Source organism: Streptomyces sp. NPDC002566 (assembly GCF_042889585.1).
GTDB lineage: Bacteria > Actinomycetota > Actinomycetes > Streptomycetales > Streptomycetaceae > Streptomyces.
In genome coordinates this window covers 165,494-219,515 of the sequence record NZ_JBIARD010000007.1, presented here as the reverse complement: position 1 = coordinate 219,515, position 54,022 = coordinate 165,494, and the positions used below count along the sequence as shown (strand labels likewise).

Here is a 54,022-nt window from a genome sequence, read left to right as displayed (position 1 = left end):
CGACCGCGGCGACGTCGCTGAGCCCTTCGAGCAGCACGACCGTCCGGACGGGCAGGCGAGCGGCCAGTTCTTCCGCGGGACCGCCGGGGCCGCCCGCCGCCCACGCCGTGACCGCGTCCCGGAACGCCCCCATGTCATCCATGGGGCGAGTCTCGGACAGCCACGGCCGGAGCGCGAGGCATTTTCGCCCGGTGCTGGACTCCCCAGGGCCCTCAGGCGTGCCGGGCGTGCCTGGCGTGGCGGGCCGGGGAGCCCGCGCCGGCGTCGTTGTGCAGCCGCCAGGCCGCTGCCAGCACCAGCGCGCCGGAGATCAGCGCGCAGACGCCGGTGACCTGCGCGATGGCGACGGCTCCCGCGTCGGGCCGGGCCCAGACGAGGATCCCGGCGATCACCGAGGCGGCGCCGGCCAGGAACAGGACGCCCTCATGGTGCAGTTCACGGCGGAAGCGCACCGCCGCCCAGATCTCCGCGACGCCGGTGACGACGGCCCACGCGCCGACCAGGCCGGCCAGTGCGAGTGCGGTCACCCCCGGCCAGGCCAGGCTGATCAGACCGGCCGTGACGCCCAGGACCCCTCCGACGGCGTGTACCAGGCGGTGCCTCCTGTCGCCGTCCCTGCGGAAGGCGCTGGCCAGCCACGTCACGCCGTCGACCAGCGCGTAGGCGCCGAACAGCAGGGCGAGCGCCAGCGCCGTCACCTCCGGCCACACCAGAGCCATCACCGCGAACGACAGGGCCGCCGCCCCTCGCAGGGCCAGCATCCACGTCAGCTGACGTCGCACTCCTTCATCCCTTCTCCGGTCGGACAGGTTCCTCTCGCGCCCTGCGAGTGCACTCCCGTGACCGGCCGAAACACGATGCAGTGTCGTACGGGAAAGGACGGGAGGGGCGCCGGCATCCGTGTGCCGGCACCCCTCCGCCGTCGTGTCGGCCGATCCGGGCCAGGGTCTTCGAGTCCTGCGTCGGCTCACCCCTGGCGGCGGCGCCGGACGATCCACGTCACGACGGCGACCCCGGCGCCGGTCAGCAGCAGGCCCCGCTTGTCCCGGGCCACTCGCGCCCCCTGAGCCGTGCGGTCCCGCAGCGGCTCGGGCGCCTTGTCCTCCCACAGCCGGCCGGCCCGGGCGGCCGCGACCCGGGCCTGCCCGGCGGCCCCGACGGCCTTGTCCCGCACCGGGTCGGGCAGCTTCCCCTCGATCCGTCCGGCGGCCTCAGCCGCCCTGACCTTCAACTCGCCGGCCTTGAGGACAGTCTGCTCCTTCAGTTCCCAGGCCTTGAGGACGGTCTGCTCCTTCAGCTCCCCGGCCTTGAGCACGGTCTGCTCCTTCAGCTCCCCGGCCTTGGCCGCGGTCTCCTCCATCAGAACGCCTGCCCGGACGGCGACCTCGTCCTTCTTCTCGACCGCGCTCTCCTTCGCGCGGGCCTTCACGTCGGTCTCGGCCGCGAGCGCCTCGACCGTCCGGCCGAGCTCCTCGCGGGTGTGCTCGGCCTGCTCGCGCAGCTCCTCGGGGCCGGCGGCGGTGGGCTCGTCGTGGGGCGGCTGGGTCATCGCTGTGTGCTCTCCTCGATCTCGGCCACATCGGCCTTCCCGTTTCTCGACCCGGGCCGCTCCGACGTGCGCGGTGCGGCCCGGGTCGACCTGCTCTCCCGCTCATAGCCGTCACCGCGCCGATCACATCAGGACCGTTGTGAAGATCCGGTGACCGCCGGGTCGTGTGCGGACACCAGGCATGGATCGCGGAGACGGAAGCATCCGAGAAGGCATGGAGTGTGCGATCTACCGAGAGCAGACGGGCGAGCGCGAGAACGTCGCCGCCCGGCAGGAGGACGGGGGATGCGAAAGCGTCCTGGACCGCTTGGCGGAGCTGAAACCTGACGAGTTCGCCTGGATCAGGCTGGACGACCCCCGCGAGGACGAGTTGCAGCGGCTGGGGAAGCACCTGAAGCTGCATCCTCTGGCGATCGAGGACGCCGTCCAGGCGCACCAGCGACCCAAGCAGGAACGCTACGGCGACGTCCTGGCCGTCGCGGTGAAGACGCTGTGGTTCGTCGAGCGGACCGCCGAGGTGGAGACCGGCGAGGTGATGATCTTCCTGGGCCGGTCCTTCGCGCTGACCGTGCGGCACGGCGCGCTCGACCCGACGGTGGAGGCGGCACGCCGGCTGGAAGAAGCCCCGCAGATGGCGGGGCTCGGACCCGTGAGCGTCCTGCACGCGGTCACCGACGTGATCGTCGACGCCTACGCGGAGGCCGCGGCGCAGGTCCGCACCGATCTCACCGAGCTGGAACGGTGCGTGTTCTCACCCGCCCGCGACGACCTCACGGAGCAGATCTACTCGCTCAAGCGGGAGGTGGTCGAGTTCCGCGACGCCGTTCAGCCCCTCGTGCCCGTCGTCCAGCACCTCACCGCGCCCTCCGACGACTGGCCGCGGCAGATGGCGCCGTACTTCCGCGACGTCCTCGACCACCTCACCCGCACCGACACCGAGGTCCGCGCCCTGGACGACCTGCTCGGCTCCGTCCTCGACGCCCACCTGGCGAAGGTCGGCACCTGGCAGAACGACGACATGCGCCGCATCAGCGCCTGGGCCGCCATCCTGGCCGTACCCACCCTCGTCGCCGGCGTCTACGGCATGAACTTCGCCCACATGCCCGAACTGGACTGGCGCTACGGCTACCCGTGCGCGCTGGCCGTGATGGCCCTCGGCGCGGGACTGCTCTACCGGGCCTTCCGCCGCAACGGCTGGCTGTGACCACGGCTGCTCGCCGGACCGGTGACGGTCTCCCCGTCGCCCGCGCTGACCAGCCCCGTCCCGTAGGCGACGACGACCGCCCGGACACGGTCACGCAGACCGGGCTCGGCGAGGATCCGCTGCCGCATGGACCTCGAGTTCCAGGGCACGGGAACTGCGACGTCCGGAACGGGGAGGCTGTGTGTTCGAGGGCTTCGAGCTGACGCGATGCGAAGGGGACGGGGCCCGGTTACGGGTCCGCCACGGCGGCAGCGGTCCCGCGGTGTTGCTGCTGCACGGCCACCCGCGTACGCACGTGACCTGGCACCGGGTCGCCCCGCTGCTGGCCTCGGCCGGCCACACGGTGGTCTGCCCGGACCTGCGGGGCTACGGCGAGTCCGACAAGCCCGCGTCCGACCCTGAGCACCGTCCGTACTCCAAGCGCGCCATGGCCGGCGACTGTCTCGCGGTCATGCGCCGCCTCGGGCACGAACGGTTCGCCGTCGTCGGACACGACCGGGGCGCGTACGTGGCCACTCGCCTCGCCCTGGACCACCCGCAGGCCGTGTCCGCCGTCAGCGTGCTGGACGCCGTGCCCATCGGTGAGGCGCTCAGGCGATGCGATGCGACGTTCGCCGCGAGCTGGTGGCACTGGTTCTTCCTCGGACAGACCGACAAGCCCGCCGAACGCGTGATCAACGCCGACCCCGACGCCTGGTACAAGGCCACTCCCGAGCAGATGGGCGCCGAGGCGTACGAGGACTACCGGCGGGCGATCCACGACCCGGCCACCGTGCACGCCATGTGCGAGGACTACCGTGCCGGCCTCGGCGTCGACCGGGAGCACGACGACGCCGACCAGCGTGCCGGCCGGCGCATCGGCTGCCCGTTGCAGGTGCTGTGGGCCACCCGTGACGACATGGCCGACCTCTACGGCGATGTGCTGAGCGTCTGGCGCGCATGGGCGGGCGGCTCGCTCGACGGGCGCCCGATCGTCTCCGGACACCACATGGCCGAAGAGGCGCCCGAGGCACTCGCCACCGCTCTGCTCGGCTTCTGGCGTCGGTGATCGCCGAGTGCCGCTACGGGGCGACCGGCGTCCCGACGCGCTCGGTCTCGGCCCGCGCGAGGAGGGAGAGAAGGGAGGCCACCGACAGCCCGGCCTCGGCCGGGTGGCGCAGCACCTTGTCCGGCTCTATGCGGTAGCTGTTCGTGCGCCCGTCCCGGGTGCGCGAGAGGTAACCGCCCTGTTCGAGGTCGGAGATGATCCGCGCGACGGCGCGCTCGGTGAGCCGGCAGCGCGCGGCGATGTCACGGATACGGACGTTCGGGTTGTCGGCGATGACCGCCAGTACGCGCGCGTGGTTGGTGATGAACGTCCATCCGGCATGGGATTCGGGCACGGCAACCATGCCCGGCATTTTAGGGGGCGCCGTTGCGGAACTCCGATACATGACATACTTTTCATGCAACAGACGACATGATCCCGCGAGGGAGAGCCACCGAAGGAGTGCGAAGGTGCCCTGCGACGAGGCCGTCACGCCGACGCTCATGAGCCGCACCGGCGGGAAGCCGTCGCCCGACCAGGACACCGTGGACGCCGCGCGGGCCCCTTCGGTGGTTCAGCACGCGACGAGCGGGGCCTGGGTCGTCTCCGCGCGGGGCGCCTACGACATGGACTCGATCACGCCGCTGGCGGACGCCCTGGAAACCGCGGCCGGGAAGCACCCCAAGGTGGTCCTGGACGCCTCCGGCGTCACCTTCGCGGACTCGGCCTTCCTCAACATGCTGATCCGCGCCCACCAGGCGGGCCCCCTGCGCGTGGTCGCGCCGTCACGACAGCTTCAGCGGCTCTTCGAGGTCACCGGAGTCGACACCGTCCTCGAGGTCCGCGGCACGGTCGCCGACGCCGCCCTCTCCTGACCGGCCCTCGCTCACGTCGAACGCCCGGGCCACGGCGAGACTGTCCTCGTAGACGTGGTGCCGCGTCACCAGGCCCTCCCGGAACGTGAGGTGCAGGGCGAACCGGGCACGGTAGGCGCGCCCGGTGGACCGCGCCGTCTGCCGGATCTCGCCGAACACGACCGCGTCGTCGCCGTCGACGAGGACGCGCTCGATCTCGGTGGCGGCCTGCCCGGGCAGGTGGTGCTCGGCGAGCTCGCGGAAGTGGTCGGCCGCGTCCGCGCGGGTCGCCCGGTGCCGGATCCACGGCGTGGCGGCCCGGCCGTGTTCGGCCTCCGGCCAGTCCAGCCTCCAGTCGACCTTCTCGGCGTACAACGCCGCGATGCTCGCGGGATCCCCCTCGCCGATGCGGCGCAGCAGTTCTCCGACGGCAGCCCGGGTGGCTGCGGATGTAGCTGTGGACACGACTCACTCCGATCCGGCATCAGGTGTGCTCGGCGCGGCGTACGCCTCGGCGAGCGGGCAAGGGCGTGCGGGGCGTCAGCAGTCCGGGTTCGACGAGATGCGGACGCCGTCCACGAGGCGCTGCGGCTCGTCGTTGATGAAGGACTTGTGGCCGCCGTTCTCGACGCAGTACACCTTGCCGTCGGTCATGTGCAGGTAGACCACGTCGTCACGGCGCGTGTTGCGGACGAAGTCGCTCCCTCTGGACCCGGTCAGCCACTGCCAGCCGCTCGTGACGTCCCGGAAGCGGCCGCTGATGGTGGCGGCCGGATAGTCGGCGGGGTCCCTCTGGTAGAAGCACACGTACGGGTAGGGGCACGTCTCCTCGGCTGAGGCCGGCGGCGCCAGCGCGACCGTGCCCGCCGCCATGAGAAGTGCTCCACCCAGCGCCGCAGTGACCCTGCTGCGAAGTCCCATCGCCCACTCCTTCGTATGCGTGTCCGAGAACGACAAGCGACGATGACACCACATGATCGCGTTCACGGCCAGCCCGCCCGGTTCAGGCAACTTCACTGCATCGTAGGCGACTTGATGGACCATCATGACAACGGGCGGTGAACTGTGCAAAGGCGGGGCTGCGCACCGGACCGCCGTACGATGATCGCTCCATGACAACCGGGCCCGGAGGTCGACCCATGGGGGAGCTGTCCCGACGTACGGTGCTGAGCGCCGCCGGAGCGGGAGCCGTCGCCGTCGGAGGAAGCCGCCCGGCGGCGGCCGCCGAGCGGGCCCGTCCGCCCGCCGTCCCGCGGACCGGCGACAACCCCGTCGTGCGGGAGAACCGGGCCCCCGGCTCCCACGCCTGGACCCCCGGCCACGGTGAGACCTGCGGCGTCGACCCGGGACGCCCCGAGATCCAGGGGCAGGCGACGACGGTCTCCGTCGCCCCCGGCGAGACCCTGGGCCTGCGCCTGGCCACCCGCACGGCCCGCGCCTGCACGGTGGAGGTCTACCGGCTCGGCCACTACGGCGGCGTGCGCGCCCGCCACCTCCTCACCGCCGACGGCGTCCCCGTCGACCGGCCCTGGAGGGCGACGGTCCCCGGGGCCTGGGTGTCCGGCGTCTTCCTCACCGTCCTCACCACCGCCGAAGGCCGCCGCGCCTACGCCCCCTTCGTCGTGCGGGAGCCCGCCCGCCCGTCCGACGTCCTGCTGGTCGTGCCGCTGAACGCGGCCCACCGCCCGTACGCCGGGCTCGGCCTGCCCGAGGACTTCGGCACGGACACGAGCGCGTCGAGGTGGCTGGAGGAAGCGGGCTACGACGTCACGTACGCGACCGAGGGGGACCTGCGCGAAGGCCGCGTCGACCCCGCCCGGTACCGGGCCGTCGTCCTTCCCGGCGGCGCCGGCGACGTCCGCTGGTCCCGGCAGGCGCGTGCCGTGCTGGACCGCACGCCCCGACGCCTGTTCCTGCCCAGGACGTCGACGCTGAGCGAGCCCGGCCATGCCGACGAGGAGGCTCGGCGGACGGCGGCCGAGCGGCTCGACCGCCTCCTGACGGCCCCGGTCAGCACACCCACAGGCTGACGTCCCCGCCGATCCACCCCTTCAGGCTGCGCTCGTCCCACACGCTCACCTTGCCGTCGGCCGCGACCTCCAGCCGCACCGCCATCGTGTCCGTCGTGACGGCCTGCCCGCTCACCACGCCGAGCAGCCGCTGCGTCCGGTCGGGCCGGGCCCGCAGCGGCAGCTGGAACAGCGTCTCGCCCTGCGCCCAGGCCGTGCCGTCCACCTTGGCCAGCGAGAAGTGCACGAAGACCTGGTCGCCGGCGAGCCGGTACTGGGGGACGTAGTTGTCGCTGTTCGGCTTGTACAGCGCGGTGTTGTAGGGGATCGGCACCCACGGGTCGGTGCCCGGGTGCGGGAACCGCGCGAGGTTGAGGTTGCGCACCCCGGCGTCGGTCCGCGCGCCGATGCCGAAGGCCACGGTCGCGGCCGGGTCGCCGGGGCTGTTGCCGAAGACGCACATGCCCTCGGGCTCCCGGAAGGGCAGGCCGGGGAAGGCGGTGACGTGCTGCGACTGGAGCACCGTCCCGGAGGCCCAGTCCGTGCACGTCACCGTCACGTTGTCCTGCGCCTGGTCGCCGTACAGGTGGTACACGTGGTCGCCCAGACTCGTGTACCCCTGGAGCGTCTTGCCCGACGCGCCGTAGGACAGCTTCTGCAGCGGAGTGAACGTTCCGGCAGCGGCGGCGGCCAGATCGTAGCGGTCGATGCCGCCGGTCGCCTGAGGGGAGGCGACGTTGTTCGACTGCCAGCGGTAGACCAGCTGCCGCCGGGTCGGGTCGATCGTCGCCGACACCCTGTACACGCCCGTGCGCGGGGTGCGCACCACGGACGGGTCGGAGGCGTCGGCGGTCCCGTTCGGCACGTACGGGATCCGGGCGACGGCCGTCGCCCAGCCGCCGCTGGGCACGGCGTCGGTCCACAGACGGATCCCGGCCGCGTCGCGTTCGACGCCCAGGTTCGCCCCGTGCCCCGCCCGGCTGATGGACATCCTGTCCAGCAGCGTCCCGTCGGCGGTGAGCCGCGAGACGGTGACCCGGTCCAGGTCACCCGGCGTGCCGTCGGGCTGGCACACGTACCAGAGCTGGTCCGAGGACTCCCAGTACACCGACTGCGCGAGGCTGGCGGCGGAGGCGAGGGTGGCGCCCGCGAGGAGCGGGGGAGTGACGGCGGCGAGCTTGATCAAAGGACGGCCTTCTGTGTGGGACGGCGACGGCGCCGGCTGCCGCAGCCGGTGCGACCGCCGCCGACGAGGTCGCCGAGGAGGAGAGGAACGCCGGTCCGGCGCACCCGACTCCACCCCCCGACAGCCGAGTTGATCTCACATCATAGGCTCGGGCGGAACAGCGCGCGGCTCCAGACGGACCACGATCGCCTTGTACGCCGGCTGGTTGCTCTTCTCGGCCACGCTGTCCAGGGGCGCCAGCACATTGGTCTCCGGGTAGTACGCGGCGGCGCAACCGCGAGCCGTCGGGTACGGGACCACCCGGAAGTCCTCGGCCCGGCGCTCCACCTCGTCGTCCCAGACGCCGACCAGGTCGACGTTCTGGCCCGCCGCCAGGCCGAGTGCGGCCACGTCGTCGGGGTGGACGAGCACCACCCGGCGGCTTCCGCTGATACCCCGGTAGCGGTCCTCCGACGTGTACGGGACGGTGTTCCACTGGTCGTGGGAGCGCAGGGTCTGCAGCAGCAGATGCCCCTCGGGCGCTTGCAGCACCTCGCACACGTTGCGGGTGAACAGCGCCCGGCCGACCGCGTTGGAGTACACGCCCTCGTTGACCGGGTTGGTCAGCTGGATGCCACCGGGACGGATCACCCGCCGGTTGTAGTCGTGCAGCCCCGGGACGATGCGCGCGATGCGGTCGCGGATCGCGCCGTAGTCGGCCTCGAACTCCTCCCAGGGGATGCCGGATTCGCCGCCGAGGGTGCGGCGGGCCAGCCGGCTGAGGATCGCGACCTCGCTGAGCAGCAGAGGAGAGGCCGGCCGCAGCCGCCCGCGGGAGGTGTGCACCTCGCTCATCGAGTTCTCCACGGTGACGAACTGCTCCCCGCTGGCCTGCACGTCCCGCTCGGTGCGGCCCAGCGTGGGCAGGATCAGCGCGCTCTCGCCGCACACCGTGTGGGACCGGTTGAGCTTGGTGGAGATGTGGGCGGTCAGCCGGCACCTGCGCACCGCCTGTTCGGTGACCGCGCTGTCCGGGGCGGCGCGGACGAAATTGCCGGCCAGGCCGAGGAAGAACCTGACGCGTCCCTTGCGCATCGCCCTGATCGCGTTCACCGAGTCCAGTCCGTGAGCGCGCGGGGGGTCGAAGCCGAACTCCCGCTGCAGCGCGTCGAGGAACGAGTCCGGCATCTGTTCCCAGATGCCCATCGTGCGGTCGCCCTGCACATTGCTGTGCCCGCGAACCGGACAGGGGCCGGTGCCGGCCCTGCCGACGTTCCCGCGCAGCAGCAGGAAGTTGACGATCTCCCGGACGGTGGGCACGGCGTGCTTGTGCTGGGTGATCCCCATGGCCCAGCACACGACGACGCGGTCGCTGCGCAGCACCTCGTCACGGGTCTGCTCGATCTCCTCGCGGGTCAGGCCGGTCGAGGCGAGGATGTCCCCCCAGTCGACCCCGCGGACGTGCGCCGCGAACTCCTCGAAGCCGGCGGTGTCGGTGCGGATGAAGTCACGGTCCAGGACCTCGCCCGGCCGGGCGTCCTCCGCCTCCAGCAGCAGCCGGTTGATCCCCTGGAACAGGGCCAGGTCGCCGCCGCTGCGGATGTGCAGGAACCGGTCGGCGATCTGCACGCCGGGCCCGATCACCCCGCGGGGCGTCTGCGGGTTCCTGAACCGCCGCAGCCCGGCCTCCGGCAGCGGATTGACGGCGATGACGCGCGCGCCGTTCCGCTTGGCCTCCTCCAGGGCCGACAGCTGCCGGGGATGGTTCGACCCGGGGTTCTGCCCCACCAGGAAGATCAGGTCGGCGTGGTGCAGGTCGTGGAGGCTGACCGTCCCCTTGCCCGTGCCCAGCGTCTCGTGCAGGGCGTAGCCGCTGGACTCGTGGCACATGTTGCTGCAGTCCGGCAGGTTGTTCGTGCCCAGCGCACGGGCGAACAACTGCAGCGTGAACGCGGCCTCGTTGCCGGCCCGGCCCGAGGTGTAGAACACGGCCTCGTCGGGGGAGTCCAGCGCGGTCAGCTCCTCGGCCATCAGCCCGAAGGCGTCGTTCCAGCTGATCGGCTCGTAGAAGTCCGAGCCCGGCCGCTTGACCATCGGCTCGGTCAGCCGGCCCTGCTGGTTCAGCCAGCCGTCGGACCGCCCGGCCAGCTCGGAGACCGGGTGTTCGCGGAAGAAGTCGGCGGTGACGCGCCGCGTCGTCGCCTCGTCGTTGATGTGCTTGGCGCCGTTCTCGCAGTACTCGTTGCGGTGCCGGCGGCCGGGGGCGGGATCCGCCCAGGCGCAGCCGGGGCAGTCGATGCCGTCCACCTGGTTCATGGTCAGCAGCGTCTCTCCCGCGCGCCGCGCCGACGTCTGCCGCAGGGAGTACTCCAGCGCGTGCGCCACCGCGGGCACGCCCGCGGCCCAGGCCTTCGGCTCGGTCACCGTCAGCGCCTCGTCCGGCTCCTCGTCGGGCCTCTTCTTCATGAGAACGCCTCTCGTTCACGCTGCCCCGGGGCGGGGGAGGGGATCAGCCGACGGGCCAGCACGGCACTCCGCTCACCTTGCGGTCCGTCTCCGCGCGCCGCGGACGGCCGCCCCGGACGGCTCCCCGCCAGGCCCCGCTCTCCTGTCCCAGCCCCTCGATGTACTCCTTGAAACGCTCCAGCTCCCCGCGCACGACCCGGCCGGCGAGCCCCGGAACCACGGCGAGCACACCGGCCGCACCGCGCGCCGCGATGTCCATCCGGACGGTGACCCTCGTCCCGCCTCGCTCCGTGGGCCGGAAGGACACCTCGCCCCGGTGGGCGGGGCGCCGGCCGAGACCGCGCCAGACCAGGTGGGAATCGGGCTCCTGCTCCACGATCTCGGCCGTGAAATCACCGTGCAGCGGTCCTGCGGCGATCGTCCACGACGTGAGGGCCGGCTTGATCTGCTCGACCTTCCTCACGCTGCGCATGAACCGGGGGAAGCTCTCGAACTGCGTCCACTGGTTGTACGCGGTACGCACCGGGACCGCGATCTCGACCGTTTCCTCAACGCTGCTCATGGCCCACCCGTCGTCAGCAGCCGTGCGTCCGGCGTCCGGTCACACGGCGTTCGCCGCACGGCCCGCCCACGGCAGTGCCACCGACTACCCCGCCCACCGGCCCCCTAACCCCGGTTTTGTGACGAAAGCGGGCAGGAACTGTTCACCCTCGGGACGGATGAGTTGGGCCTCCACGCGCGGCTGTACCCTCCACTAGGCATCCCGCCGCCCAGACAGAGAGCAGATTGCGCCTTGTACCAGGAGACCCCCATTTTCAGCCGTCTGGTCGCCGAGCGCGGCGACGTGCCCGCCGAGGTGCGCGGTGAAGCCGAACGCATACACCGCGACCTGGCCCACGTCATGCGCCAGTCGTCCACATCCCACCTGGGCGCACCGCAGCACACCTCGGGTCCTGGGGCTCCGCGCGCGATCCTGTAAGGCCTGATTCGCCGCATCGGTCAGCCCCCCTGACATGGGCGGCACGACCCCGCCCGGCCGGAGGGCGCGTACGGCGGGCAGCCGGGCCGAGGTGTACTCGAAGGCGCCCTGGTGGGGCGCCGGCGGGTGCCAGGGGCGCGGCCGGGGGTGGTCGTCGCGCAGGACGCCCTCCGGGACGACCCCGGTCGCGGGCACCGGCGAGACCTCGCCCGGGTGGGCGAGGCACGCCCACACCCCGCTGTCCAGCGGCACCACCGGCCCCGCGTCGCCCGGCGGACGCCAGGTCGCTCCCGTGAGGGGGGTTTCCTCAGAGCGAACTCTTCGACACGAACCAGTTCACGGAGGCGGCCGCCGCGGAGACTCACTGGTCAGCTGTAGTAGTCGATCTTCTCTTCGAGGACCTCCATCGCCCGGCGAAGTGCCGACGCCCGCTGCTCCAGCGCGGCATGACGGTCACGGAGGAAGGCGACCCGGTCCTCGGGGGAGTGCTCGGAGCGCAGGATGGCGACGAACCCCTTGAGATCGGCGATGCCGAGGCCTGCCTCGCGCAAGCACGTGACCAGGCCGATCCAGAACACGTCGTCCTCGGTGTACTGCCTGTGCCCGCCGGCCGAGCGCGGGATCGGGCCGATGAGACCTTCGCGCTCGTAGTAGCGCAGCGTGTCGAGGGAGACGCCGGTGCGTTCGGCGGCCGCTGCCGGGGTGAGGGTGGCCATGGAACTCCTTGTGTGACCGCTACCGCGCTTCGGCGAAGCGCGCCAGGTGTGCGTCGCCGAGCCGCAGCCGGCGTGCGGCGAGCGCCTGCTCGATCTGCTCCGGCCGGCTGGCGCCGACGATGGGATCGATCCCCTGGCGCATCAGCCACGCGAGGACGACCTGGTTCCTCGTCGCCGAGAGCTCGCCGGCGACATCGCCCAGGACCGCGAGCACCCGGGCCGTACCGGGATGATCATAGGTTTCCGGAAGGGGCTTGTCCGCGCGTTCGTACGATCCCCACATCAGCGAGCTGTACGACCACACGGCGAGCCCCTCCGACCGCGCGTAGTCCAGGTCCTCGTCGGCGAGCATGCGGTGACCGGCCTCCGCGAGCGGGGTGAGGGGGCGCGGCCGCACGAGCGAGTGGCGCAGTTGCAGCGCCGTCCACGGCTCCACGCCCCGCTGCCGCGCCAGTGACCGGGCGCGCTCGACGCGCCAGGCGGCATGGTTCGCCGCCCCGACCCGCAGGGCCAGCCCCTTGGCGACCAGCTCGCCGAAGGCGCCGACCGTCTCCTCCAGCGGCACGTCACGGTCCTCGGCGTGGGCCCACAGCAGGTCGACGTGATCGACTCCGAGGCGCTCGAGGCTCCCCTCCACACCGGCGTGGACCGCGCGGGCGGAGAGGCCTTCTGCGCTGTGCGGCCACGAGTGGGGGGTGAGCGGGTTCTGCCGGACCTTCGTCGCGATCCGCACCGACTCGCGCACGCCCGGACGGGCCCGCAGCCACGCGCCGATGACGCGTTCGCTGGCGCCGCCGACGCCACTGGGATCGGCCCAGAAGGAATAGCAGTTCGCGGTGTCCAGCCAGACACCGCCGCCGGCGACGAAGGAGTCGAGGACCGCGAAAGCCCGCTCGGGGGCGACACGAGTGCCGAAGTCCATTGTCCCCAGGACGACTTGGGGGTCGTTGGTGTTCATGCCCCCCATGCTCGGATCTGGAGCGCGCTCCAGGTCAAGAGAGCGGTTCCTCAGTCGTCCGGCAGCGCCGTCTCGGCCCAGATCACCTTGCCCTGCGGGGTGTACCGGGTTCCCCAGCGCTCGGTCAGCTGGGACACCAGGAACAGGCCCCGGCCGCCCTCGTCGGTCGTCGCGGCGTACCGCAGATGGGGCGAGGTGCTGCTCCCGTCGGACACCTCGCAGATCAGCGTGCGGTCGAGGACGAGCCTGACGTGGATCGGCTCGCAGCCGTAGCGGACGGCGTTGGTGACGAGCTCGCTCAGCACCAGTTCCATGCCGAAGCCCAGCTCGGACAGTCCCCACGCGTCGAGCTGTTCGGTGGCCGCGGCGCGCACCCCGGCCACGGCGGCCGGATCGGGCGGCACGTCCCACTCGGCGATCCGGTCCGCAGGCAGCGCGTGGGTGCGGGCGATGAGCAGGGCCACGTCGTCCGTGGGACGTCCGGGCAGCAGCGAGTCCAGCACGGCCTTGCAGCTCTCCTCCGGCGTGCGCTCGGGGTGGCCCGCCAGCGCTTTGCGCAACAGCTCCATTCCCTCGTCGAGGTCGCGGGTGCGGTCCTCGATGAGACCGTCGGTGTACAGGACGAGCTGCGAGCCTTCGGCGATGTCCAGCTCGGCCGCCTGGAAGGGCATCCCGCCCAGGCCCAGCGGCGGCCCGGACGGCAGGTCGGGGAAGGTGACACTCCCGTCGGGACGCACCAGCGCGGGGGCCAGGTGCCCCGCGCGCGCCATGGTGCAGCGGCACGTCGCGGGGTCGTAGATCGCGTACAGGCAGGTGGCGCCGACGACGGCGGCCGGACTCTCCGTGCACGCCTCGTCCTGGTCGATACGCCCGACCAGGTCGTCCAGGTGGCTCAGCAGCTCGTCGGGCGGCAGATCGAGCGTGGAGAAGTTGTGCACCGCGGTCCGCAGCCGCCCCATCGTCGCGGCGGCGTGCAACCCGTGGCCGACCACGTCGCCGACGACCAGTGCCACCCGGCCGCCCGGCAGCGGGATCACGTCGAACCAGTCCCCGCTGACGCCCGACTGAGCCGGAAGGTAGCGGTAGCCGACGTCGAGGGCGCTCTGCTCGGGCAGGCCGCGCGGCAGCAGACTGCGCTGGAGGGTGACGGCGAGGGCGTGCTCGCGCGTGTACCGGCGGGCGTTGTCGATGCTGACCGCGGCGCGCACCACCAGTTCCTCGGCGAGCGACAGCTCCTCCTGGTCGAAGGGGGCGTGCTCCTCGGAGCGCCAGAAGTTGACCATGCCCAGCACGACACCGCGGGCCCGGATGGGAGCCGAGATGAGCGAATGGATGCCGTACTCCAGGATCTGTTCCGTGCGCTCCGGGTCCTGCCGGTGCCAGCCCGTCGCCGTGGACAGGTCGGTCACCAGTTCCGAGCGGCCGGTGCCGTAGCCGCGCGCCTGAGGCGTGGACGGTATGAAGTCGATCAACCGGTCCCTCTCGTAGAGGGGATGATCGTCGCGGATACCGCACACGGCGACGCGGCGCATGTTCTTGGCGGTGGCCGCCGGTTCCTCGCCGTGGAGCACGGCGTCGGCCAGGTCCACGGTGACGAAGTCGGCGAAACGGGGGACGGCGATCGCGGCGAGTTCGTCGGCCGTGCGCACCACGTCCAGGGTGGTCCCGATGCCCAGCCCGGCGTCGTAGAGCAGTTTCAGCCGCTCACCCGTGATCTGGGCCCTGCCGGACACGGCCCGCAGCTCTGTGGAGTCGCGCAGCGTCACCACGGTGCCCTTCGGGCCTCCGTCGCGGTCCGTGGGTCTCTGGTTGACCACCAGCAGCCGCGGCCCGGCGAGGTGCACCTCGTCCGTGGCCTCGCGTCCGGAGGCGAGCAGGGACGCCATCTCCGGCTCGAGACCCGGCATCTGGGTCACATGCCGGCCCTCGGCATCCGGGGGCAGCTCCAGCAGCCGCCTGGCCTCGTCGTTCGCCAGCAGCAGCCGCCCCTCGCCGGTGACGATGAGCACCCCTTCGCGCACCGAGTGCAGCACCGCGTCGTGGTGCTCGTACATGCGGGTCATCTCGTTCGGCGCGAGACTGTGGGTCTGCCGTCGCAGCCGCCGGCTCACCAGCACCGTCGCCGCTGTGGCCGCCCCGAGGGCGACCGCCCCGGCGGTGAGGATGATGGGTATCTGCCGGTCCACCAGACCGGTCACGTTCTTGACCTTCAGCCCGGCGGAGACGAGGGCCACCACCTGGCCCCGGGCGTCCCGCACGGGCACCGTCGCCTGGACTTCTTTCCCGAGGGGGCCGCGCACGCTCTCGGTGTAGACCTTCCCGGCGAGCGACGGCTCGATCTCCCCCACGAACCGCTTCCCGATCCGGTCCGGCATGGGATGCGTGTAGCGGATCCCGTGCGTGTCCATGACCACGACGAAGTCGACGCCGGCGGACTTGCGGCCGGCCTCGGTCAGCGGCTGGAGGACTTTCGCGGGATCGGGGCCGCGCAGGGCGGGCAGCAGGCCCGGCGAGTGCGCGAAGGTCTGCGCGACGGCCACGGAACGCCGTTCCGCTTCGGCGCTCGTGCCCCGCCGTGACTGCAGGACGAGAGCGAGGACGGCGAACGCCACGAGCAGCACGACCAGCGCCACTTGCAGGAGGAACATCTGCCCAGCGACGCTGAGCGCGTTCTTCCGCAGCCGCGACCACGGCGATACCGGTCTCACCCGGGCAAAACGGTCGTCCATCGGCCCTTTCTAGCATTGCTCCCCCCTTACAGTCACGGGTCGCCTGGTCGAGAGGCCCCGCCCACCGGACGCGCACCGCCTCCCTCGCCACAACAGTCACACCGGTCACACGGGAGGCGGCCATGGGAGCCGGCGCGCCATAGACCTGAGCGGTACGGGTAGTCGGGCGGCGTGGACGATCGTGAGTTGGAGCGGCCCGAAGCCGAGGACCTGCTGTCGGGGCTGAGCGTGGACGACCGCCGGCCGGAGCAGCCCGTGCTCCTGGACTCCTCCGGGGCGCCGATCCGTACCTGGCAGGAGAACTATCCCTATGACCACAAGATCGGGCGGGCCGAGTACGAGAGGACCAAGCGGTTCCTCCAGATCGAGCTGCTCAAGCTGCAGAGCTGGGTGAAGGACACCGGCGCCCGCCTGGTGGTGATCTGCGAGGGCCGGGACGCGGCCGGAAAGGGCGGCACCATCCAGCGGTTCACCGAGCGGCTCAACCCCCGTGGGGCGCGGATCGTCGCCCTGGACAAGCCGACCGAGCGGGAGACGGGACAGTGGTACTTCCAGCGGTACGTCGCCCATCTGCCGGCGCCCGGTGAGATCGTCTTCTTCGACCGGTCCTGGTACAACCGCGCCGGCGTCGAGAAGGTGATGGGCTTCTGCACCGACGAGCAGTACGACCTGTTCCTGCGGCAGTGCCCGTCCTTCGAGGCGATGCTCGTGGAGGACGGGATCCTGCTGGTGAAGTTCTGGTTCTCCGTCTCCCGGGCCGAACAGCGCACCCGCTTCGCCATCCGCCAGGTCGACCCCGTACGGCAGTGGAAGCTCTCGCCCACCGACCTCGCCTCCCTGGACCTGTGGGACGCGTACACCACCGCCAAGGTCGCGATGTTCCGCGCGACCGACACCGAACGCGCGCCGTGGACGGTGGTCAAGAGCAACGACAAGCGCCGCGGCCGCCTGGAGGCGATGCGCAGCCTGCTGTGGCGCATCGACTACGACGGCAAGGACGAGGACGCCGTCGGCCGCCCCGACCCCCTCATCGTCGGCAACGCCGACACCCTCCTGGAGGCGGGCGAGGAACCCACCGACCTCTCACCCACCCCTCTGGCCGGCCTGCCCCTCGGCCCCGGCCTGCACCCCCGCACACGGGCCCGCACATCGGAGCCGCACCCTGACGACGAGACCGGCTGACGACGCGGGTGACACGGCGGAGGGGCCCGGCCGGCCTCCTCCGCCGGTCCGCTGTCTCACCCTGCGCAGCCGCCGACGGCGCCGGCCGGGGCGCAGTTGTCGGGGATGTTGCCGTTGACGCGCGTGGCCAGCAGGTTGACCGTGCCGCCGGCCAGGAAGACGCCGCCGCCCTGGCGGTCCGCCCGGTTGCCGGTGACCCGCGCGGCGACGAGCTGGGAAGTGCCGGTCTGGTTGTAGAGGCCGCCACCGTCGACGTGGGCGGTGTTGCCGGTCAGCGACGTGGCGAGCAGGCGCACCGCGCTGCCGAAGTTGGCGACGCCGCCTCCGTACGAGGCGGCCGTGTTGCCGCTGATCACACCGCCGTTGACGGTCAGCGGCCCGATGGCGGCGAAGACGCCGCCGCCCTCGAAGGCGCCGGCCGTGTTGCCGCGGACGGAGGCCCAGTTGAGCACCGTCGTCCCGTTGGAGGCCACCCCTCCGCCGGTCGCGGTCGCGGTGTTGGCGTCGACGGCGCCGCCGTTGACGGTCAGCCTTCCGGAGGTGTCGACGTGGACGCCGCCGCCGTCGGAGGCGGTGTTCTGGGTGACGGTGCTGCCGGAGAGGTACGCGGCGCCGCCGGACGCCACCTCGATGCCGCCGCCCGCCAATGACGCCGTGTTGCCGGTGACACGGCCGGCGTTGAGCCGGAGGACTCCCTGCGTGAGGACGCCGCCGCCGTCGACGGCGGGGGAGGAGGTGGCGCTGCCGTTGGACAAGGTGATCCCGTTGAGCGTGAGGGTTCCCTGCGGGGCGACCTCGGCTATCCGGAACGCGGTCGCCGAGGCCCGGGTGATGGTCGCGGCGCCGACCGCGGTGAGGGTCACCTTCCCAGTGATCACGGGGAGACCGTCGGCTCCGTTGGGACCGGCGGCGACTGCGGGAGCGAGGAGCCGGTACTCGCAGCCCGACGCCAGGACGACTGTCCCGTACCCACGGGAGTTGGCGTCGTTGATCTGCCTGATCAGCTCGCCGACGTCACCGCACGGCACCACCGCGGCGTGGGCCCGCGGGCTCGCGGCGGCGGCCGCTGGGGCGATCCCCGCGACGGACGAGCTCAGCAGTGCGGCCAGGAGCAGGACAGGCGTCTTCTTCACGGTCAGCACCGGTTCTCCCTCGGTTCGGCTGTGGGACGGCAATCTCCTGAGCCGGATGAGTGGCGGGAACTGCCGCCCCGACAGTCCAACCTGACCCCGAACGCTCCGCCATCCGGTGAACCCCAGACGGGTGAGGGCCTGCGTCCGTCCGGCGCCGGCGGACACCCGAGCCCGGGGCACGGCGTCGGCCGGACACCCGGGCCGGGCGCGACGACGGCTCTCCCCGCCCGCCGTGGGAACCATCCCCGCCCGTCCGACGTGCAGGGACATGAGGGCCTGTGACACGGGATCACGGGCGGACGAGGGAGAACGGTGCCGACTCACCACGACGTCGAGGAGTTCGCGGCGCTGCTGCGCCGGCTGAAGGACCGCACGGACCGGAGCTACGGCTCCCTGGCCCGCCGCCTCAACATGAACACCTCCACCCTGCACCGGTACTGCGCGGGCGAGGCGGTGCCGCAGGACTTCGCGCCCGTGGAACGGCTCGCGGCCTTCTGCGAAGCGACACCGCAGGAGCGGCTCGAACTGCACCGCCTGTGGCTGTCCGCGGCGGCGGCCCGCCAGCGAGCCCGTACGGCCGACGCACCGGAGCCGGAGCCGGAGCCTGCGCCCAAGCCCGAAGTGAACACGCCCGACGGAGCCCCCGACGGAGCCCCCGACGGGAAGACCGGCCCCGAGAAGACCGGCCCCGAGAAGACCGGCCCCGAGGGGCAGCCAGGGAGCGCCCCCGCCCTCCGTCCCTGGTACCGCAGCCGGCGCGCCCTGGCGTCCACCGCCGTCGTCTGTGCGCTGCTCGCCGCTGCCGGCGGCATCTCCGCACTGGCGGACCACGGCTCCTCCGCGGCGGGCGCCTCCCCCTCGGCGGGCCCGAGGACGACCACCGCCGGCGCACCCCACCGCGCGACGCACCCGTCCGCCGCCTCACCCTCACCGTCACCGTCCGGCAGCCCCGTGTCGCGGGGCACCCGCCACCAGGCCCCCACCGCGTCGGCCTCGGGCGGTGCCCCCTCGTCGGCCGGGGAACCGGCCGGGCAGCCGGCCGCCGCCCTGCCCCTCACCTGGAGCGTCGACTCGCTGGTCTGGGACAAGGGCTGCGACCACGACTACGTCATCGGCAAGCCGCCCGCGCAGGTGCCTCCGCCGCCGGTGCAGCAGGACGCCGGGGTGTGGGCGGCGACCCAGAGCGCGGTGCACGGACGGCAGACGAAGGTGCAGATCTCGGTGCAGGGACGGTCGTCAGCGGCCGTGGTCCTGCACGCGCTCCGCGTCCGCGTCGTGAGTCGAGGCGCCCCGGTCACCGGCAACGCGTACTCCATGAGCCAGGGCTGCGGCAGCGACATCACGCCACGCCGCTTCGCCGTGAACCTCGACGCCGACCGCCCCGTCGCCCGCCCGGAGGACGGCGCCGACAGGGGCGTGACCGTCCCGGCCGTACGCTTCCCGTACCGAGTCTCCGCCGAGGACCCGGAGGTCCTGCTCGTCGACGGGACGACACAGGCGTACGACGCCCGCTGGTACCTCGAACTCGACTGGTCCTCCCAGGGCCGCACCGGCACGATCCGCATCGACGACCACGGCCGCCCGTTCCACACCACCAGCATCAAGGGACTGCCGCACTACTGGTACGGCACGAACAACGCCGAGGAGCGAGCCTGGGTCCCGACCGAAAGCCAGTGACGCCGGGGTCGACGGAGCGTCGGGAGCGCCGGCTCACGCCGCCCACTGGTCGCAGTACTCGATGTGAACCTCCCGGGCATTGCCGAGGGTGCCGTCGTTCGAGTGCAACTCGGTGCAGAAGTGCTGGGAGCCCGGGTGCGCTTCGATGTACCCCGGCCCCTTGCGGGCGATGTCGAGGAAGTGCCCGACGGTCGCCCGGAACACCTGTGCGCTGCCGGTCATGAACAGTGTCTCGGCGTGCAGGTGCTGGTGGAACAGGTCGCGGTTCTCCCGGTGGTGACGTGCCGCGTGGTCCACCCGCGTGAGGTCGTCCGGCTCGGCCACGGGAAGGCTCGCAGTCTGCGGGCGCCCGGGGCCGATACGGCCTCGCACCTGCTTCCATCGCGAGGGGGCGAACTGCAGTGAATGGTGCAGGAGTACGAGGTCGAGCCGCGAGCCCATGCCGTCCGGCACTGCCCCGTCCGGCGGACGGTTGGCTCGTATGGGCACGTGGACCAGCGAGCGCGGCGAGCGTGCGGCGAGCATCCACAGTCCGGCGATGTCCCGGGCGGCGTCCTGATCCAGGTAGGCGTTCAGGTACCGGTCGCGGTCGACGAGCAGGGCACGGGTCAACGGCCGTGCAGGCCGGACGACTCTGAACTCCTCGGCGCCCAAGCGGGCCCGGTGCACTACGACTTGCAGCTTCATGGTCTCTCCGTTGCGGCGCGGCGCGGCGATGGATGCAGGCCGGCCGGGCCGGTGACGGTAAGCATGACCCCGCTGCCGAGCGTGGACACCGTAACCGCCGGCCGGGGGCGACGGCACGTCAATTCCGATGCGCAGACGACCAGTCGGCGGGCACGGGCCGCCGCCCCGCAGACGCCGGCGTCATGCTCCGAGCGTCGCGCGGATGGCCGCGGCCCGTCATGGTCATGGAGGGCTCAGTCCGTGAGGACGGCGTTCCGGCGGATCCACTCGGAGCCGTGGGCCGCCTTGTACAGGAAGTCGGCGACGTCCGCCCGGCTGATCCTCGGCATGCCCTTCATCGCGAGACGCTCGCCGGCCCGGTACGCGCCCCTGGCCGGCCCCTTGGTCAGCATGGTCGGGTAGACGAGCGTCCAGTCCAGGCCGCTGGAGCGGATCGTCTCCTCGGCGAGCACCTTGTTCGCGTAGATGTCGCGCAGGAGCGTGCTGTACATGACCTTCTGCACGGGACTGGCCGATCGGTAGGTGTCTCCGACGCCGAACGAGGACAGCCACACGAGGCGCGACACGCCCTCCGCCTCGGCCGCACGGACCACGGCCGCAGCGGCCCGGGTGAACAGGTCGTCGGCGCGCAGGGACGTGCCCCTGCCGAGGGCCGAGACGACGGCGTCCTGCCCGGCCGTCGCCGCCACGACGTCGGCGTACGAGGTGGCGTCCCCGGCGACCACCCGGACCCGGTCCGCGACGTCGTCCAGCGCCTGCGGCCGGCGGGCCAGGACGGTGACCGCGTCACCGCCTGCGACGGCCAGGTCGACGACATGGCGGCCGGTGGGGCCGGTCGCCCCGAGGATCAAGAGCTTCATGGAATATGCGTCCTTCGTCCGGGAGACAGGGAGCGAGCGGGTGTTCACCCGAGGCCGACCAGGGCCCCGGCAGGGGCCTGACGCCGGCGGCGGCCGGATTCTCCTCCACCCGCGGCGGAGGAGCCCGCGCCCAGGATGGCCGGGGCGCGGGGGAGAAGCCAGGCGGCCGGCGGAATGAGGACCGGCCCGCAGGGGCACGCGGACCTCGGAACACCGGGCGTCCCGCCGTCTCGGGCGGCGGCGGAGGAGAGGGAAGTGCGGATGGAGCAGTGGTCGTCCACGACGACGTCGAAGCAGCGGTCGCGACCGGAGGACCACGGCGGTGCCCCCACACCGCCGTTGCGGCCGGCCGGCTACGACCCGGCGGACTACGCCGCCTGCGTGGTGCGCAGCGCCGAGGAAGCCGGAGTGACGCCCCTGCTCGTGATGACCGTGCTCCACAACGAGGCCTACAAGCCCCACCACCCGCTGCTGGAGCGGCTGTGGCAGTGGTGGAAGCCCGAGGCGTCCTTCGGGGTGGCGAACATGCACCGGGCGACGTTCGAGCAGGTCCGGCGGACCCACGGCCTTTCGGAGCAGTGGCAGGACCTTCGCGACGATCCCGCTCTCGCCGTCCGCGCGGCGGCCCTGCACCTGGGGGACCTCGACCGGAGCCTCCCGGAGCGGCACGTACGCCGCTGCACCCGCGACGAGCTCCTCGCCCTCGGCTACAACGCCGGCGAGCGCAACATGCGGGCCTTCGCCCGGGGCGTCCCGCCGGGCCCCATGGCACAGGCGTACCTGCGCCGCTTCCGTACGAACCGGAGCCGGGCCGCCGAGGCCCTCGCGCATCCCGGCACACCCGGTGACACCGCGGCCGCCGGCTGAGCCGCGCGGCGGCGGACGGCTCGGCTCTCCCGGAGCATCACCGGCCGCAGTGGCTTGCGTTGGAGCGCGCTCCAACACGTAGCGTCGCGGACATCGCGGCGCGCAGCCTCTCACAGGATGCCGGACGGTGGGATCCGTCGCTGAATGGATGAGGGGCTTCGCGGCGTCCACACGAAGCCACGAGTACGAACATGCAGGGAAAGGCTGGGACACATGCAGAAGCGCAGTCTGCGGGAGCTCCGGGTATCGGCCATCGGCCTGGGGTGCATGGGCATGTCCGCCTTCTACGGATCCGCCGACGAGAAGGAGGGGATCGCGACCATCCGCCATGCCCTCGACCTGGGGGTGAACTTCCTCGACACCGCGCAGATGTACGGGCCGCTCACCAACGAGTCCCTCGTCGGCGAGGCGATCCGGGGGCACCGCGACGAGTACGTGATCGCGACGAAGTTCAACTACCGGATGGACGACGCCGTCCCCGGCGACATCAGCACGGTCGGCCCGCAGGACGGCTCGGCCGAGCACGTCCGCAGCTCGGTCCACGGCTCCCTCGAACGACTGGGCACCGACCACATCGACCTGTACTACCAGCACCGGGTCGACCCGAACGTGCCCATCGAGGAGACCGTCGGCGCGCTGGCCGAGCTGGTCGCCGAGGGCAAGGTGGGCCACATCGGCCTCAGCGAGGCGAGCGCGCAGACCATCCGGCGCGCCCACGCCGTGCACCCGATCACCGCGGTGCAGAGCGAGTACTCGCTCTGGTCGCGGGACGTGGAGGCCGAAGTGCTCCCGGCCTGCCGTGAGTTGGGCATCGGCTTCGTGCCGTACTCGCCGCTCGGCCGCGGCTTCCTCGCGGGTCGCTTCACCTCTCCGGACGAGCTGGACGCGAACGACTGGCGCCGCGAGAACCCGCGCTTCAAGGAAGCCAACCTTGAGGCGAACCAGCGGCTGGCGGCCAAGGTGAAGGAGATCGCCGCCGAGAAGGACGTGACGCCGGCCCAGTTGGCCATCGCCTGGGTGCTCGCCCAGGGCGAGAACCTGGTGCCCATCCCGGGCACCAAGCGCCGCACCTACCTGGAGCAGAACGCCGCCGCCGTCGACATCACACTCACCAAGGACGACCTGGCCCGCATCGACGCGGAACTGCCCGAGGCCGCGGGGGACCGGTACGACGAGGCCGGGATGCGGTCCCTGAACCAGTAGTACCGCAGTACGCCAGGGGCGACGGCGACCTACGTCCTCCGCTCGCCGCGGGGTGCGCCGTACCAGCGCCACTTGCTCGGACGCGGCCGGCCGGGCAGCTCGGCGCGACCGGTGGCCCACAGGAGGGTGGTCCACCGGTCGGTGTCGGCCGGGGCGTCGGGGAAGAGCCTCGCCAGCACGCGGTCGCACAGGTCGGCGGGCGGCGTCCACCGCAGGTTCAGGCCCTCGGCCACGTCGTGGACGTGCACCAGCGTCTCGACGACGCCCATCGCGGCGAAACCCTCGGGGTCGGCCGTACCGAAGACATGGTGTGCCCGGACCGTGGGCGCGGTGGTCCGGACGATCGCGGTCAGCAACGCACCGCTGGCGTCCAGGACTTGGAGCAGACCGGCCGGCCCCGCATCCCGGTCGGCGAAGACCGCGTTCGCCGGCCCGCCGGGCCTCTTCCGGCTCCACGCGAAGGGGACATCGGTGTCCGACGGCGGCCTGGCCGGGCCCAGTTGCACGGCGTAGGAGAACAGATCGTCGGCGAGGTGCTCGACCGTCTCCCAGCAGTCCCACTCCAGGGAACCCGCCTTGGCGCTCCAGTCCAGAGCGTCAGCCCCGCGCAGAGCGGCGATCGCCAGGCGTACGGCGTGCTCGACATCGTCCGCGGTGACGGGACCGCTCGGTGATTCCTGTGCTGCAACCATGGCGGGACGGTATCAATGACCGTCCGCCGGCAGGGGGTTGGGTCTTTCGAGCTGACGAGCCTGTCCCGGCCGCCCGGGGGAGCACGCCGAGCGCGCGTGGCGTCCCCGAACCCGGGCGTGAGCGCCCTCTGTGCCCCGTGTTCGCCCCATCGTGGCGTTTGGCCCGATTTATCGCCCGGTGTCCGATCGGCGTCACCACGATGGTCGTCGAGAGCTCCGCTTCCCCGGAGCCCACGGCAGGAGAGGACATTCCTATGCGAGGCAAGCAGGCGATCGGCGCGGGCGTTCTGGCCCTGGCTCTGGTGTCGGGAGCGGGCTTCGCCGCTCAGGCCACCGCCGGCCAGAGCGGCGGCACCAGCCGGGCGGCGGCGGCCGAAGCGCCGGCGCGGGCCGCCTCCGTGGCCGGCTACCAGATCGTCAAGCTCCCCAACGCCAACGTCCCCAACTTCCAGCGTCGGACCGTCTACTGCCCGGCGGGCAAGGTGGTCGTCGGCGGCGGCGCCGAAGCCCAGGGCAACGGCGCGATCCTGGTCGGCAGCTTCCCCACCGATGACGGACGCGGCTGGATCGGGCTGGGCCGGCAGGACGGCTACTCCACCGTCGGCATCAGCGTGTACGCGATCTGCGCCAGTGTCTGACCACTGAATCCTGACGCAGGGGTGGCTTCCGCCGGCGGAAGCCACCCCTGCCGCGTCGGTTCCGGGCTTACGGGACGCCCAGCTCGAAGAGCGCGTATCCCGCATACGAGCCGGACGCCACCGCCGTGATGCCGAGCAGTGTCATCAGGGTGGGCAGCCCGAGGCGGCGCAACGTGAGCGCCGGCGGGATGAAGAGGGGGAAGGCGGGGAGCAGGTAGCGCGAGACGTTGCCGAAGATCTGCCGGCTGCCGAGAGCGAGGACGATGGTGAGGAGCGTGTAGACGACCAGGACGGCCGGAGGCCGCAGACGGATCAGGAGCGGGAGGAGAAGCACGGCCAGCAGGACGACCAGCACCCCGATGACGTCCTCGAAGGGGGCCGCGAAGACATAGTCGTGGCGGCCCACCGCGACGGAGGTCACCACGTCGAGGGTGTGCGCCCCGTAGTCGAAGGTGTGCCCCCACGCCCCGGTCTGGAGGACGAAGTAGCCGCGGAGGTCGCCCATGCGGTTGCCGACCCACAGCAGGTAGCCGACGAGGCCGAGCGGTGCGGTCAGTATCGCGGTCCACAGGCGGGCGAAGTCCTCGCGGCGGCGGTGCAACGCCATCAGCCCGGCCACCGTGAGGGCGGCGACGATCGCGACGGCGGTGGGGCGGTTGAGGCCGGCGCTGAAGGCGAGGACGCCCGCCGTCAGCCATCGGTCACTCATCACGGCGTGGCAGGTCCACACGGCGAGGGCGACGTAGAGGGACTCCGAGTACGCCGACCACTCCGTGCCCGAGCCGGGCCACACCGCCCACAGCCCGGCGGCGGCCAGCCCGGCCCGCTCGCCGCCGAACCGCGCGGTGACCGTGTGGATCCCGGCGGCGGCGGCGAAGGAGGCGACGACCGAGACCAGCATGCCGGACCCGTACAGGCCGAGGCCCGTGCACTCGGAGACCACCCGCATCACCGCCGGGTACAGCGGGAAGAACGCCGCCGAGTTGCCTTCGAGGGTGATCAGTCCCTCGGCGTCGGGCACCGGCACGAGGGCGGGGTCGTACCCGTGAGCGGCGATCTGCTGGTACCACCAGCCGTCCCAGCTCGCCAGCACGTCCCAGGCGTGGGCCCCGCCGCCGAAGCGCGGGTGCTTCGCCCGGAAGTCCCCGGCCGAGTCCAGCAGGTACATGAACACCGAGAAGCCGATGAGTTTGAGCACGCCGTACACGGCGAGCACGGGACCGTAGCGCACGACCGCACGGCGCAGTCCCGGAAGCCGGCCGTCATCCGGAGCATCGCGGGGCGCCGGCGAGTCGCCGGGGACACCGGCGCCGACCCCTTGCGTCAAGGTGTCGCTCATGCGGCAGCGGCCCCCCGCCCACGACGGCGGACCGGGAACACCCAGGCCCGGAAGAGCAGGAAACGCAGCAGCGTCGCGGCCAGGCCGGCGGCGAGGAGCACCCCGATCTCCGTGGCCCGCCCGGGACTCGGCGCCACACGGTGCAGTACGGCGAGGCATCCGCTGGTCAGGGCCAGGCCCACGACGAAGATCAGCAACCCCTTGGCCTGGTGGCCGACCGCACCCCCGCGGCCGCGCAGAGCGAACGTGAACCGCCGGTTCGCGGCCGTGTTGGCGACCGCGCACGCCAGCAGCGCCAGCGCGTTGGCGGCCTGAGGCGTCGTCGTCGCGCACAACGCCGCGTACAGCGACACGTAGCCGACGGTGCTCACCGCGCCGACCACGCCGAAACGCAGCAGCTGTCCGCTCAGACCGCCGTGCGCCCCGTCGGGGTCGTCCCGGCGCAGCCCGGCCGTGGGGAGCGAGCCACGGGCCAGCTCCCGGCCGATCCGGGCGATGCCGCGCAGATCGGCCAGGGCCGTGGCGAGGACGTCGACCCTGCTGTCGGGGTCGTCCACCCAGTCCACCGGCACCTCGTGGATACGCAGCCCCGCCCGCTCCGCTATCACCAGCAGTTCGGTGTCGAAGAACCACTGCGAGTCCTTCACCAGGGGCAGCAGCCGCTCGGCGACGTCACGCCGGACGGCTTTGAAACCGCACTGCGCGTCCGAGAAACCCACGCCCAGCGTCGACCGCAACAGGACGTTGTAGCAACGGGAGATGACCTCCCTCTTGGCGCCTCGGACCACCCGTGAGCCAGGGACCAGGCGGGTGCCGACCGCGATGTCGGAGTGGCCGGAGATCAGCGGGGCGACCAGCGGGAGCAGCGCCGTCAGCTCGGTCGACAGATCCACGTCGACGTAGGCGAGCACCGGCGCCCGCGAGCCCGACCATGCCGCGTGCAGCGCCCCGCCCCGCCCTTTCTCCGCCAGCCGCAGCCACTGCGCCTCGGGCAGCTCGGCGGTCAGCCGGGCCGCGATGCGGGGAGTGTCGTCGGTGCTGGCGTTGTCCGCGATGGTGATGCGGAACGGGTACGGGAACGTCTCACGCAGGTGGCCGTGCAGCCGCCGCACGCTCCGCTCCAGGCACGCCTGCTCGTTGTACACCGGGACGACCACATCGAGGACGGGCTGCCCGTGGTGTGCCGCCACAGGTGTGCGGAGCGGGAGCTGATTCACGAGGGTTGTCATGGAACATCCGTTTCAGTGATCTGTCTCAGGGCATGCCAGGGGCGCCCGCGGCGGTACCGGGCCGGGCAGAGGCCCGGGAGTAGTCGGCGGGCAGGAGTCAGGAGGTGCCGGTCAGCGGTCGCCGGAACCCGGAGAGGCGAGCGCCGACGTGGGCGGGGGGCTCGTCGAGGCGCCCGTGTGCGACGGCAGCGTGGTCGCGAGCGACGTCGTGTCCGGGAGGTGCGTGACCGGGCCGCCGCCCGGCGGGGACGTGAGGGACGCGTCAGCGGATTCCCCGGCGGTGGCGGTGGCGAGCCCGTCGGGAAGGGAGGACGCGGGCGCGCTCGGGGACGCGTCCGGTGTCCGTGTCGGAGTCGCGCTCGGTGAGGCCGGGCTCGACACGGGCCGTGGCCGTGGAGCCTGCGGCCGGTTCTCGGCCGGGTCGTCGTGGGGCAGCAGCAGGAAGCCGAGACCGAGTCCGGCGACGACGAGCGCGCAGCCGACGGTCCGCCGCGCCACGCGGGTCCGGTGCCGGGCCCGGACACCGGACCGGAGGCGATCACGGTGCCGGGGCTCGAACGGGACGTACTCCTGGGAATCGCGCATCAGTTGCGCCAACTCCCGTTCGAAGTGATCCATGACCTCCCTCTCACTCCACCGACTCGACGGCCTCGGCCAGGATCCGACGCAGTCGCGCCACGCCGCGTGACGCATGGGACCGAGCCGTGCCGACGGGGCACCCCAGCACCTGTGCGACCTGTTTCTCGGACAGGTCCTGGTAGTAGCGCAGGACCACCACGGCCCGCTGTCTGGGCGGCAGTTGGGCCAGGGCGTCCTCCAGTCGCGAGCGCTCCGCGACGGCGGCGGACGCGTCGCCCGCCTCGGCCCGGTCGGGCAGATGCTCGACCGGTTGCTCACCCCACCACCGCCGGCGCGCCGAACGGGCCGCCGCTCGCGCCAGAATCTTGCGCACGTACGCCTCCGGCGCCTCCTCGGCGACCCGGGGCCACACGAACCAGAGCTTGACCAAGGCCTCTTGGAGGAGGTCCTCGGCGCGGTGCCGGTCGCCTCCCACGAAGAGCAGGGCGAGGTGGAACAGCGCCGACCAGCGGGCAGCCACGAACCCGTCGAACGCCTCCGCCCGGCTCTGCCCCATTCGCACCGTCCCCGTTCCAACGAGCTCTTCACACTTGAAAGAAGACGATGGCCCCCTCGCCGCGATGCACCTCGCCTTGGTGATCTGGATCACCCGGCACGCGATGCGGGTTCCACGCACCGCGGCGGCGCGCGCTCGACGCGACGCCGCCCTCCCACCGGCTCTCGCGCGGTGGAAGGGCGGCGGGGCGGGTCAGCGGACGGAGGTGGTCCGGTGCTCCTTCAGCGAACCGCAGTTGGACTGGGTCACCGTCACATGGGTGTTGGCGATGGCGCCGCCCCAGTCGACGCAGTGGCCCTTGCCGATGACGTAGGAGGGCCCCGCGTACGAGGTGTACTGACCGTAGTCGTCGTCGCCCTCGTTGGTCGCGACGACGTAGATCCACGCGGACATGTTCACGGCGGCACCGGGGTTGTTGCGGATGGTGACGACGCAGTTGTTGCCGTTGGCCGCGTTGTAGGTGAGGTAGACGGTGCCCAGCGAGCCGACGGGAGCGGAGTTGACGGTCTTGTAGCCGCTGCCGCAGACCTTCTGCGGGGTGGTGTTGGGCGCGGCCGAGGCGGGCGCCGCCAGGGCGGTGGTCGCCCCGAGCGACAGAGCGGCAAGTGCCGCTGCGCCCAGCATGGAGTGAGTGAAGCGCATATTTCCCCCTTGTGTGCTTAGGAGTTGGTTGCTCCTGTCCTTGTGTGACAGACGGGGCCTTCGGATGGTTGCGCCGCAATCACCGGTATTTCTCGCGGCGGACGCACGCGACTGACACGTAGGTCATCATGACCTCCACACTCACAGTCGCCCCGCACCTCGTCACCCGATGCCAGGAGTACGCATGCACGCCCGCGCAGTCGCCGCCACCGCGCTCTTGGGGACCGCCCTCACGCTGTCCCTTCCCGCCCTCGACGCCCAGGCGGCCACCCGGGGCGTGCCCACGCCCGCACGTACCCTGCCCGCGATCATCGCCCACCGAGGCGCCTCCACCCAGGCCCCGGAGAACACCCTCGCCGCCATCGACAAGGCGGCCTCACTGGGCGTCAAGTGGGTGGAGAACGACGTCCAGCGCACGAAGGACGGCGCCCTCGTGGTCATTCACGACGGCACCCTGAGCCGTACGACCGACGTCGAGCAGGTCTTCCCCAAGCGGGCCCCGTGGAACGTGAAGGACTTCACCGCCGCGGAGATCGCCCGCCTGGACGCGGGCAGTTGGTTCGGCCGCGCCTACACGGGTGCACGCGTGCCGACGCTGAAGCAGTACCTCGACCGCGTCGAGCACAACCACCAGAAGCTGCTCCTGGAGATCAAGAACCCCGAGCAGTACCCGGGGATCGAGCGGCAGACCCTCTCCGTGCTGGGCGCCGCGGGCTGGCTCGACGCCCAGCATCTGACCGACCGGCTGATCGTGCAGAACTTCAGCGCGGACAGCCTGCGCATCGTCCACGACCTGAAGCCGGCGATCCGGACCGGGCTGCTCGGCGCCCCGCCGGTCGAGGAACTGCCGGCCTACGCGCGGTTCACCGATCTGATCAACCCCTCGCACGGCTCGGTGTCGCACGGCTACGTCTCGGCGGTGCACAGCGTCACCGGACCGCACGGCAAGCCGATGGAGGTCTACGTCTGGACCGTCGACGACGCGGCCGTGGCGCGGACGATGCGCGCGTACGGGGTCAACGGCATCATCACCAACAAGCCCGACGTGGTGCGACGGGCGCTCTACTGGTACTGAGTCCGCGGCCCGTTGGGTCAGGCGGTGCGGCAGAGCACCGCCGGGCCCGTCGGCGCCGCGTCCCGGACCGCCACCGTGTGGACGGCGGGGAGGACACGGGAGTCCGCTGCCGGCTGCGGCCGACGGCGCGCGAAGACGACGAGGCGCAGAACGACGAAGCGAGCACCGCCGGCGAGCGCGGAGGCGGAGAGGTAGACGACCTGATCCAGCACCGCATCGGGCGTCTCGACCACCTGCCGCAGGACCAGCATCGCCAGGCAGGTCACCGCGTACGCGGCCGCAGCGGACCCGGCTGACTGCGCATGCTGTCGCAAGGTCGCGCGCCCGCCCCCGCTGAAGGTGAAGCGGGCGTGCAGCTCGGTCGCGAGGAGCGTGGAGGCCACGGTCACCAGGGCATTGGCCAGAACCCAGGGGAGGCGCGCGGAGAGGGCCGCCACGGCGAAGCTGGACGCGAGCCCCACGCCGCCACCGCACAGCACGAACCGGACGAAGGCGCCCGACGCCGCGGGTTCCGCCCGCCGCCGGTCTGACGCTGTCCCCATGTTCCCCGACCCCCTCGACCCGTGCCGCTTTCCGTCGATGGAAACGCTACGTTGCGTTCATGAAAGTGGCAACGCAATTATTGCGATGGTTCAAGGTTTCTGCAGCTAGACACCACTAAATCGTTGCAATGGATGTAGATGTAACGCAACAGGCGTGCCCTGCTTGTTGCAATATCGACCGGCCAGGTTCCGGCGCGGAGGACGGCTCAGACGCCTTGCTCGTCCGGCCGGTGAGCAGTCGGGACCATACGGGCCGGAGCGAAGGCCGCGGCGAGCCGGTCGATGAGAGTCGCCGCAGAGGGGTGCGGATCGCGGCGCGCCGTGATCGTGTAGATGCCCCGGGTCGGGGGATCGACGAGGGCCGCAGTGGTGACGTCCGGGCGCAGCGCGGGCGTCAGCACCCCGGGGATCAGCGCGATGGCGTGCCCCGTGGCGACCAGCGCGAGTTTGCCGAGCAGATCGGCCGCGGTGAGGTCGATGCGGGCGCTGACCCCGGCGCGGGCCGCGTGCTGGCGCAGCAGCGCTGCCGAGCCGTCGTTGTCCTCGGCCCAGGTCTCGTCGGCCAGCGTCCGCATGTGCACCGGGCCTCGCCCGGCCTGCGCATGGCCGACCGGCAGTACGACGACCATCTCGTCCAGCCCGAGGTGGCGTCGGTCGACGCGCGGGTCGTCGGGCAGGCCCGGCGGTGCGTCGGTGACGACGGCGATGTCGAGATCGCCGGCGACCACGCGATGGTGCAGCTGCCCGCTCAGGCCGGGCAGCAGGCTCCACCGCAGGGAACCCGCACCCTCCAGAAGGCCCCGGATTGCTTCGGGGACGATGCCCGCGGCCAGGGAAGGTGTCGCCCCGACCGCCAGCGGCCGGTCGAACGCCCCGTCACGGGCGTCCCGCGCGGCGCGAACGGCGCGATCGGCCTCGTTCAGCGTGGCCACGGCGTGGCGCCGGAACACCTCACCGGCCGGCGTCGGACGGACACCGCGCGCGTGACGCTCCATCAAAGACACGCCGAGCTGCCGCTCCAGCCCCGCGATCTGCCGGGAGACCGCCGACTGCGTGTGATGGAGCTCGGCGGCGGCCGCGGACAACGACCCGAGCCGGCACACCGTCACGAACGTCCGCCACACGGTCAGTTCCACCGGTTCATTATGTCCTGCCGGTATGCGAGCACCGCAGGGCTGCCCTGCGAAGCCTGCGCTTGTCGCAACCGACGCCGTGCACCACCGTGAGGCGCATGACCACACCGCACACCGTCGCCGTCCTCGGCTTGGGGCGCATGGGCGCCGCGATCGCCGGACGGCTCATGGCCCAGGACCAGGACGTAGTCGGCTGGACGCGCTCAGGACGCACGCCCGGTGACGTCAGGACGACCGGCGCTCCCGACGAGGCCGTGGCGAAGGCCGATCTCGTCATCCTGGCGCTGTTCGACGGCCCGGCCTGCCGACAGGTCCTGGACGACGTCCGTGCCTCGCTGCGTGCCGACACCGTCGTGCTGAACACCAGCACCGTCGCCCCCGCCGAGGCAGCGGAGCTCGCCCGAACACTGGGCGCCTCCTACATCCACGCGCCCGTTCTCGGATCGGTGCCCGCGGTCGCCGCCGGAACCCTGCGGATACTCGCCGCCGCAGACCGAGAGGCGTTCGACCGCGCCCGGCCGGTGCTGGAGGCGCTGGGCACGGTGCGGCGGGTCGACGACGCCTCCACGGCCGCCGCGCTCAAACTGATCGCCAACAACAGCCTCGCCGGCGCCGTCCTCGCACTGCGGGACTCACTACGGCAGGCCGACGCCCTCGGCCTGCCCCGCGCCGAGGTGCTGGACGTCCTCGAACTCGGTCAACTCGGCGGACTCGTCGCGCGGAAACGCCCCTTCCTCACCGGCCAAGTGGCTCCCGGAACAGCCCACTTCACCGTCGGAGCGCTGACCAAGGACATGGCGCTGCTGGCCGCCGCGTCCCACACCCCTCTGCGCAGCGCGGCCGGCCTGGCCGACTCCCATGTCGACCCCGAAGCCGACATCGCCGTCGCCGCCACGGTCCCCGCCGTCGAAGACGCCGTGCTCGAACCCCTGCGCGCCTACGTCCGCGGACACGCCACCGGCGACCCCGCCCACTTCCGCGACGCCTTCCTGCCCACCGCCCACATCGAGGGAATCCGGAACGGCGCCTTCGTCTCATGGCGTCTGGACGACTACTGCGCCCTCTTCGAGGGGCGGCCCGCCCCGGACGAACCTGGTCGCCGGCGCCGTATCGACGCCGTCGACGTCCACGGCACCGTCGCGACCGCCACCATGACGCTCACGCACGGGCCGGACACGTTCACCGACGTGTTCCTGCTGGCCCGCGCCGACGACGGCTGGCGTATCGCCAACAAGGCGTACCACCGACACTCTTGATATCGCGTCAGGTGAGCGTTCGATGGAGAAGCAGAAACCGGTTCCCGGAAGAGCGGTGAAGAAACCCGCGAATTGCTCTGTGTGTTCCTGCATTCGCCGGGCATCCGGAGCAACGGAGGTTGATAACTATGGTTCCCCTGCTTCTCGTTCTTCTGCTGGCCCTGGTCCTCTTCGGCGCGGGATTCGCGCTGAAGGCACTGTGGTGGGTCGCCGTCATCGTGCTGGCCGTCTGGCTGCTCGGCTTCGTCATGCGCAGCGCGGACACCGGTGGCCGCCGGGGCCGCTGGTACCGCTGGTGACCCACCGAACGACAACAGGCCTGTGGGCCCCGGGAGACCACCCGGGGCCCACAGGCCTGTTCCGCATCAGGACAACCCACCGGACAAACGGTGTAACCACCACCCTCCCGGGCACCAGACCATGTAGCTGGGGCCCGGTGCAGCAGCGGAACCTGCGCCTCCAACCACCGGACCCCAGCCCACCCGCCGGAGGCGAGGTCTCACGGACCCCGGGGAGCGGGGTCACGAGGTGAGGCGGTGCACGGTGATGGGGACCGAGGTGCGGTTCCCGGTGCCGTCGATGCCGAAGCGCCCGGTGGCCGCGGGGACGGCGCCGCCGGTGAGGGCGTAGAGGTGGTTGCGGACGTCGTAGCGGTTGGGGTGGGGAGTGGTGGCGTCGGTGGCGTTGCGGACCGCGGTGACGGCGGTGAGGACGGCGTCGTGGGCGAGGACGGGCCAGTAGCCGCGGGTGGCGTGGTCGGCGGGGAACCGCTGCCCGTGGTGGTCGCCGGCGAAAGCCTGGAGGAACCTGTCGTACAGGTCGTGGTCGCTGTTGCCGGAGCCGCGCAGTGCCGCGGTGGAGGGCAGCGAGGCGTACAGGACGGTGATCGGCGCTTCGCCCTGCTGGTTCATGCTGGTGAGGGTCCTGGGGTCCAGGGCGGCGGTGTCGGACCCCGCGACGACGGTGATCGGCAGACGGTGGCAGCTGCGTCGGCTGAGGGCCTTCAGGAAGTCGGGCAGGTACTTCTCGCGGGCCGCGAAGTAGACGGTGTCGACGGGACGTTGAGTGTTGCAGATGTTCTGGCCGATGGCGGCCAGGATCGAGTCGGCTCCGCCACGGGGGTCGAAGAAGAAGTCCGCGGTGGGGTCCAGGTGCTTCTTGAGTCCGCTGACGGTCCGGAAGTCCTGGTAGAGGGATTCGGTGTAGAAGTCGGTGGTGCCGTTCGGGGTGACGTCGGTGCGCACCAGTGCCGCGGTGCGGGTGTCGCCGTCCAGTTCCTTGCCGAGCGCCTTGAGCTGAGCCGCGTTGGTCAGGGTGACGCGGACCAGCCCGTTGATCGGCTTCGGTGCGGCCGTGCCGGCGTCGATGGCGCCGGTGGTGTCGAACCCGTCGGCGGTGATCAGGTCGGCGACCATGGGGATGCCCTTCGCGCTCAGCGCGCGGGCGGCGTCGACGGACTCCTGCTGACTCAACCCCATGCCGGCGACGCCGACCAGGTTCTTCACCCCGCTCAGCGCGTCGACGGTGCTCTTCCAGCGCAGTTCGCCACTGCCCATGTTGGCCAGGACCAGGCGGATCTTCAACGGGCTGTCGCCCGCGTTGGCCTGTTCGACGGCCGTGTACGCTCCCTCGACCTCCCCGACGAACTGGTCCTGCGTGAGGTCCTTGGCCTTGCCCGTGGAGGTCAGCGGCGCCAGGAAGGCGAGGGTGACGTATCGGCCGCCGCGCGTCGCCTCGGCGTTCTCCGCTGCGATGGCCGTCAGCACCGGCTGCAGAGCGGAGCCGAACACGCGGGGACCGTCGCCGCCGTCGGTCACCCCCGTGCACTCCCCGCCGGTCCCCGTCACCAGCGCCCGGTTCGTCGTCCCGCAGTGCGCCGCACGGAACTCCTCCCCTTCCCCGTGCGGCACGCCGCGCTGGTCCCGCCAGTACCAGACGCCCCCGCCGGCGCCCGCGGCCAGCGCGAGAGCCACGCAGACCGCGACGGCGGCCCGATGCCGCGCCGGCCGGCCCCGGCGCGCCTTCCACCACCCGCCGTCGTCCTTCGCCGGGGCGGATGCGGGCGCAGACGCAGGCGTGGGAGCCGGCGGGGCGTCCGGAACGGTGGGCGAGTGCGCCGCCGACGCGTCAGAGCTGGTCCGTGCCTGTGCCGGCACGGTGTCGGCGGCGGCGAGGTGAGCTGCCGACGGAGTGCCCACGACAGGAGGCGACGAAGGCCGGCCGGGAGCCTCGACCGGGGGAGTCGTATCACTGCCGCCGGGACCCGGGGCCGCCACGGCGGGTTCCCGCCGGCTCTCCCGCAGCCCGTCGGGCGTCTGATCTTCCGCCATCACACACCTCCCGCGGCATACAGGGACTGTGCCGGAGACTCCGGCAGCCCTCGTCTGACACGAGCGCTGTACAGGTTCAGCATGAACGAATTCCTGTCTTCCTGGGCGCGGCGCTGAAAAGACCGCCCGAGAGCCTCATGGCCGATCGCCGTCCGAAGGACGAATCGGAAGGGAAGGCTCAACCGAATCAGGATTCCGCCTCACGCTCACCGGCTGACAGGTAGTGCGATTTATTTCCGAACTCTCCGAACCACGCCGCATCGTGATCGCCGCCGTATCCGCAAAATGCACGGACGGAGCCACCGACGGACATGACCGAGCCGGACCACGCGATACGAGCCACCTCCGCCCCCGCGGCCGTGCAAGAGCAAGAAGTCACGGCCCGCCCGGTCACGCCCGCCCGAAACTCGGATGCCGCGCCGGCACACCCGCCCCTATGCTGCGCCCACGACAAGGGTGAGACGCCGTACGACCCGTCACCGAATCGGAGAGGCGCGGAGTATGACCAGTCAGCTGTTCGCGATCTGCTTCAACGCGACCCGGCCCTCGGACCTGGCGCGGTTCTGGTCCGGAGTCCTGGACTGGGAGTTGGCCGACGGACCGGACGACGACATCGCGATCCTGCCCCCTGACCCCGCCGGATTCCGCATCCTCTTCCTGCCGAGCCAGGAACCGAAGACCGGCCAGAACCGAGCGCACTTCGACCTCACCAGCACCTCCGCGGAGGACCAGCGGCGGACGGTGGCCAGGGCCCTGGAACTGGGTGGGAAGCACATCGACGTGGGCCAACTCCCGGAAGAGGGACATGTGGTGCTCGCCGACCCGGACGGCAACGAGTTCTGCGTCATCGAGGCGGGCAACAACTTCCTCGCCGACACCGGCACCATCGGGGCGCTGGCCTGCGACGGTACGCAGGAGGTCGGATACTTCTGGAGCGAGGTGCTGCGGTGGCCGCTGGTGTGGGACCAGGACCAGGAGACAGCGATCCAGTCGCCGAACGGCGGCACGAAGATCACATGGGGTGGTCCCCCCGTAGCGCCCAAGTGGGGCCCGAACAGACTGCACTTCGAGCTGGCGCTTCCCATTGACGCCGACCGGGAGGCTGAGATCGACCGCCTGATCTCGCTCGGAGCGAAGCGCACCGGCACCGGGGAGGCCGGCGACGGCCGCCTGCGGCTCCTCGACCCGGACGGCAACGAGTTCTCCGTACGCGTCCCCCGATAGCGCCCCCGTCGGGCCCGCACACCCGTTTGGCCGCAGGTGCCGGGGTAACTAGCACCTGCAAGCCCGCGTCGCAGCGAGGAACTGCGCCGCCGAGGCGAGCGGACACGGATGATGACAAGGGGCCGGGCGATGACCGTGGCGAGACAGCAGGGCGGCGGGGGCGGTTCCAGTGGTCTCTACGACGTACTGGAACTCATACTCGACCGTGGGCTGGTGATCGACGCGTACGTGCGGGTCTCCCTCATCGGCATCGAGATACTCAAGATCGATGTACGGGTCGTGGTCGCCAGCGTCGACACCTATCTCCGCTTCGCCGAAGCGTGCAACCGCCTCGACCTGGAGGCAGGACCGCGCAAGCCCGCCGGGCTCACGGACCTCACGGGCCGGCTCACCGAGTCCGGCGCCCACGGCAAGACCAAGGGAGTCCTGTCCGGCGCCGCGGAGGCCATCTCCGACGCCTTCCACCAGGCCCGCGACGAAAGCCGGGACCGCTGACGAGTGGTTCCGATGTGATCGGTGGTCGAAAGCGATGAGCGAGCGTGTGATCGGTGCACTGGTCCAATGTGATGCAGGTCACCGGGAAAGGGTGACAGGCCGTTGTCGCGGACAGTTGCGACAGTCGACTCATGATGATCACAGATGAGGACTGCCTCGCCGAGACCCTGACATTCAACGCCCAGTTCGAGGCTGCTGCCGCAAGCCGTCCACCTCGTGGGCAAGCGCCGAATGCAGTCGTGCTGGCGCTTCTGCGGCGCAACCGGCTCGGTGGCGACACGCCCCCCGCGCGACTGCCGCAGGGCCAGGACCGCGTCGTCGCGGGCGGGGTGAAGGTCCGGGCGTTCCTGCCGGATCACGTCGACGGCGTGTACCTGCACATGCACGGCGGTGGCTGGGCGTTCGGCTCTGCGGACGGGCAGGACGAGAAGCTGTTGCGGCTTGCCGTGGAAGCCCGGCTGGCCGTGATGAGCGTGGACTACCGCCTGGCACCGGAGCATCCGTTCCCCGCCGGACCCGACGACTGCGAAGCGGCCGCCCGGTGGCTGGTGGACCACGCCGAGGCCGAGTTCGGTACCGGGCGGCTGCTGATCGGTGGCGAGTCGGCCGGTGCCCACCTGAGCGTCCTGACCCTGCTGCGGCTTCGCGACCGGCACGGCATCACCGGTGCGTTCCATGCGGCCCACCTGGCCTTCGGCCCGTACGACCTTTCGATGACACCGAGCCAGCGGATGTTCGGCTCCCGGCGACTGCTGAGCAACTCCGACTCGATGCGGGGAAGCTACGAGCTCTTCACGCCGGGAATGGGGCCGGAGGACCGCCGCGACCCCGAGGTCTCGCCGCTGTACGCCGATCTGACCGGCCTGCCGCCCGCGCGGATCGTCGTCGGCACTCAAGACCCGCTGCTGGACGACTCGCTCTTCCTGGTCCAGCGGTGGCAGACAGCTGGGGCGCCCGTGCAACTCAGCGTCGTCGCGGGCGCGATGCACGGCTTCACTCTCTTCCCGTTGACCATCACCGCACGCGAACAGCAGCGGGAGCGGGACTTCCTGGCCGGCGCGTGCCGATAGCGTCGGTCCCATGAACCGCACCCCTCGGCTCTACGCACTGGTGGAAGAGTTGCGCGCGGCGGCGCCGCGATCGTTGACGGTCGCCGCGCTCGCCGCGCGGTTCGAGGTGAGCCCGCGCACGGTGCAGCGGGATCTCCAAGCTCTGATGGAGGCGGGCGTCCCAGTGCGCACCACCACCGGGCGGGGCGGCGGCTGGTCGATCGACCCGGCTATCACCCTCCCGCCGATCCGCTTCACCGCTGAAGAGGCCGCGGCGCTGGTCGCCGCGCTCGCCGTCGCCGACGCCTCCACCCCCTACGCCGGTGCGGTCCGTACGGCGTCCCAGAAGATCGCGGTCTCGATGGCCGGCCCCGCCTCGACGACGGTCCGGGAACTCGCCGCCCGGATCGTCGCACTGCCGACGCGGACCGCGGAGTCGGTCCGGACCGTGGTGGAGCAGGCTCTCACCGACAGCACAGTGCTGCGGTTGTCCTACGTCGACGCGGCCGGCCGGGAGAGCGACCGCGCCGTCGAACCGGCCGGACTGCTCACCGCCGACGGCAAGTGGTACCTCATCGCCTGGTGCCGCACGCGGCAGGCCGGTCGGGGCTTCCGACTGGACCGGATCACCGCCGCGGCTCCGACCGGTGAGCAGGCGCGACCCCATGACCTCGCCGGCCTGCTGCTCGGCTCGGCCGCCGCCGGCGCGGTGCAGCCCACCGCGTTGGCCTCACTCGTACCCCCGCCATGACAGTCGGGACTACTCATCTAGGGCGTGTTTCGAAAGTCCCGCCTGCCCGGCGGCGTCTGGCACGCACGCTCGCCGCGTTGTCGGGATCGCCCCGATACATCCAGTATCGGGGCGACCCTCCGCCTTGCGATCGCACGCACCAGACGCCGCCGGGCCCGCCCTCCGGGCGGACGACGCTACTTTCGAAACACGCCCTAGGACGGCGGTGCGCTGACCCACTGCCACGCGGTGAGACGAGGATGACCCGGCAGCTCGGCGCGGCCGGTGGCCCACAACAGAGTGACCCAGGGATCCGCGCCGTCCGGAGCGTCCGGAAACAGACGGGCGAGCACCCGCGAGCAGAGAGCGGAGGGCGGGGCCCAGGCGAGCCCGAAGCCTTCCGCCACGTCGTGCATGTGCACCAGCGTCTCCACCACCCCCATCGCCGCGAAGCCTTCAGGATCCGACGCCCCGGCGGCGTGGTGGGCGCGGACCCGGGGCGGTGCCGTACGCACCATGGCGACCAGCAGCGCGCCGCAAGCCTCCACCATCTGCACCAGCCCGGCCGGACCCGCATCGGGCTCTGCGAAGACGAAGTACACGGGTCCGTCCGCCCTCTTCTGGCGCAGCTCGAAAGGCACATGGGCGTCGAGCGGCGGGCTCTGTGGACCCAGTTGCACGGCGTAGTACAACAGATCGTTGGCGAGGTGCTCGACGGTCTCCCAGCAGTCCCACTCCAGTGAACCGGCCTTGCCGTCCCACCCCTGCGGGGGTGCGTCCCGAAGGATGCCGACGGCGAGCCGCACGGCAAGGGCGACGTCGTCCGCGGTGACGGGAGACACGACTGATCCCGCTTCGGCTGATCGAGACATGACAGCACCGTACCGCGAGCGGGCTGCCTCGGCTTCCATGGCGCGGCCGCCCCGCTTGTGACGTGCCGATCTTGCGTGACCTGGGCATCCTTGGGACTACCGGCGAGCCGCGGTCGCGCACCGATGAGTTCTCCGCGTCGCGCCGGTCTGTACGCCGGACACCCACGGACGGAAGGCTGGGCCATGCGGAAACTGATCTACGGTATGAACCTGACCCTGGACGGCTACATCGCCGCGGCCGGCGACGACATCGGGTGGAGCGGGCCGCCGAGCGACGACCTGTTCCAGTGGTGGCTCGACCACGACAAGGCGAGTGGCCTGGCGCTGTACGGGCGCAAGCTGTGGGAGACGATGAGCTCCTACTGGCCGACCGGCGACCAGCAGCCCGACGCCACCCCCGCGGAGATCGAGTTCGCGCGGAACTGGCGGGACACGCCGAAAGTGGTGTTCTCCTCGACGATCGACAGGGTCGACTGGAACACCCGCCTGGTCACCGGCGACGCGATCGCCGAGATCAGCCGGCTCAAGGCCGAGGACGGCGGCCCGATGAGCATCGGCGGCGCGACGCTCGCCGGTGCGGCCATGCGCGCCGGGCTGATCGACGAGTACGTGATCGCCGCCCATCCGGTCCTGGTGGGCGGCGGCACGCCGTTCTTCACCGCGCTGGACAGCTGGGTGAACGTGAACCTGGTGGAGACGCGGACGTTTCCCGGCGGTGTGGTCCTGACCAGATACGAGACGAGGCGCTGAGCGGCAGCACCCGACTCGCCTCTCGCCGCACCGCCGTCATGAGTTGACGATCCGACGCACGTTGTCGATCGAGCCGCAGCCGGACTTCAGCTGACGCTCGCGCTCCTCCAGGAACGCCGCTCCCAACTCCTCCCGCCGCCCCATCGCCACGTTCTCCCGCGCGCCGTTGAGGATGGTGCGCTCTTCTTCGTCGGCGTGATGGGTGACGGCCTCCACCAGTTCCTCCAGCTTGGAGTCCCACTCCTCGGAGCCGACCTCCTCCACCTCCAAGAGCTCCAGGAGAGCCTTGTTCCCCTCGTCGTGCTCGTGCTCGCCGTGCTCGACCTCTTCGTCGTCGATGTTCTTGTACCGCTTGAGGGCCGGATAGACCTCGGCCTCTTCCGCCACCGCGTGGGCGACCAGCAGGTCCGCGAACTCCTGAAGGGCCGAGGCCCGGTCGGCTTCGACACTGCGCATCAGGCGGAACAGGTCCTCCATGCGCCGGTGGTCCTGAAGGATGAGTTCGATGACGTCCTGAGTCTCGGCCATGGCAGGGCACCACTTTCGTACGAACGGTAGAAGTCACTACCGCATACCCTGACCTCCGGGTTTGATGACTTCCCGGACCTCCGGCCAAGAAGCCCCTACGGCATCGCCGAGACCTCCACGAGCACCGCCCCGACCGGCCGGCACCGCCGATGGCCGGTGCCGCCGCGATCGGGGCGGATGTGTCAGCCCGACCTCACTTCAGGTGCCGGTCCAAGAACCGGCACCCGTCCTCAAGCTCGAACCACGGGGTGCCCATGTGCCCGCCGGGATTGGCGTGCAACGTCTTCTCCTGGCTGCCGAAGGAGTCGAACAGCTCCAGCGCCCGCTGCCGGGGGTTGCCCTCGTCGTCCCACTGCAACAGGAACAGCAGCGGGATGGTGACCTGCCGGGCCTCCTCACGCTGGGCACGCGGCACGTACCCCCCGGCGAAGAAGCCCGCGGCAGCGATGCGCGGCTCGACCACCGCCAGCCGGATGCCGAGCGCGGCCCACCCTCCGGAGTACCCCACCGGGCCGCTGACCTCGGGCAGCTCGAGAAGGGCGTCCAGAGTTGTCCGCCACTCGGGGACCGCGTTCTCGACGAGCGGGCCGATGAAGGACTCGAAGATCTCGTCGACCGGCTCACCGGCCCGCATGGCCCGCCGCAGGTCGGCGCGGGCCTGCTCGTCGGCGGCGGAACGGGGACGGTCACCGCACCCGGCGGCGTCGATGCTGGCCACCGCGTAGCCGCGCGCCGCGGTGTACCGCGCCCGGGCCACCAGCCGCGGATCCGCCTTCGGCAGACCGTTGTTGTGGGCCATCAGGACCAACGGGGCCGGTGCGGACCCGGGCGTCCACAGGGTGCCGGGGATCGCGCCGAGGGTGAACTCGCGCTCGAGGACGCCGTCGTCGAGACGCTGCTCGGAAGTGAATCGCATGGTCGTGCCTTTCGGGAGTGCTCTTGAACGGCGCTCCCGGACGACCTATCGCCCGACCGTGACCCCGGAGGGAAGCACCCATGTCGATACTGCGTTCACGGGTACCACCTCCTCGTTCTCTCGCACGGCCTACGGAAAGCTAGCAGCGGCCGCAGCGGTCCGCCAACAGCTTTTTCACGTCCGGCCCCGACGGGACGAGCACGACGTCTCGCACCCCGGCACCGACGCGTGTCAGCGGCTGCTCGTGGTGGTGATGTCGGCGATGTGGTTGTACCGCTCCAGCAGGACGAACAGCTTGGTCTTCTGCGGCGTCGTCCCGCTGCCGTAGGTCAGGGTGACGACGACTTCGTGGGCGTGACCCACGGCGCCGTTGTCGGTCACGGTCCACCGGGCCGGGACGTTCTGGGCACGCAGCACGCCGTCCAGCCCGTTCTTCGCCTCCCAGGCGGCCAGCCGCTTGGCGAAGTCGGGCGTCAGGTAGTGCTTGCGGAGCGCCGTGGCCAGCGTGGGGTCGGGGTCGGTGTAGTCGCCCTTCGCGTCGATGTACGCGCCGTAGAAGTCGGCGACCCGGGTCACCGCCTGGCCGGTGGTGCCGCTGACCGACTGGGGCGCGGCGGTGGACGCCTTCGCGCCGGCAGGGACGGTCGCGTGCGCCGACACCTGCGTCGACGACACACCGAGCGCGACGGCCAGGACCAGCCCGGCGGCGACGGCCGCGCGGCGAACCGGACGGCGGCGAACGGGGGACGTGGGGTTCATGTGCGTCTTCCTTCTTCTCAGATCAGTCGTATGTGCTCCGGGCCCACTCGGGCACACGGGTGCTTCGCTGCACAGGCACGGAGTGGGTGTCGTCGGGACTGCTGCCGGGGCGGTCGTTCTCGCCTCGTTCGGTCCGACACCCAGAGCTTCGAGGACGAGAGAGGCCCCGCACAACACCCGCCGCCGCCTCTCCCACGGTGGAACCGTCCCACCCCACTCGACCTGCGAAAACAGGGGAGCATGGGATGCCCTGGGACACGTCCCGGGGACGCGGGGACGACGTCACGGCCGACAGTCGAGTGAATCGAGTCCTACGGTGGACCGCTGATCGTGCTCGCCGAGGCGGAGCTGTCCGGATGTGCTCGCGTCCGGGAAGAAGAAGTGATCTGGGAGGTGCCGGGGCCTCTGGTGTGTCGGTTTACTGACCGTCATTCACCGGCGCCAGGCGCGGTGTTCCTCCTGGCCCGTATGTCCGCGACGGCGTAGGGCAGTCCGGGAAGGAGGAGCACCGGGGCTGCCCACAGCGGCACGGTGAACAACGTGCCGTCGCCGCCCAGCCATCGGGCAAGCAGTACCGCCGGCAAGCCGACGACGAGCGCGACCGCGAGGCTGCGGCCGATCCCCAGGCTGCCGCGCCTCAGTTCCCAGGCGACCGTTACCGCTGCGACGACGGTCCAAAAGGTGATGTCGTTGACGCTCACCGCCCGTTGGGTGGTCCACCGGATCAGACAGGTGGCCACTATCAGCCAGCCGATCATGCAGCAGAGCATCGCCGTCGAACGCAGCAGCCGACGGGTGAACGGGGCGCGGGCCCGCGCCCAGGAGGCGGCGAAGTCGGTGACGTCGTTGCCCACGACGTCTCGAGGTGTGCGACCCGCGGCGGCCGCGTCCTCCAGATGAGCGGACAGTTCATCGAGCATCTCCCGGAGAGATCGGTCGTCGATGCCCCGGTACTCCCAGTTGCTGCGGCAGACCGCGAGTATCTGCTGGTTCGTCATGGTGCGCTGGTCGGTCATGGTGTGCCTTCCCCCGTGTTCTCGGTCGCGCTCAGGATCCGCCCGACACGCCGACTGAAGGCGTGCCAGACGGTCCGGCCACTCGCCAGTTCGACACGTCCCGTGTCCGTCAGGCGGTAGTACTTGCGCGGGGCGCCACCGCTGGCTGACGGGGCGCGGTACGACGAGATGAGCCCCTCACGCTCCAGCCGTGCGAGCAACGGATAGATACTGCCTTCGCTCACGAGATCCAGTCCGCTGTCGGCGAGTGCGGCCACGAACTCGAAGCCGTACCGCGGTCGTTCGGCGATCAGCGACAGCAGGCACAGATCGAGTACTCCGCGCAGCAGCTGACTGCGACGCTGGTCACCGGCGGGGGGCAGCCCCTTTGTCATGCGGTGCAAGGTAGTCGGCAACTGTCTTGCGCGGCAAGGTAATTGTCAGTACGGGCAGACGAGCCGGATCAATCGGTCACGCGTCTCGCCGGGTGGCCCGATCCGGATCGGTGCGGTCGTCCGCGTCATCCCCGTGCCGGTCACCGTCCGGCGTGTCCTCGTCCCCGGTGCCGGGGAAGATCAGCTTGACGATCAGATGGACCCCTGCCAAGGACGCCAGCATCAGGGCCCGGTAGAGCCACTTCTTGCCGTCCTCCCAGTCGCGGGGAGGGCCGTACGCGGACCGGCTCTGGTCGTCGGACACTCGCTCGGCGGATACGCCTCGCTGGAGTTCGCACGGCGTCGCCCGGAGAGCCTGCGTGGGCTGATCCTCGCCGGTGCCAGCGCCGCCATCCGCGGCCTCCGGGCCGTGCCGTATCGATGGGTGGCCCAACTGGTCCCACATCTCTCGGCGGAGCGGCTGACCCGGTGGAACGACCGGCTGCTGCGGCGGCTCTATCCGCCGGACGTAGTGGATGCGACCATCCGTTCCGGTTGCGCCTTCCACACCTTGCCGGCCGCCTGGGGCGACGTGCTGGGACGTTTCGACTCGGGTGCGATGCGTTGGGTGAAGGCACCGGTACTGATTCTGAATGGCGAAAAGGACGCGGTCTTTCGTGCCAGCGAGGCGGACTTCGCTCGCGCACATCCCTGCGCCCGGTCGAGTTGATCCCGCGAGCAGGACATCTCGCGAACTTCGACGACCCGGACGCCTTCACCGACGCCGTCCGCCACTTCGCTCGGCAGCTCCCCGCCGTCGACTGATCCCGCCGACGCCGTGACCGCGCGGTTGTCCTCACGTCGTTGCGGCGTCCGCCTCTGTCCGAACCACCGGTGAGCTCGCCCGTGACGCCAATGCACCGCACCCAGACGTTTACTGACGTTCCATCAGGCTACTTGACCGGGCGTCGGCCGGGACGGTCCCGGCCGGGAAGAGGAGTTCCGATCATGAACCGGATACGTCGCCGGTCGGCCACAGTCCTGGCGTGCGCGACGGCGATGGCCGTCCTGCCCTCGGTCAGCGCCGCGGCCGCGCCCGCACAGGCCCAGCCCTGCGTGCAGAAGGTGGCCGTGGTCAACAACGCGGGCTTCGTCCTGTCCTGGGCCCCCGCCACCCGCGATGGCGAGCATCTGGCCCCGACCGACGACTACCCGATCAACCAGACGCGGATCGTCGACCTGTCCGCCACCTCGTTACCGCAGGGGACCGATGTCCGTCCGTACGTCGAGGCGGTCGGCGGCGTCAGTGAGTTCGGCACGTCCTATGTGTCCTACTGCGACAACGGCCAGACGGCCACATACACCGTCACGGGCACCACGTTCGACTATTCCGTCACCCTGCTGACCTGACCCGCCTCCCGCGCAGACCGGCCGCACCTTACGCGCAGGGGGTTCCGTCCGTCTCGGGCCGTCGGCCGACACGGACGGGACCGCCCTGCGCTGCGGCGGTTGCCGACGCCGTCCGGTGTGCTCGCCGGCAGGTCCCAGCCGGTTACAGCCCTGGCGTGGCTCAGTGGATGATCACGTTGTTGGTGATGTCCCCGGTGGTGAACCCGAACAGACCGCCGCAGGTGAGCAGGCAGAGACCGGGGAACCCGGGCGTTGAAGGGGTTGAAGGAGCGGGGGAGGCCGACACCTGGACGGTGGTCGTGCTGCTCGACGCGTCGCAGGCCCCGTTGCCGTTGTATGCGGCGGTGATGTTGTGCGTGCCGGCCCAACTGAACGACGCGCTGTAGGTGGCTTGCCCGTCGACCCCCACGAGGACGGTGTCCAGCAGGTCACCGCCGTCGAAGAAGGACATGCCCAGACCGCCGCTCGGGTCGGCTCCGCAGGTGACGGTGGCGGTCAGCTGGACCGGACTGCCGACGGTGGTGGCCGCCGGCGCGGCGATGACGCCGGTCGAGGAGGGGGCGGCGGCGGCCGAAGTCGCCGTGGTCAGGACGATCGCGAGTGCCGCCGAGGTGACGGCCCATCCGCCAGAAGTACGCCTACGCCTCACGAAGAGCTCCTATGGGTTCGGTTGATGTGCCGTGTCGATGCCGCCCACGCTAATCACGGTCGGCGAATCCGCGGTGAAGGCGTTCGCCGGGTGAGCCACTCGGACTAGTCGGAAGGAACGATCGTGTGAGGGGCCGGGCGACGCGGCTGCGCATCACGGGGGAGGGGAGACGGCGCTCCCTCGGGCGCTACATGTCAGGAAGCTTCGCACGGCTTGCGGGCGGCTCACTTGAGGCGTACCGCGGTGAGCGGGCCATGGGGCACGATGCCGTCATGACGATGCCGCCAGGAATTCGCCCCTACCGCCCGGAGGACCGGCCGGCCCTCGACGACATCTGCATCCGTACCGCCCACGGCGGCCAGGACAGCCGCCCTCATTACGAGGACCCCGGCATCTTCCCGGCCACGTTCGCCGCACCCTACGTCCACCTGGAGCCGGAGTCGGCCTTCGTGCTGGACGACGGACACGGCCAGGCGGTCGGCTACATCCTCGGCACCGCCGACACGCCACGTTTCGCCGAAGCCTTCCGCACCACATGGCTGCCCCTGGTAGCCGCCCGCTACCCGGCACCGCCGACACCGACCCGCACCCCCGACGAGGCGATCGCCCACCTGCTCCACAATCCCGAACGGATGGTCGTCCCGGAAGTCGCCGACCATCCAGCGCATCTGCACATAGACCTGTTGCCGCAATGGCAGGGCCTCGGACACGGACGCCGACTGATGAGGACGTTCCTCCAGGCCCTTCAGGACAGGGGGGTGCCGGCCGTTCATCTCTGCATGGCGACCGCCAACACCCGAGCGAGAGCCTTCTACGACCGTATGGGCTTCCACGAGCTGGACGTGCCCGACGACGGGTCGGTCACCTACCTCGGACGCACCACGAGGGAACTCGACCGGTTGTGACGGGTGGAGCATGCTCCTCCGCCTGACCGAAGTCCTGCGCCCGCCTGACCCGCGATCCTGCAATACGGTTCCGAGGGGTAGTCCGACACTTCACGGGTACTTGCGTCCGGCGTGCCTCGACAAACGGGCACCCGCGACAATGGTGCTTCGAAGCATGAGGAGAGATGGAATGCGGCTCCGCGAGTCCGCGAGGGCGTTGGCCTCCCGGTGTTCGGCCGACATACTGGCCGGCCGCTACCGGCTGGACGCCCGCATCGGTTCGGGTGGCGCGGCGGATGTGTACCGCGGCTTCGACCTGCGCCTCAGGCGTGCCGTGGCGGTGAAGGTCTTCCGGCCCGGCACCGGCGTCGAACCGGAGGAAGGGTTCTCGAGCGAGGCCGTCATCCTCGCCCGGTTGCAGCACCCCGGCCTGGTCACCGCCTACGACGCCGGACGGCATGACGACCGCGCCTACCTGGTCATGCAACTGGTCGAGGGCTCCACGCTCAAAGCCCGTATCGCCGAAGGCGCTCTGTCGCCCCGGGAAACCGCGGAACTCGGCGCCGACCTGGCCCGGGCCCTGGCCCACGCCCATGCGGAGGGGGTGGTCCACCGTGACGTCAAACCGTCCAACATCCTTCTCGGCGCATCGAACCGCCCCTACTTGACCGACTTCGGCATCTCCCGACTGGTCGACGCCACCACCCGCACGGTCACCGGCACGATCGTCGGCACCGCCGCCTACCTCTCCCCGGAACAGGTGCTCGGCGAGCCCGTCGGTCGGCCCGCCGACATCTACGCCCTCGGACTCGTGCTCCTCGAATGCCTGACAGGCAGGCTCGAGTACGACGGCGGCCCTCTGGAAGCGGCCATCGCGCGGCTCCACCGCCCACCCGTACTGCCCAGCGCCCTGCCGGACGAACTCGCTGCGCTGCTGAGGGACATGACAGCCAAGGACGAGCGGACCCGTCCCTCCGCGCTCGAATGCGCCCGCACTTTGGCCTCCGTGGCGGACAGGACGGCTCCCTCCGCCCCCGCAGCGCCCATCACGCGCCCCACGCCCACGGTCGAGGTCACAGCCGCCGCACGGGGTCGAGAACCAAAGAACGACGACGCGACCCATCAGTCCGCACATCCGGCTCCCCTACGTCCCGCCCCCGACCGACCCGCTCCTGCACGGAGCCGGGTTCTCGCGGCCGGCGGTACCGTCGCCCTCGTCACCGCCATGGCTGCCACTCTCGCAGTCACCGACGTCTTCCCGAACCAGCGAAGCGACGAGCGCCCGTCACGGGCCGTCAGCAGCCCTGCCGAGAAGGCCGCCCCCGACGGCAGCGCCGTGACGACAAAGGACGACGCCGCAGCAGCGCAGGCCCCTACGGCCTCGCCCTCGCTGCGAGAGGCCGCCGACCAGCCCGTTCATGAAGTCACCCCCGTACGCGACATCCGTCCCACCTCCGACGGCGCGGGCCGTAGCCCGGCATCTCATGGCGCGTCCCACAGCGGAGCCGGGAACAGGACGAAGCCCGCGTCACCCGGCAAAAGCTCCGGCAAGTCGCAGAAGGCCGGAAAGGCTCAGAAGGCGGAACTGAAGTCCCACGGCAAGAAGCAGAACAAGTCGGCTGAGTGAACACGCCTGCGTCGACAGTGACCCGCGCGACGCACGCCGGGTGAGTCGCGTCTCACCGCGACATCATTGCTATGCAACTCGGTGCATAGCAGGATGGGCGACATGGCACTTGAGCACGCGATCCTCGTCTCCCTGCTGGAGAAGGCGGGCTCCGGCTACGAGCTGGCCCGGCGGTTCGAGCGGTCCATCGGATACTTCTGGACCGCCACGCACCAGCAGATCTACCGCGTGCTCAAGCGCATGGAGAACGACGGCTGGATCGACGTCCGGGAGGTCCCGCAGTACGGGCGTCCGGACAAGAAGGAGTACTCCGTCGCCGAGCCCGGCCGTGCCGCGCTCTCGGCGTGGCTCCATGAGCCCACCGAACCCGAGAGCGTCCGGCACGACCTGGCCGTGAAGGTCCGCGGCGCGGCCTTCGACGATCCCGCCACCCTGATCGACGAAGTCGAACGGCACCGGCAGGTGCATGCGGACCGCCTCGCCCACTATCTGACGGGCGAGGCCCGCGACTTCGGGGAGTCCCCGGTGGACGGCCCGCCCGACGCCGAACGGGAGCTTCAGCACGTCGTGTTGCGCGGCGGCATCGCCTACGAACGGATGATGATCGCCTGGCTCGACGACGTCCTCGCCACGCTGACCGGCCTGGCCACCGGCCGCTGACCGGCCGAGCAGACCCCCGGCATCCGCCCCCCCGGGCACCCCCCTGACCAGCCCCTCGGGACCCGCCCCAGGGGAAACGAACCCACCCACACTCACCCGCACCCCTCCCAGCCGAAAGGCGGCACCCATGGCCGACGCCCTGCTCTTCAACCCGCGGACGTACGACCCCGCGCACTTCGACCCGGAGACCCGCAGGCTGCTGCGCGCCACCGTCGACTGGTTCGAGGAGCGCGGCAAGCGACAGCTGATCGAGGACTACCGGACCCGCGCCTGGCTCGGCGACTTCCTCGCCTTCGCCGCGAAGGAGGGCCTCTTCGCGACCTTCCTCACCCCGGCCTCCGCCGCCCGCGAAGGCGAGGACGACAAGCGCTGGGACACCGCCCGCATCGCGGCCCTCAACGAGATACTCGGCTTCTACGGCCTCGACTACTGGTACGCCTGGCAGGTCACCATCCTCGGCCTCGGCCCCGTCTGGCAGAGCGACAACGCCGCCGCACGGGCCCGCGCCGCGGAACTCCTCACCCAAGGCGAGGTGTTCGCCTTCGGCCTGTCCGAAAAGGCACACGGCGCGGACATCTACTCCACGGACATGCTGCTGGAGCCCGACGGCACGGGCGGCTTCCGGGCCACCGGCTCCAAGTACTACATCGGCAACGGCAACGCCGCCGGGCTCGTCTCCGTCTTCGGCCGCCGCACCGACGTCGAGGGCCCCGACGGCTACGTCTTCTTCGCCGCCGACAGCCGCCACCCGGCGTACCACCTCGTCAAGAACGTCGTCGACTCCTCGAAGTACGTCAGCGAGTTCCGCCTCGAGGACTACCCAGTCGCCCCCCAGGACGTCCTGCACACCGGCCGCGCCGCCTTCGACGCCGCCCTCAACACCGTCAACGTCGGCAAGTTCAACCTGTGCACCGCCTCCATCGGCATCTGCGAGCACGCGATGTACGAGGCCGTCACCCACGCGCAGAACCGCATCCTCTACGGCCGTCCCGTCACCGCCTTCCCGCACGTGCGACGGGAGTTGACCGACGCGTACGTCCGGCTCGTCGGCATGAAGCTGTTCAGCGACCGCGCCGTCGACTACTTCCGCACCGCGGGCCCCGACGACCGCCGCTACCTCCTCTTCAACCCGATGACGAAGATGAAGGTGACCACCGAGGGCGAGAAGGTCATCGACCTGATGTGGGACGTCATCGCCGCCAAGGGCTTCGAGAAGGACAACTACTTCGCCCAGGCCGCCGTCGAGATCCGCGGCCTGCCGAAGCTCGAGGGCACCGTCCACGTCAACCTGGCGCTGATCCTCAAGTTCATGCGCAACCACCTCCTCGACCCGGTCGCCTACGAGCCCGTCCCCACCCGTCTCGACGCCGCCGACGACGACTTCCTCTTCCGGCAGGGGCCGGCCCGCGGTCTCGGCTCGGTACGCTTCCACGACTGGCGGCCGGCGTTCGACGCGTACGCCCACCTGTCCAACGTGGCCCGTTTCCGCGAACAGGCCGACGCGCTCTGCGAGTTCGTCCGCACGGCCGCTCCCGACGAGGAGCAGAGCCGGGACCTCGACCTGCTCCTCGCCGTCGGGCAGCTCTTCGCGCTCGTCGTCCACGGGCAGCTGGTCCTGGAGCAGGCAGCCCTCGCGGGCCTCGACGAGGACGTCCTCGACGAACTGTTCGCCGTCCTCGTGCGGGACTTCTCCGCGCACGCCGTCGAGCTGCACGGCAAGGACTCCGCGACCGAGGCCCAGCAGCACTGGGCGCTCGGCGCGGTCCGGCGCCCGGTCGTCGACGGTGCGCGCTCGGAGCGCGTCTGGCAGCGCGTCGAGGCTCTCTCGGGGGCGTACGAGCTGAAGCCCTGAGGCTTCCACACGCCCTCGAACAACGGCCGGCCGCTCACTGTGTGCCGGGGCCCCCGGCACACAGTGCGTGCTCGACCAGGGCGCCGGCCGCGTTCTCCTGCTCCAGGATGTGCTCCGGGGTGTCGCCGCGGGCCTCGGACATGGAGACCACCACGCTCCGCCTGCCGTCGTCGGTGACGCCGTTGAGGGTGATGAAGCCGCCGTCCCCGCCCTCGTGGCTCCAGTACGTCCCTCCGCAGGCCAAGGGACGTCCGACCAGGCCCAACCCGTATCGGCCGCCGGGCCACAGCTTTTCGACTTCGGCGCTCACGGCGACGGTCCGCTTCATCTCGGCCAGCTGCCGTGCGGGGAGCAGGCGGCCACCGAGCAGCGCGCGGAAGAGGCGGTTCTCGTCCCGGGTGGTGGTGACCCACGACAGGTTCTCGTGGTCCACGGGTATCTGGTCGGTGACGTCCACCCGGGAACCGGGACCGAAGAACTCGTAGGCCTGGGCGTGGGGCCGGGGCAGGGTGGGGGAGGCGCCCATCCACCGGGTCTGGTCGAGGCCCAGCGGGCGCAGGATGCGGTCTTCGATCTCCCGGTGGGCGGGTCGACCGGTGGCCTTCCGGATGATCATGTCGAGCAGGACGTAGCCGGTGTTGGAGTACGCCCAGCCCTCACCGGGCTCGAAGGGGTGCGGCGCGTGCGCCATGGCCCGGGCGACCAGCTGCTCGGAATCGTGGACGTCGTGGCGCTGCTCGTAGTACTCATCAGGCGTGGTGTATCCGGGCAGGTCGTCGCGGATTCCACTGGTGTGCTGGAGCAGTTCGCGGACGGCGATCCGGCTGCCGTCGTTGCCGTTGCCCTGCACCACTCCTGGCAGCCAGTGGTCGACCGTGTCGTGCAGGGACAGCCGGCCCTCGGCCTCCAGTTGGAGGACCACGGTGGCGACCAGCGTCTTCGACGTGCTGGCCATGCGGAACCAGCCGCGGGGGGAGACCGGGCGGCCGGTGTCCAGATCGGCGGTACCGCTGGTCGCGACCGCCTGCCTGCCGTCGGCAGCGATCGCGCGGGCCTGCACACCGCTGACGCCGAGCGCGTGGATCGCCTCGGTGTCCCGGCGTAACTGCTCCGCGAGGGTGCGGCCGGCGGGCTGTGCGACGGCGGGGGCCACCTCGGCGGCGAGGAGCGTGGCGACACCGAGCGCCATGGCCAGGTGCTTCCGCAGAGTCCAAGTCATGGCTCGACGCTAGTTTCGCTGCCGGGCGGGGTGCGATCCGGCTCACCCCAAGATCGGAAGGGGGGATACCCCCCTGTGCGGGCCGTGGCCGTCTGGCGTCGACCGCCTGAAGTCATCCGGGCGGAGAGGGTCCAACGGCCGGCGACGGCATGGACCGGGAGGCACAGCCGGGGCCAGGCGGGGAATCAACCGCGACATCACGGGCACTCCACAGCCGTCACCATCCATCGCGTTGAGGAGAGCCATGGCACCCGAGACCGGAAACGACCAGCCCAACCGGTTCTGCAAGGCGTGCGGCACGCCGGCCGAGGACGGCAGGCTGTGCAGCCACTGCGGCACGGTTCTGGACTTCCCCGACGACGCCGGCCTGATCGAAGACCAAGGTGCGGCAGTACGACGTGAGTTCGAGGGAGAGACCGGGCAGCGACGGCAAGGATGATCGGCGGCGCGAAGCGAAGAACTCGATCCGCTTAAGCGCGCACACCGGGGTACACGGGCCGACATGGCATCCAAGACTGATCGCGTCAAGTCCCTGCGGGCCGTGCGACAACTGCGCCAGGTTCGCGTCTTCTACGTGGTGGGCGTCCTTGTGTGGGCGGCATCGACAGCTTGGACGGGCTGGCAGTCTCCCGGCAGCCGGCAGATGTGGGTGTCCGCCCTCCTCCTGACCATCTTCACCGGTCTCCTGCTCACGGCGTCCCTGTGGCTGCAGCGTCTCCGGGCCGCAGGCTCAGCCGACCGCCCCGCCCACCACGCCGCTCCACGAAGGGCGACCGCACCCCGCCACGTGCACGCCTGACGCACCGCGGGTCCGCGGTCCCGCCGACGCCCCCAGGCCCTGATCGCCGGCCCTGCAGGCTGGACCACCTGCAGGGCCGGCCTGTGCCTCGCGGCCGGCGATCAGACCTCGCCCGTGAACCTGCGTCGGCGCGCGCCGACGACCAATCCGGCACCGAGTACGACGGTGGCGGCGCTGGTCAGGGCGATCGGCGTCATAGCGGAGGAGGAACCCGTCGCGGCGAGGCTGCCGTGGGTGCCGGACCCCGTGGCCGTCGTCGTGGTCACCTGCTGGGACGCGCCGCCCTGCGCCGAGAGGCCGGAGCCCTTGCCGGGCTGCGCGGCGCCGGGCCGCTCGTCGTCGTTCCGGCCGGGATCGCCGGGCTTGGCGTCGTCGACCGGGTCGGTCTTGCCGCCTGCGGGCGTGAGCTTGAAGTCGTAGCGCTTCATCGGGCCCAGCACGCACGGGTTGTACGCATCGGAGGCGTCACCGGCGAGGAGGGCGAAGGCATCGGAGTCCTTGGCACCGGGATCGACCGTCATGCGCAGCTTCACGTCGCTGTGCTCGCCCGGCTTCATGGCCTCGATGCGGGCGATGTGCTCCGGCCCTTCACCGTTCAGGGTCTGCCAGATGGGGCCGTTGGACCATTCGACCTTGAGAGGGTCCTTCACACCGCCACCCTTCCCGGCCTCGTGGAAGAAGACCAGCGGATCCACGGCCAGTGTGCGCTGGGTGCCGTTGGTCACGCGCAAGGTGAAGTCGACGGTGCTTCCGGCGGCGACCTCGGCCGGCAGCCCCACCGCGAGCGAGGTCAGCCCGTCCTCCCGGACGCACTGCTTGGCGGTGGCCAGCGCCTTGTCGGCGGCCTCCTTGGCAGCCCGGGCCTTCTCCAAAGCCTGCTGGATCTGGTGGTACTTGCGGACGGCCGCCACCCGGGCGTCGCCGAGTGCGGTGCCGGCCTGCTCGGCCGCCGCG

At 71.2% G+C, this 54,022-nt stretch carries 58 protein-coding genes and 2 pseudogenes (2 of these 60 cut by a window edge); 25 read left to right on the top strand and 35 right to left on the bottom strand.

Annotated features, from left to right (window positions below; genetic code table 11):
- The 3 genes from ACFYXA_RS27835 to ACFYXA_RS27825 all read right to left on the bottom strand — a co-directional run.
- On the bottom strand, positions 1–142 hold the 5' portion of the coding sequence (locus ACFYXA_RS27835) for a TOPRIM nucleotidyl transferase/hydrolase domain-containing protein (protein ID WP_389037735.1). The gene continues 476 nt to the left of window position 1, outside the view; 142 of the gene's 618 nt are visible here — the first part of the coding sequence; the start codon lies at positions 140–142; its stop codon lies beyond the left edge, outside the window.
- A gap of 70 nt (positions 143–212) precedes the next feature.
- Positions 213–782 carry a DUF308 domain-containing protein gene (locus ACFYXA_RS27830; RefSeq protein WP_352245720.1) on the bottom strand — a complete coding sequence of 190 codons (570 nt, stop codon included), beginning with the start codon at positions 780–782 and terminating at the stop codon, positions 213–215.
- A 185-nt stretch (positions 783–967) separates the two neighbouring features.
- The gene (locus ACFYXA_RS27825; protein WP_389037731.1) at positions 968–1,549 is read right to left on the bottom strand and encodes a DUF3618 domain-containing protein; all 582 of its coding nucleotides are present in this window, start codon (positions 1,547–1,549) and stop codon (positions 968–970) included.
- 214 nt (positions 1,550–1,763) lie between these two features.
- Here ACFYXA_RS27825 and ACFYXA_RS27820 point away from each other — a divergent pair, with 214 nt between their 5' ends.
- Positions 1,764–2,753 (top strand): magnesium and cobalt transport protein CorA, encoded by a 990-nt coding sequence (locus tag ACFYXA_RS27820; RefSeq protein ID WP_389037728.1) that lies wholly within the window; start codon positions 1,764–1,766, stop codon positions 2,751–2,753.
- Here the strand turns inward: ACFYXA_RS27820 and ACFYXA_RS27815 are convergent.
- On the bottom strand, positions 2,720–2,881 hold the full coding sequence (locus ACFYXA_RS27815) for a hypothetical protein (protein WP_389038293.1): 162 nt from the start codon (positions 2,879–2,881) through the stop codon (positions 2,720–2,722). The two genes, ACFYXA_RS27820 and ACFYXA_RS27815, sit on opposite strands and share 34 nt — an antisense overlap.
- Positions 2,882–2,934: 53 nt before the next feature.
- Here ACFYXA_RS27815 and ACFYXA_RS27810 point away from each other — a divergent pair, with 53 nt between their 5' ends.
- Complete coding sequence (locus ACFYXA_RS27810; protein ID WP_352245717.1) at positions 2,935–3,801, top strand: alpha/beta hydrolase; 867 nt, start codon at positions 2,935–2,937, stop codon at positions 3,799–3,801.
- A 13-nt stretch (positions 3,802–3,814) separates the two neighbouring features.
- Here ACFYXA_RS27810 and ACFYXA_RS27805 read toward each other — a convergent pair whose 3' ends face one another.
- Positions 3,815–4,144, bottom strand: coding sequence for a helix-turn-helix domain-containing protein (locus ACFYXA_RS27805; protein ID WP_352245716.1), 330 nt, complete (start codon positions 4,142–4,144; stop codon positions 3,815–3,817).
- A 106-nt stretch (positions 4,145–4,250) separates the two neighbouring features.
- Here ACFYXA_RS27805 and ACFYXA_RS27800 point away from each other — a divergent pair, with 106 nt between their 5' ends.
- A complete protein-coding gene (locus tag ACFYXA_RS27800; RefSeq protein WP_352245715.1) occupies positions 4,251–4,655 on the top strand; it encodes an STAS domain-containing protein in 405 nt (134 codons plus the stop codon).
- A gap of 15 nt (positions 4,656–4,670) precedes the next feature.
- Here ACFYXA_RS27800 and ACFYXA_RS27795 read toward each other — a convergent pair.
- Both ACFYXA_RS27795 and ACFYXA_RS27790 read right to left on the bottom strand, forming a co-directional pair.
- Positions 4,671–5,099 (bottom strand): annotated as a pseudogene (locus ACFYXA_RS27795) (nuclear transport factor 2 family protein); the annotation flags it as partial.
- A 75-nt stretch (positions 5,100–5,174) separates the two neighbouring features.
- Positions 5,175–5,555 carry a hypothetical protein gene (locus ACFYXA_RS27790; RefSeq protein ID WP_389037724.1) on the bottom strand — a complete coding sequence of 127 codons (381 nt, stop codon included), beginning with the start codon at positions 5,553–5,555 and terminating at the stop codon, positions 5,175–5,177.
- A 218-nt stretch (positions 5,556–5,773) separates the two neighbouring features.
- On the opposite strand from ACFYXA_RS27790, the gene ACFYXA_RS27785 reads away from it, so the two are divergent.
- The gene (locus ACFYXA_RS27785) at positions 5,774–6,664 is read left to right on the top strand and encodes a N,N-dimethylformamidase beta subunit family domain-containing protein (protein WP_389037721.1); all 891 of its coding nucleotides are present in this window, start codon (positions 5,774–5,776) and stop codon (positions 6,662–6,664) included.
- Here ACFYXA_RS27785 and ACFYXA_RS27780 read toward each other — a convergent pair.
- The 6 genes from ACFYXA_RS27780 to ACFYXA_RS27755 form a co-directional block, all read right to left on the bottom strand.
- Positions 6,645–7,829 carry a hypothetical protein gene (locus ACFYXA_RS27780; protein WP_389037718.1) on the bottom strand — a complete coding sequence of 395 codons (1,185 nt, stop codon included), beginning with the start codon at positions 7,827–7,829 and terminating at the stop codon, positions 6,645–6,647. The two genes, ACFYXA_RS27785 and ACFYXA_RS27780, sit on opposite strands and share 20 nt — an antisense overlap.
- A 135-nt stretch (positions 7,830–7,964) precedes the next feature.
- On the bottom strand, positions 7,965–10,274 hold the full coding sequence (locus ACFYXA_RS27775) for an FdhF/YdeP family oxidoreductase (protein ID WP_389037715.1): 2,310 nt from the start codon (positions 10,272–10,274) through the stop codon (positions 7,965–7,967).
- A gap of 43 nt (positions 10,275–10,317) precedes the next feature.
- On the bottom strand, positions 10,318–10,836 hold the full coding sequence (locus ACFYXA_RS27770) for an SRPBCC family protein (RefSeq protein ID WP_389037712.1): 519 nt from the start codon (positions 10,834–10,836) through the stop codon (positions 10,318–10,320).
- Positions 10,837–11,621: 785 nt separating this feature from the next.
- On the bottom strand, positions 11,622–11,969 hold the full coding sequence (locus ACFYXA_RS27765; RefSeq protein WP_352245708.1) for a MerR family transcriptional regulator: 348 nt from the start codon (positions 11,967–11,969) through the stop codon (positions 11,622–11,624).
- 19 nt (positions 11,970–11,988) lie between these two features.
- Complete coding sequence (locus tag ACFYXA_RS27760) at positions 11,989–12,927, bottom strand: aldo/keto reductase (protein ID WP_352245707.1); 939 nt, start codon at positions 12,925–12,927, stop codon at positions 11,989–11,991.
- A gap of 50 nt (positions 12,928–12,977) precedes the next feature.
- Positions 12,978–15,575, bottom strand: coding sequence for a SpoIIE family protein phosphatase (locus tag ACFYXA_RS27755; protein ID WP_389037707.1), 2,598 nt, complete (start codon positions 15,573–15,575; stop codon positions 12,978–12,980).
- 252 nt (positions 15,576–15,827) lie between these two features.
- Between ACFYXA_RS27755 and ppk2 the strand changes: the two genes are divergently transcribed.
- Positions 15,828–16,838, top strand: coding sequence for a polyphosphate kinase 2 (ppk2, locus tag ACFYXA_RS27750; protein WP_352245705.1), 1,011 nt, complete (start codon positions 15,828–15,830; stop codon positions 16,836–16,838).
- A gap of 56 nt (positions 16,839–16,894) precedes the next feature.
- Here the strand turns inward: ppk2 and ACFYXA_RS27745 are convergent, their stop codons facing one another.
- A complete protein-coding gene (locus ACFYXA_RS27745) occupies positions 16,895–17,980 on the bottom strand; it encodes a right-handed parallel beta-helix repeat-containing protein (protein WP_389037703.1) in 1,086 nt (361 codons plus the stop codon).
- A gap of 303 nt (positions 17,981–18,283) precedes the next feature.
- Between ACFYXA_RS27745 and ACFYXA_RS27740 the strand changes: the two genes are divergently transcribed.
- Positions 18,284–19,648: a helix-turn-helix domain-containing protein gene (locus ACFYXA_RS27740; RefSeq protein ID WP_389037700.1), complete on the top strand. Its 1,365-nt coding sequence runs from the start codon at positions 18,284–18,286 to the stop codon at positions 19,646–19,648.
- A gap of 33 nt (positions 19,649–19,681) precedes the next feature.
- Here ACFYXA_RS27740 and ACFYXA_RS27735 read toward each other — a convergent pair whose 3' ends face one another.
- Entirely contained in the window at positions 19,682–20,335 is a 654-nt protein-coding gene (locus tag ACFYXA_RS27735; protein WP_389037697.1) for a hypothetical protein, read from the bottom strand.
- 233 nt (positions 20,336–20,568) lie between these two features.
- Positions 20,569–21,195: an NAD(P)H-binding protein gene (locus ACFYXA_RS27730; protein ID WP_352245701.1), complete on the bottom strand. Its 627-nt coding sequence runs from the start codon at positions 21,193–21,195 to the stop codon at positions 20,569–20,571.
- A 261-nt stretch (positions 21,196–21,456) separates the two neighbouring features.
- Here ACFYXA_RS27730 and ACFYXA_RS27725 point away from each other — a divergent pair, with 261 nt between their 5' ends.
- Positions 21,457–22,062 carry a lytic transglycosylase domain-containing protein gene (locus tag ACFYXA_RS27725; protein ID WP_389037692.1) on the top strand — a complete coding sequence of 202 codons (606 nt, stop codon included), beginning with the start codon at positions 21,457–21,459 and terminating at the stop codon, positions 22,060–22,062.
- A 213-nt stretch (positions 22,063–22,275) separates the two neighbouring features.
- Complete coding sequence (locus tag ACFYXA_RS27720) at positions 22,276–23,265, top strand: aldo/keto reductase (RefSeq protein ID WP_352245699.1); 990 nt, start codon at positions 22,276–22,278, stop codon at positions 23,263–23,265.
- 29 nt (positions 23,266–23,294) lie between these two features.
- Here the strand turns inward: ACFYXA_RS27720 and ACFYXA_RS27715 are convergent, their stop codons facing one another.
- Positions 23,295–23,957 (bottom strand): hypothetical protein, encoded by a 663-nt coding sequence (locus ACFYXA_RS27715; protein WP_389037687.1) that lies wholly within the window; start codon positions 23,955–23,957, stop codon positions 23,295–23,297.
- A gap of 254 nt (positions 23,958–24,211) precedes the next feature.
- Here ACFYXA_RS27715 and ACFYXA_RS27710 point away from each other — a divergent pair, with 254 nt between their 5' ends.
- Positions 24,212–24,595, top strand: a complete 384-nt coding sequence (locus ACFYXA_RS27710) for a hypothetical protein (protein WP_351093877.1) — start codon at positions 24,212–24,214, stop codon at positions 24,593–24,595.
- Positions 24,596–24,662: 67 nt separating this feature from the next.
- Here ACFYXA_RS27710 and ACFYXA_RS27705 read toward each other — a convergent pair whose 3' ends face one another.
- The 5 genes from ACFYXA_RS27705 to ACFYXA_RS27685 all read right to left on the bottom strand — a co-directional run bounded on the left by ACFYXA_RS27705 (position 24,663) and on the right by ACFYXA_RS27685 (position 28,940).
- Positions 24,663–25,934, bottom strand: coding sequence for a hypothetical protein (locus ACFYXA_RS27705; protein ID WP_389037683.1), 1,272 nt, complete (start codon positions 25,932–25,934; stop codon positions 24,663–24,665).
- The gene (locus ACFYXA_RS27700; protein ID WP_389037680.1) at positions 25,931–27,163 is read right to left on the bottom strand and encodes a glycosyltransferase; all 1,233 of its coding nucleotides are present in this window, start codon (positions 27,161–27,163) and stop codon (positions 25,931–25,933) included. Before ACFYXA_RS27700 ends, ACFYXA_RS27705 begins: the two co-directional genes overlap by 4 nt.
- A 111-nt stretch (positions 27,164–27,274) precedes the next feature.
- Positions 27,275–27,781 (bottom strand): hypothetical protein, encoded by a 507-nt coding sequence (locus tag ACFYXA_RS27695; protein WP_389037677.1) that lies wholly within the window; start codon positions 27,779–27,781, stop codon positions 27,275–27,277.
- Between the two features lie 10 nt (positions 27,782–27,791).
- On the bottom strand, positions 27,792–28,298 hold the full coding sequence (locus ACFYXA_RS27690; protein WP_351093870.1) for a SigE family RNA polymerase sigma factor: 507 nt from the start codon (positions 28,296–28,298) through the stop codon (positions 27,792–27,794).
- Between the two features lie 192 nt (positions 28,299–28,490).
- Positions 28,491–28,940: a spore-associated protein gene (locus ACFYXA_RS27685; RefSeq protein ID WP_389037674.1), complete on the bottom strand. Its 450-nt coding sequence runs from the start codon at positions 28,938–28,940 to the stop codon at positions 28,491–28,493.
- Between the two features lie 184 nt (positions 28,941–29,124).
- On the opposite strand from ACFYXA_RS27685, the gene ACFYXA_RS27680 reads away from it, so the two are divergent.
- On the top strand, positions 29,125–30,015 hold the full coding sequence (locus ACFYXA_RS27680) for a glycerophosphodiester phosphodiesterase (RefSeq protein ID WP_389037671.1): 891 nt from the start codon (positions 29,125–29,127) through the stop codon (positions 30,013–30,015).
- A 17-nt stretch (positions 30,016–30,032) separates the two neighbouring features.
- On the opposite strand, the gene ACFYXA_RS27675 is transcribed toward ACFYXA_RS27680, so the two are convergent.
- Positions 30,033–30,557, bottom strand: a complete 525-nt coding sequence (locus ACFYXA_RS27675) for a GtrA family protein (RefSeq protein WP_389037668.1) — start codon at positions 30,555–30,557, stop codon at positions 30,033–30,035.
- Positions 30,558–30,763: 206 nt separating this feature from the next.
- On the bottom strand, positions 30,764–31,693 hold the full coding sequence (locus ACFYXA_RS27670; RefSeq protein WP_352245691.1) for a LysR family transcriptional regulator: 930 nt from the start codon (positions 31,691–31,693) through the stop codon (positions 30,764–30,766).
- A 95-nt stretch (positions 31,694–31,788) separates the two neighbouring features.
- Between ACFYXA_RS27670 and ACFYXA_RS27665 the strand changes: the two genes are divergently transcribed.
- Complete coding sequence (locus tag ACFYXA_RS27665) at positions 31,789–32,946, top strand: nuclear transport factor 2 family protein (RefSeq protein WP_389037665.1); 1,158 nt, start codon at positions 31,789–31,791, stop codon at positions 32,944–32,946.
- 128 nt (positions 32,947–33,074) lie between these two features.
- Complete coding sequence (locus ACFYXA_RS27660) at positions 33,075–33,245, top strand: hydrophobic protein (RefSeq protein ID WP_351093860.1); 171 nt, start codon at positions 33,075–33,077, stop codon at positions 33,243–33,245.
- A 222-nt stretch (positions 33,246–33,467) separates the two neighbouring features.
- On the opposite strand, the gene ACFYXA_RS27655 is transcribed toward ACFYXA_RS27660, so the two are convergent.
- Complete coding sequence (locus ACFYXA_RS27655; RefSeq protein WP_389037661.1) at positions 33,468–35,144, bottom strand: hypothetical protein; 1,677 nt, start codon at positions 35,142–35,144, stop codon at positions 33,468–33,470.
- A 633-nt stretch (positions 35,145–35,777) separates the two neighbouring features.
- Here ACFYXA_RS27655 and ACFYXA_RS27650 point away from each other — a divergent pair.
- The 4 genes from ACFYXA_RS27650 (at position 35,778) to ACFYXA_RS27635 (ending at position 38,795) form a co-directional block, all read left to right on the top strand.
- The gene (locus tag ACFYXA_RS27650) at positions 35,778–36,500 is read left to right on the top strand and encodes a VOC family protein (protein ID WP_389037658.1); all 723 of its coding nucleotides are present in this window, start codon (positions 35,778–35,780) and stop codon (positions 36,498–36,500) included.
- A gap of 129 nt (positions 36,501–36,629) precedes the next feature.
- The gene (locus ACFYXA_RS27645; RefSeq protein WP_352245687.1) at positions 36,630–36,995 is read left to right on the top strand and encodes a gas vesicle structural protein GvpA; all 366 of its coding nucleotides are present in this window, start codon (positions 36,630–36,632) and stop codon (positions 36,993–36,995) included.
- Between the two features lie 239 nt (positions 36,996–37,234).
- Entirely contained in the window at positions 37,235–38,065 is an 831-nt protein-coding gene (locus ACFYXA_RS27640; RefSeq protein ID WP_389037655.1) for an alpha/beta hydrolase, read from the top strand.
- A gap of 10 nt (positions 38,066–38,075) precedes the next feature.
- Entirely contained in the window at positions 38,076–38,795 is a 720-nt protein-coding gene (locus ACFYXA_RS27635; protein WP_389037652.1) for a helix-turn-helix transcriptional regulator, read from the top strand.
- A gap of 194 nt (positions 38,796–38,989) precedes the next feature.
- On the opposite strand, the gene ACFYXA_RS27630 is transcribed toward ACFYXA_RS27635, so the two are convergent.
- Positions 38,990–39,646, bottom strand: coding sequence for a hypothetical protein (locus ACFYXA_RS27630; protein ID WP_389037649.1), 657 nt, complete (start codon positions 39,644–39,646; stop codon positions 38,990–38,992).
- 183 nt (positions 39,647–39,829) lie between these two features.
- On the opposite strand from ACFYXA_RS27630, the gene ACFYXA_RS27625 reads away from it, so the two are divergent.
- On the top strand, positions 39,830–40,396 hold the full coding sequence (locus ACFYXA_RS27625; protein WP_389037647.1) for a dihydrofolate reductase family protein: 567 nt from the start codon (positions 39,830–39,832) through the stop codon (positions 40,394–40,396).
- A gap of 36 nt (positions 40,397–40,432) precedes the next feature.
- On the opposite strand, the gene ACFYXA_RS27620 is transcribed toward ACFYXA_RS27625, so the two are convergent.
- From ACFYXA_RS27620 to ACFYXA_RS27595, 6 genes are all read right to left on the bottom strand, one after another.
- Positions 40,433–40,924, bottom strand: a complete 492-nt coding sequence (locus ACFYXA_RS27620; RefSeq protein WP_351093849.1) for a hemerythrin domain-containing protein — start codon at positions 40,922–40,924, stop codon at positions 40,433–40,435.
- A gap of 193 nt (positions 40,925–41,117) precedes the next feature.
- Positions 41,118–41,840, bottom strand: a complete 723-nt coding sequence (locus ACFYXA_RS27615) for a dienelactone hydrolase family protein (RefSeq protein ID WP_389037644.1) — start codon at positions 41,838–41,840, stop codon at positions 41,118–41,120.
- Between the two features lie 231 nt (positions 41,841–42,071).
- On the bottom strand, positions 42,072–42,599 hold the full coding sequence (locus ACFYXA_RS27610; protein ID WP_389037641.1) for a hypothetical protein: 528 nt from the start codon (positions 42,597–42,599) through the stop codon (positions 42,072–42,074).
- A 428-nt stretch (positions 42,600–43,027) separates the two neighbouring features.
- On the bottom strand, positions 43,028–43,615 hold the full coding sequence (locus tag ACFYXA_RS27605) for a hypothetical protein (RefSeq protein ID WP_389037638.1): 588 nt from the start codon (positions 43,613–43,615) through the stop codon (positions 43,028–43,030).
- Positions 43,612–43,989 carry a PadR family transcriptional regulator gene (locus ACFYXA_RS27600; protein ID WP_389037636.1) on the bottom strand — a complete coding sequence of 126 codons (378 nt, stop codon included), beginning with the start codon at positions 43,987–43,989 and terminating at the stop codon, positions 43,612–43,614. Before ACFYXA_RS27600 ends, ACFYXA_RS27605 begins: the two co-directional genes overlap by 4 nt.
- 76 nt (positions 43,990–44,065) lie before the next feature.
- Entirely contained in the window at positions 44,066–44,293 is a 228-nt protein-coding gene (locus ACFYXA_RS27595) for a hypothetical protein (protein ID WP_389038290.1), read from the bottom strand.
- On the opposite strand from ACFYXA_RS27595, the pseudogene ACFYXA_RS27590 reads away from it, so the two are divergent.
- Both ACFYXA_RS27590 and ACFYXA_RS27585 read left to right on the top strand, forming a co-directional pair.
- Positions 44,267–44,793 (top strand): annotated as a pseudogene (locus ACFYXA_RS27590) (alpha/beta fold hydrolase); the annotation flags it as partial. The gene ACFYXA_RS27595 and the pseudogene ACFYXA_RS27590 sit on opposite strands and share 27 nt — an antisense overlap.
- Positions 44,794–44,976: 183 nt before the next feature.
- Positions 44,977–45,378 carry a hypothetical protein gene (locus tag ACFYXA_RS27585; RefSeq protein ID WP_352245677.1) on the top strand — a complete coding sequence of 134 codons (402 nt, stop codon included), beginning with the start codon at positions 44,977–44,979 and terminating at the stop codon, positions 45,376–45,378.
- Between the two features lie 160 nt (positions 45,379–45,538).
- Here the strand turns inward: ACFYXA_RS27585 and ACFYXA_RS27580 are convergent, their stop codons facing one another.
- Positions 45,539–46,027: an Ig-like domain-containing protein gene (locus tag ACFYXA_RS27580; protein WP_389037633.1), complete on the bottom strand. Its 489-nt coding sequence runs from the start codon at positions 46,025–46,027 to the stop codon at positions 45,539–45,541.
- A 272-nt stretch (positions 46,028–46,299) separates the two neighbouring features.
- Here ACFYXA_RS27580 and ACFYXA_RS27575 point away from each other — a divergent pair, with 272 nt between their 5' ends.
- The 4 genes from ACFYXA_RS27575 (at position 46,300) to ACFYXA_RS27560 (ending at position 51,050) form a co-directional block, all read left to right on the top strand.
- Entirely contained in the window at positions 46,300–46,932 is a 633-nt protein-coding gene (locus ACFYXA_RS27575) for a GNAT family N-acetyltransferase (RefSeq protein WP_389037630.1), read from the top strand.
- Positions 46,933–47,101: 169 nt separating this feature from the next.
- Positions 47,102–48,538 carry a protein kinase gene (locus tag ACFYXA_RS27570; protein WP_389037627.1) on the top strand — a complete coding sequence of 479 codons (1,437 nt, stop codon included), beginning with the start codon at positions 47,102–47,104 and terminating at the stop codon, positions 48,536–48,538.
- 102 nt (positions 48,539–48,640) lie between these two features.
- A complete protein-coding gene (locus ACFYXA_RS27565; RefSeq protein ID WP_352245673.1) occupies positions 48,641–49,198 on the top strand; it encodes a PadR family transcriptional regulator in 558 nt (185 codons plus the stop codon).
- Between the two features lie 127 nt (positions 49,199–49,325).
- Entirely contained in the window at positions 49,326–51,050 is a 1,725-nt protein-coding gene (locus ACFYXA_RS27560) for an acyl-CoA dehydrogenase family protein (RefSeq protein ID WP_389037624.1), read from the top strand.
- Between the two features lie 34 nt (positions 51,051–51,084).
- Here ACFYXA_RS27560 and ACFYXA_RS27555 read toward each other — a convergent pair whose 3' ends face one another.
- Positions 51,085–52,269: a serine hydrolase domain-containing protein gene (locus ACFYXA_RS27555; RefSeq protein WP_389037621.1), complete on the bottom strand. Its 1,185-nt coding sequence runs from the start codon at positions 52,267–52,269 to the stop codon at positions 51,085–51,087.
- A 244-nt stretch (positions 52,270–52,513) separates the two neighbouring features.
- Between ACFYXA_RS27555 and ACFYXA_RS27550 the strand changes: the two genes are divergently transcribed.
- Both ACFYXA_RS27550 and ACFYXA_RS27545 read left to right on the top strand, forming a co-directional pair.
- Positions 52,514–52,708 carry a hypothetical protein gene (locus ACFYXA_RS27550; protein ID WP_389037618.1) on the top strand — a complete coding sequence of 65 codons (195 nt, stop codon included), beginning with the start codon at positions 52,514–52,516 and terminating at the stop codon, positions 52,706–52,708.
- A 63-nt stretch (positions 52,709–52,771) separates the two neighbouring features.
- On the top strand, positions 52,772–53,068 hold the full coding sequence (locus ACFYXA_RS27545) for a hypothetical protein (protein WP_352245669.1): 297 nt from the start codon (positions 52,772–52,774) through the stop codon (positions 53,066–53,068).
- Positions 53,069–53,169: 101 nt separating this feature from the next.
- Here ACFYXA_RS27545 and ACFYXA_RS27540 read toward each other — a convergent pair whose 3' ends face one another.
- Positions 53,170–54,022: the 3' portion of a hypothetical protein gene (locus tag ACFYXA_RS27540; RefSeq protein WP_389037614.1), read on the bottom strand. Its footprint extends 452 nt past the window's final position; the window shows 853 of its 1,305 coding nt (coding positions 453–1,305); its start codon lies beyond the right edge, outside the window; it ends in the stop codon at positions 53,170–53,172.

What these genes read in the sequence shown, in the direction of transcription:
- ACFYXA_RS27775 (WP_389037715.1), bottom strand. Translation starts at nt 10,274, where the DNA reads ATGAAGAAGAGGCCCGACGAGGAGCCGGACGAGGCGCTGACGGTGACC.
- ACFYXA_RS27565 (WP_352245673.1), top strand. Translation starts at nt 48,641, where the DNA reads ATGGCACTTGAGCACGCGATCCTCGTCTCCCTGCTGGAGAAGGCGGGC.
- ACFYXA_RS27600 (WP_389037636.1), bottom strand. Translation starts at nt 43,989, where the DNA reads ATGACAAAGGGGCTGCCCCCCGCCGGTGACCAGCGTCGCAGTCAGCTG.
- ACFYXA_RS27680 (WP_389037671.1), top strand. Translation starts at nt 29,125, where the DNA reads ATGCACGCCCGCGCAGTCGCCGCCACCGCGCTCTTGGGGACCGCCCTC.
- ACFYXA_RS27715 (WP_389037687.1), bottom strand. Translation starts at nt 23,957, where the DNA reads ATGGTTGCAGCACAGGAATCACCGAGCGGTCCCGTCACCGCGGACGAT.
- ACFYXA_RS27545 (WP_352245669.1), top strand. Translation starts at nt 52,772, where the DNA reads ATGGCATCCAAGACTGATCGCGTCAAGTCCCTGCGGGCCGTGCGACAA.
- ACFYXA_RS27635 (WP_389037652.1), top strand. Translation starts at nt 38,076, where the DNA reads ATGAACCGCACCCCTCGGCTCTACGCACTGGTGGAAGAGTTGCGCGCG.
- ACFYXA_RS27645 (WP_352245687.1), top strand. Translation starts at nt 36,630, where the DNA reads ATGACCGTGGCGAGACAGCAGGGCGGCGGGGGCGGTTCCAGTGGTCTC.
- ACFYXA_RS27760 (WP_352245707.1), bottom strand. Translation starts at nt 12,927, where the DNA reads ATGAACACCAACGACCCCCAAGTCGTCCTGGGGACAATGGACTTCGGC.
- ACFYXA_RS27550 (WP_389037618.1), top strand. Translation starts at nt 52,514, where the DNA reads ATGGCACCCGAGACCGGAAACGACCAGCCCAACCGGTTCTGCAAGGCG.
- ACFYXA_RS27575 (WP_389037630.1), top strand. Translation starts at nt 46,300, where the DNA reads ATGACGATGCCGCCAGGAATTCGCCCCTACCGCCCGGAGGACCGGCCG.
- ACFYXA_RS27725 (WP_389037692.1), top strand. Translation starts at nt 21,457, where the DNA reads ATGGAGCAGTGGTCGTCCACGACGACGTCGAAGCAGCGGTCGCGACCG.
- ACFYXA_RS27650 (WP_389037658.1), top strand. Translation starts at nt 35,778, where the DNA reads ATGACCAGTCAGCTGTTCGCGATCTGCTTCAACGCGACCCGGCCCTCG.
- ACFYXA_RS27555 (WP_389037621.1), bottom strand. Translation starts at nt 52,269, where the DNA reads ATGACTTGGACTCTGCGGAAGCACCTGGCCATGGCGCTCGGTGTCGCC.
- ACFYXA_RS27675 (WP_389037668.1), bottom strand. Translation starts at nt 30,557, where the DNA reads ATGGGGACAGCGTCAGACCGGCGGCGGGCGGAACCCGCGGCGTCGGGC.
- ACFYXA_RS27730 (WP_352245701.1), bottom strand. Translation starts at nt 21,195, where the DNA reads ATGAAGCTCTTGATCCTCGGGGCGACCGGCCCCACCGGCCGCCATGTC.
- ACFYXA_RS27770 (WP_389037712.1), bottom strand. Translation starts at nt 10,836, where the DNA reads ATGAGCAGCGTTGAGGAAACGGTCGAGATCGCGGTCCCGGTGCGTACC.
- ACFYXA_RS27630 (WP_389037649.1), bottom strand. Translation starts at nt 39,646, where the DNA reads ATGTCTCGATCAGCCGAAGCGGGATCAGTCGTGTCTCCCGTCACCGCG.
- ACFYXA_RS27755 (WP_389037707.1), bottom strand. Translation starts at nt 15,575, where the DNA reads ATGTTCCTCCTGCAAGTGGCGCTGGTCGTGCTGCTCGTGGCGTTCGCC.
- ACFYXA_RS27700 (WP_389037680.1), bottom strand. Translation starts at nt 27,163, where the DNA reads ATGACAACCCTCGTGAATCAGCTCCCGCTCCGCACACCTGTGGCGGCA.
- ACFYXA_RS27815 (WP_389038293.1), bottom strand. Translation starts at nt 2,881, where the DNA reads ATGCGGCAGCGGATCCTCGCCGAGCCCGGTCTGCGTGACCGTGTCCGG.
- ACFYXA_RS27685 (WP_389037674.1), bottom strand. Translation starts at nt 28,940, where the DNA reads ATGCGCTTCACTCACTCCATGCTGGGCGCAGCGGCACTTGCCGCTCTG.
- ACFYXA_RS27605 (WP_389037638.1), bottom strand. Translation starts at nt 43,615, where the DNA reads ATGACCGACCAGCGCACCATGACGAACCAGCAGATACTCGCGGTCTGC.
- ACFYXA_RS27735 (WP_389037697.1), bottom strand. Translation starts at nt 20,335, where the DNA reads ATGAAGCTGCAAGTCGTAGTGCACCGGGCCCGCTTGGGCGCCGAGGAG.
- ACFYXA_RS27820 (WP_389037728.1), top strand. Translation starts at nt 1,764, where the DNA reads ATGGAGTGTGCGATCTACCGAGAGCAGACGGGCGAGCGCGAGAACGTC.
- ACFYXA_RS27660 (WP_351093860.1), top strand. Translation starts at nt 33,075, where the DNA reads ATGGTTCCCCTGCTTCTCGTTCTTCTGCTGGCCCTGGTCCTCTTCGGC.
- ACFYXA_RS27765 (WP_352245708.1), bottom strand. Translation starts at nt 11,969, where the DNA reads ATGGCCACCCTCACCCCGGCAGCGGCCGCCGAACGCACCGGCGTCTCC.
- ACFYXA_RS27695 (WP_389037677.1), bottom strand. Translation starts at nt 27,781, where the DNA reads ATGGATCACTTCGAACGGGAGTTGGCGCAACTGATGCGCGATTCCCAG.
- ACFYXA_RS27610 (WP_389037641.1), bottom strand. Translation starts at nt 42,599, where the DNA reads ATGAACCCCACGTCCCCCGTTCGCCGCCGTCCGGTTCGCCGCGCGGCC.
- ACFYXA_RS27690 (WP_351093870.1), bottom strand. Translation starts at nt 28,298, where the DNA reads ATGGGGCAGAGCCGGGCGGAGGCGTTCGACGGGTTCGTGGCTGCCCGC.
- ACFYXA_RS27710 (WP_351093877.1), top strand. Translation starts at nt 24,212, where the DNA reads ATGCGAGGCAAGCAGGCGATCGGCGCGGGCGTTCTGGCCCTGGCTCTG.
- ACFYXA_RS27825 (WP_389037731.1), bottom strand. Translation starts at nt 1,549, where the DNA reads ATGACCCAGCCGCCCCACGACGAGCCCACCGCCGCCGGCCCCGAGGAG.
- ACFYXA_RS27585 (WP_352245677.1), top strand. Translation starts at nt 44,977, where the DNA reads ATGAACCGGATACGTCGCCGGTCGGCCACAGTCCTGGCGTGCGCGACG.
- ACFYXA_RS27705 (WP_389037683.1), bottom strand. Translation starts at nt 25,934, where the DNA reads ATGAGCGACACCTTGACGCAAGGGGTCGGCGCCGGTGTCCCCGGCGAC.
- ACFYXA_RS27785 (WP_389037721.1), top strand. Translation starts at nt 5,774, where the DNA reads ATGGGGGAGCTGTCCCGACGTACGGTGCTGAGCGCCGCCGGAGCGGGA.
- ACFYXA_RS27560 (WP_389037624.1), top strand. Translation starts at nt 49,326, where the DNA reads ATGGCCGACGCCCTGCTCTTCAACCCGCGGACGTACGACCCCGCGCAC.
- ACFYXA_RS27625 (WP_389037647.1), top strand. Translation starts at nt 39,830, where the DNA reads ATGCGGAAACTGATCTACGGTATGAACCTGACCCTGGACGGCTACATC.
- ACFYXA_RS27620 (WP_351093849.1), bottom strand. Translation starts at nt 40,924, where the DNA reads ATGGCCGAGACTCAGGACGTCATCGAACTCATCCTTCAGGACCACCGG.
- ACFYXA_RS27790 (WP_389037724.1), bottom strand. Translation starts at nt 5,555, where the DNA reads ATGGGACTTCGCAGCAGGGTCACTGCGGCGCTGGGTGGAGCACTTCTC.
- ACFYXA_RS27665 (WP_389037665.1), top strand. Translation starts at nt 31,789, where the DNA reads ATGACCACACCGCACACCGTCGCCGTCCTCGGCTTGGGGCGCATGGGC.
- ACFYXA_RS27720 (WP_352245699.1), top strand. Translation starts at nt 22,276, where the DNA reads ATGCAGAAGCGCAGTCTGCGGGAGCTCCGGGTATCGGCCATCGGCCTG.
- ACFYXA_RS27570 (WP_389037627.1), top strand. Translation starts at nt 47,102, where the DNA reads ATGCGGCTCCGCGAGTCCGCGAGGGCGTTGGCCTCCCGGTGTTCGGCC.
- ACFYXA_RS27805 (WP_352245716.1), bottom strand. Translation starts at nt 4,144, where the DNA reads ATGGTTGCCGTGCCCGAATCCCATGCCGGATGGACGTTCATCACCAAC.
- ACFYXA_RS27615 (WP_389037644.1), bottom strand. Translation starts at nt 41,840, where the DNA reads ATGCGATTCACTTCCGAGCAGCGTCTCGACGACGGCGTCCTCGAGCGC.